This is a genomic window from Streptomyces sp. NPDC092370 (assembly GCF_044755265.1).
GTDB lineage: Bacteria > Actinomycetota > Actinomycetes > Streptomycetales > Streptomycetaceae > Streptomyces.
Map to the genome: position 1 here is coordinate 153,303 of NZ_JBIVQO010000011.1, position 54,957 is coordinate 208,259.

The 54,957-nt window shown below is 70.5% G+C and carries 49 protein-coding genes and 6 pseudogenes (2 of these 55 running past the window's edge); 27 read left to right on the top strand and 28 right to left on the bottom strand.

Annotation, left to right across the window (positions count from 1 at the left end; all coding sequences use genetic code 11):
* Together ACIQHQ_RS28955 and ACIQHQ_RS28960 are read left to right on the top strand one after the other, a co-directional pair.
* On the top strand, window positions 1–257 hold the 3' portion of the coding sequence (locus ACIQHQ_RS28955; RefSeq protein ID WP_402617129.1) for a hypothetical protein. It extends 58 nt beyond the left edge of the window; the window shows 257 of its 315 coding nt (coding positions 59–315); the start codon falls outside the window, past its left edge; its stop codon occupies window positions 255–257.
* Window positions 258–454: 197 nt separating this feature from the next.
* Window positions 455–955, top strand: a complete 501-nt coding sequence (locus tag ACIQHQ_RS28960) for a hypothetical protein (RefSeq protein ID WP_402617132.1) — start codon at window positions 455–457, stop codon at window positions 953–955.
* A gap of 14 nt (window positions 956–969) precedes the next feature.
* On the opposite strand, the gene ACIQHQ_RS28965 is transcribed toward ACIQHQ_RS28960, so the two are convergent.
* On the bottom strand, window positions 970–2,700 hold the full coding sequence (locus ACIQHQ_RS28965; protein ID WP_402617135.1) for a hypothetical protein: 1,731 nt from the start codon (window positions 2,698–2,700) through the stop codon (window positions 970–972).
* A 629-nt stretch (window positions 2,701–3,329) separates the two neighbouring features.
* On the opposite strand from ACIQHQ_RS28965, the gene ACIQHQ_RS28970 reads away from it, so the two are divergent.
* Entirely contained in the window at window positions 3,330–4,181 is an 852-nt protein-coding gene (locus ACIQHQ_RS28970) for a phosphotransferase enzyme family protein (RefSeq protein WP_402617138.1), read from the top strand.
* Between the two features lie 135 nt (window positions 4,182–4,316).
* On the opposite strand, the gene ACIQHQ_RS28975 is transcribed toward ACIQHQ_RS28970, so the two are convergent.
* On the bottom strand, window positions 4,317–4,742 hold the full coding sequence (locus tag ACIQHQ_RS28975) for a VOC family protein (RefSeq protein ID WP_402617140.1): 426 nt from the start codon (window positions 4,740–4,742) through the stop codon (window positions 4,317–4,319).
* A gap of 219 nt (window positions 4,743–4,961) precedes the next feature.
* Here ACIQHQ_RS28975 and ACIQHQ_RS28980 point away from each other — a divergent pair, with 219 nt between their 5' ends.
* Window positions 4,962–5,372 (top strand): MmpS family transport accessory protein, encoded by a 411-nt coding sequence (locus ACIQHQ_RS28980; protein WP_402617143.1) that lies wholly within the window; start codon window positions 4,962–4,964, stop codon window positions 5,370–5,372.
* Between the two features lie 9 nt (window positions 5,373–5,381).
* Complete coding sequence (locus ACIQHQ_RS28985; RefSeq protein ID WP_402617146.1) at window positions 5,382–5,498, top strand: DUF6980 family protein; 117 nt, start codon at window positions 5,382–5,384, stop codon at window positions 5,496–5,498.
* Between the two features lie 119 nt (window positions 5,499–5,617).
* Here ACIQHQ_RS28985 and ACIQHQ_RS28990 read toward each other — a convergent pair whose 3' ends face one another.
* Complete coding sequence (locus ACIQHQ_RS28990) at window positions 5,618–6,358, bottom strand: dienelactone hydrolase family protein (RefSeq protein WP_402617149.1); 741 nt, start codon at window positions 6,356–6,358, stop codon at window positions 5,618–5,620.
* 101 nt (window positions 6,359–6,459) lie between these two features.
* Between ACIQHQ_RS28990 and ACIQHQ_RS28995 the strand changes: the two genes are divergently transcribed.
* Window positions 6,460–6,942, top strand: coding sequence for a MarR family winged helix-turn-helix transcriptional regulator (locus ACIQHQ_RS28995; protein WP_402617152.1), 483 nt, complete (start codon window positions 6,460–6,462; stop codon window positions 6,940–6,942).
* Between the two features lie 470 nt (window positions 6,943–7,412).
* Here ACIQHQ_RS28995 and ACIQHQ_RS29000 read toward each other — a convergent pair whose 3' ends face one another.
* The gene (locus ACIQHQ_RS29000; protein ID WP_402617156.1) at window positions 7,413–8,012 is read right to left on the bottom strand and encodes a TetR family transcriptional regulator; all 600 of its coding nucleotides are present in this window, start codon (window positions 8,010–8,012) and stop codon (window positions 7,413–7,415) included.
* A 182-nt stretch (window positions 8,013–8,194) separates the two neighbouring features.
* Between ACIQHQ_RS29000 and ACIQHQ_RS29005 the strand changes: the two genes are divergently transcribed.
* Entirely contained in the window at window positions 8,195–9,640 is a 1,446-nt protein-coding gene (locus ACIQHQ_RS29005; RefSeq protein WP_402617159.1) for an FAD-dependent monooxygenase, read from the top strand.
* A gap of 548 nt (window positions 9,641–10,188) precedes the next feature.
* On the opposite strand, the gene ACIQHQ_RS29010 is transcribed toward ACIQHQ_RS29005, so the two are convergent.
* Complete coding sequence (locus ACIQHQ_RS29010) at window positions 10,189–10,611, bottom strand: DUF350 domain-containing protein (RefSeq protein WP_402617162.1); 423 nt, start codon at window positions 10,609–10,611, stop codon at window positions 10,189–10,191.
* A 218-nt stretch (window positions 10,612–10,829) separates the two neighbouring features.
* Here ACIQHQ_RS29010 and ACIQHQ_RS29015 point away from each other — a divergent pair, with 218 nt between their 5' ends.
* The gene (locus tag ACIQHQ_RS29015; RefSeq protein WP_402617466.1) at window positions 10,830–11,531 is read left to right on the top strand and encodes a 2-phosphosulfolactate phosphatase; all 702 of its coding nucleotides are present in this window, start codon (window positions 10,830–10,832) and stop codon (window positions 11,529–11,531) included.
* A 155-nt stretch (window positions 11,532–11,686) separates the two neighbouring features.
* Complete coding sequence (locus ACIQHQ_RS29020; RefSeq protein WP_402617165.1) at window positions 11,687–12,736, top strand: enoyl-CoA hydratase/isomerase family protein; 1,050 nt, start codon at window positions 11,687–11,689, stop codon at window positions 12,734–12,736.
* Between the two features lie 152 nt (window positions 12,737–12,888).
* On the opposite strand, the gene ACIQHQ_RS29025 is transcribed toward ACIQHQ_RS29020, so the two are convergent.
* The 3 genes and pseudogenes from ACIQHQ_RS29025 to ACIQHQ_RS29035 form a co-directional block, all read right to left on the bottom strand.
* The gene (locus tag ACIQHQ_RS29025; RefSeq protein WP_402617168.1) at window positions 12,889–13,929 is read right to left on the bottom strand and encodes a VWA domain-containing protein; all 1,041 of its coding nucleotides are present in this window, start codon (window positions 13,927–13,929) and stop codon (window positions 12,889–12,891) included.
* Between the two features lie 81 nt (window positions 13,930–14,010).
* Window positions 14,011–14,324 (bottom strand): annotated as a pseudogene (locus tag ACIQHQ_RS29030) (phenolic acid decarboxylase); the annotation flags it as partial.
* A gap of 584 nt (window positions 14,325–14,908) precedes the next feature.
* Window positions 14,909–15,052 (bottom strand): annotated as a pseudogene (locus tag ACIQHQ_RS29035) (TetR/AcrR family transcriptional regulator); the annotation flags it as partial.
* Between the two features lie 3 nt (window positions 15,053–15,055).
* Here ACIQHQ_RS29035 and ACIQHQ_RS29040 point away from each other — a divergent pair.
* Window positions 15,056–15,187 (top strand): annotated as a pseudogene (locus ACIQHQ_RS29040) (cupin); the annotation flags it as partial.
* Window positions 15,188–15,804: 617 nt separating this feature from the next.
* Here ACIQHQ_RS29040 and ACIQHQ_RS29045 read toward each other — a convergent pair.
* Window positions 15,805–16,176: a hypothetical protein gene (locus ACIQHQ_RS29045; protein WP_402617170.1), complete on the bottom strand. Its 372-nt coding sequence runs from the start codon at window positions 16,174–16,176 to the stop codon at window positions 15,805–15,807.
* 385 nt (window positions 16,177–16,561) lie between these two features.
* Between ACIQHQ_RS29045 and ACIQHQ_RS29050 the strand changes: the two genes are divergently transcribed.
* The 3 genes and pseudogenes from ACIQHQ_RS29050 to ACIQHQ_RS29060 all read left to right on the top strand — a co-directional run bounded on the left by ACIQHQ_RS29050 (window position 16,562) and on the right by ACIQHQ_RS29060 (window position 18,503).
* Window positions 16,562–16,897 (top strand): ArsR/SmtB family transcription factor, encoded by a 336-nt coding sequence (locus tag ACIQHQ_RS29050; protein WP_402617468.1) that lies wholly within the window; start codon window positions 16,562–16,564, stop codon window positions 16,895–16,897.
* Window positions 16,897–17,616 carry a cation diffusion facilitator family transporter gene (locus ACIQHQ_RS29055; RefSeq protein ID WP_402617173.1) on the top strand — a complete coding sequence of 240 codons (720 nt, stop codon included), beginning with the start codon at window positions 16,897–16,899 and terminating at the stop codon, window positions 17,614–17,616. The genes ACIQHQ_RS29050 and ACIQHQ_RS29055 overlap by 1 nt, the downstream gene beginning before the upstream one ends.
* A gap of 76 nt (window positions 17,617–17,692) precedes the next feature.
* Window positions 17,693–18,503: pseudogene (locus tag ACIQHQ_RS29060) on the top strand (sulfite exporter TauE/SafE family protein).
* A 128-nt stretch (window positions 18,504–18,631) separates the two neighbouring features.
* Here the strand turns inward: ACIQHQ_RS29060 and ACIQHQ_RS29065 are convergent.
* Window positions 18,632–19,801 (bottom strand): S1 family peptidase, encoded by a 1,170-nt coding sequence (locus ACIQHQ_RS29065; protein WP_402617176.1) that lies wholly within the window; start codon window positions 19,799–19,801, stop codon window positions 18,632–18,634.
* Between the two features lie 272 nt (window positions 19,802–20,073).
* On the opposite strand from ACIQHQ_RS29065, the gene ACIQHQ_RS29070 reads away from it, so the two are divergent.
* Both ACIQHQ_RS29070 and ACIQHQ_RS29075 read left to right on the top strand, forming a co-directional pair.
* Entirely contained in the window at window positions 20,074–20,241 is a 168-nt protein-coding gene (locus ACIQHQ_RS29070; RefSeq protein ID WP_283970683.1) for a hypothetical protein, read from the top strand.
* A gap of 427 nt (window positions 20,242–20,668) precedes the next feature.
* The gene (locus tag ACIQHQ_RS29075; protein ID WP_402617180.1) at window positions 20,669–21,244 is read left to right on the top strand and encodes a hypothetical protein; all 576 of its coding nucleotides are present in this window, start codon (window positions 20,669–20,671) and stop codon (window positions 21,242–21,244) included.
* A 645-nt stretch (window positions 21,245–21,889) separates the two neighbouring features.
* Here ACIQHQ_RS29075 and ACIQHQ_RS29080 read toward each other — a convergent pair.
* The gene (locus ACIQHQ_RS29080) at window positions 21,890–23,395 is read right to left on the bottom strand and encodes an FAD-dependent oxidoreductase (RefSeq protein ID WP_402617183.1); all 1,506 of its coding nucleotides are present in this window, start codon (window positions 23,393–23,395) and stop codon (window positions 21,890–21,892) included.
* Between the two features lie 154 nt (window positions 23,396–23,549).
* Between ACIQHQ_RS29080 and ACIQHQ_RS29085 the strand changes: the two genes are divergently transcribed.
* Entirely contained in the window at window positions 23,550–24,746 is a 1,197-nt protein-coding gene (locus tag ACIQHQ_RS29085; protein WP_402617186.1) for a cytochrome P450, read from the top strand.
* Between the two features lie 450 nt (window positions 24,747–25,196).
* On the opposite strand, the gene ACIQHQ_RS29090 is transcribed toward ACIQHQ_RS29085, so the two are convergent.
* The 3 genes from ACIQHQ_RS29090 to ACIQHQ_RS29100 all read right to left on the bottom strand — a co-directional run bounded on the left by ACIQHQ_RS29090 (window position 25,197) and on the right by ACIQHQ_RS29100 (window position 31,149).
* Window positions 25,197–27,008: a S8 family peptidase gene (locus tag ACIQHQ_RS29090; protein WP_402617189.1), complete on the bottom strand. Its 1,812-nt coding sequence runs from the start codon at window positions 27,006–27,008 to the stop codon at window positions 25,197–25,199.
* Window positions 27,009–27,503: 495 nt separating this feature from the next.
* Window positions 27,504–29,909: a SpoIIE family protein phosphatase gene (locus ACIQHQ_RS29095; protein WP_402617192.1), complete on the bottom strand. Its 2,406-nt coding sequence runs from the start codon at window positions 29,907–29,909 to the stop codon at window positions 27,504–27,506.
* A gap of 274 nt (window positions 29,910–30,183) precedes the next feature.
* The gene (locus ACIQHQ_RS29100; protein ID WP_402617194.1) at window positions 30,184–31,149 is read right to left on the bottom strand and encodes a glycoside hydrolase family 6 protein; all 966 of its coding nucleotides are present in this window, start codon (window positions 31,147–31,149) and stop codon (window positions 30,184–30,186) included.
* A 331-nt stretch (window positions 31,150–31,480) separates the two neighbouring features.
* On the opposite strand from ACIQHQ_RS29100, the gene ACIQHQ_RS29105 reads away from it, so the two are divergent.
* The 4 genes and pseudogenes from ACIQHQ_RS29105 (at window position 31,481) to ACIQHQ_RS29120 (ending at window position 34,933) form a co-directional block, all read left to right on the top strand.
* Window positions 31,481–32,494, top strand: a complete 1,014-nt coding sequence (locus tag ACIQHQ_RS29105; RefSeq protein WP_402617197.1) for a LacI family DNA-binding transcriptional regulator — start codon at window positions 31,481–31,483, stop codon at window positions 32,492–32,494.
* Window positions 32,495–32,849: 355 nt separating this feature from the next.
* Complete coding sequence (locus ACIQHQ_RS29110) at window positions 32,850–33,437, top strand: DinB family protein (protein WP_402617200.1); 588 nt, start codon at window positions 32,850–32,852, stop codon at window positions 33,435–33,437.
* A 116-nt stretch (window positions 33,438–33,553) separates the two neighbouring features.
* Window positions 33,554–33,856 (top strand): annotated as a pseudogene (locus ACIQHQ_RS29115) (carbamoyltransferase C-terminal domain-containing protein).
* Window positions 33,857–33,946: 90 nt separating this feature from the next.
* Entirely contained in the window at window positions 33,947–34,933 is a 987-nt protein-coding gene (locus ACIQHQ_RS29120; RefSeq protein WP_402617202.1) for a BtrH N-terminal domain-containing protein, read from the top strand.
* Window positions 34,934–35,513: 580 nt separating this feature from the next.
* Here the strand turns inward: ACIQHQ_RS29120 and ACIQHQ_RS29125 are convergent.
* Genes ACIQHQ_RS29125 through ACIQHQ_RS29135 form a run of 3 tightly spaced genes read right to left on the bottom strand, consistent with a single transcriptional unit; the run spans window position 35,514 to window position 37,946 of the window.
* Entirely contained in the window at window positions 35,514–36,356 is an 843-nt protein-coding gene (locus tag ACIQHQ_RS29125) for an alpha/beta fold hydrolase (protein WP_402617204.1), read from the bottom strand.
* A gap of 5 nt (window positions 36,357–36,361) precedes the next feature.
* Window positions 36,362–36,979, bottom strand: coding sequence for a dihydrofolate reductase family protein (locus tag ACIQHQ_RS29130; RefSeq protein WP_402617206.1), 618 nt, complete (start codon window positions 36,977–36,979; stop codon window positions 36,362–36,364).
* Between the two features lie 37 nt (window positions 36,980–37,016).
* Window positions 37,017–37,946 (bottom strand): NAD(P)-dependent oxidoreductase, encoded by a 930-nt coding sequence (locus ACIQHQ_RS29135; protein WP_402617208.1) that lies wholly within the window; start codon window positions 37,944–37,946, stop codon window positions 37,017–37,019.
* 150 nt (window positions 37,947–38,096) lie between these two features.
* Here ACIQHQ_RS29135 and ACIQHQ_RS29140 point away from each other — a divergent pair, with 150 nt between their 5' ends.
* Window positions 38,097–38,696: a TetR/AcrR family transcriptional regulator gene (locus ACIQHQ_RS29140; protein ID WP_402617210.1), complete on the top strand. Its 600-nt coding sequence runs from the start codon at window positions 38,097–38,099 to the stop codon at window positions 38,694–38,696.
* A 282-nt stretch (window positions 38,697–38,978) separates the two neighbouring features.
* On the opposite strand, the gene ACIQHQ_RS29145 is transcribed toward ACIQHQ_RS29140, so the two are convergent.
* The 3 genes from ACIQHQ_RS29145 to ACIQHQ_RS29155 form a co-directional block, all read right to left on the bottom strand.
* On the bottom strand, window positions 38,979–39,512 hold the full coding sequence (locus ACIQHQ_RS29145; RefSeq protein WP_402617213.1) for a GNAT family N-acetyltransferase: 534 nt from the start codon (window positions 39,510–39,512) through the stop codon (window positions 38,979–38,981).
* A gap of 120 nt (window positions 39,513–39,632) precedes the next feature.
* A complete protein-coding gene (locus tag ACIQHQ_RS29150; protein ID WP_402617215.1) occupies window positions 39,633–40,382 on the bottom strand; it encodes a YoaK family protein in 750 nt (249 codons plus the stop codon).
* A 162-nt stretch (window positions 40,383–40,544) separates the two neighbouring features.
* Window positions 40,545–41,933, bottom strand: a complete 1,389-nt coding sequence (locus tag ACIQHQ_RS29155) for a CoA transferase (RefSeq protein ID WP_402617218.1) — start codon at window positions 41,931–41,933, stop codon at window positions 40,545–40,547.
* A gap of 232 nt (window positions 41,934–42,165) precedes the next feature.
* On the opposite strand from ACIQHQ_RS29155, the gene ACIQHQ_RS29160 reads away from it, so the two are divergent.
* Window positions 42,166–44,325 carry a SpoIIE family protein phosphatase gene (locus tag ACIQHQ_RS29160; RefSeq protein ID WP_402617221.1) on the top strand — a complete coding sequence of 720 codons (2,160 nt, stop codon included), beginning with the start codon at window positions 42,166–42,168 and terminating at the stop codon, window positions 44,323–44,325.
* Window positions 44,326–44,397: 72 nt separating this feature from the next.
* Here ACIQHQ_RS29160 and ACIQHQ_RS29165 read toward each other — a convergent pair whose 3' ends face one another.
* Window positions 44,398–45,585: a type III polyketide synthase gene (locus ACIQHQ_RS29165; RefSeq protein ID WP_402617224.1), complete on the bottom strand. Its 1,188-nt coding sequence runs from the start codon at window positions 45,583–45,585 to the stop codon at window positions 44,398–44,400.
* Window positions 45,586–46,914: 1,329 nt separating this feature from the next.
* Entirely contained in the window at window positions 46,915–47,820 is a 906-nt protein-coding gene (locus ACIQHQ_RS29170) for an NAD-dependent protein deacetylase (protein ID WP_402617227.1), read from the bottom strand.
* A 382-nt stretch (window positions 47,821–48,202) separates the two neighbouring features.
* Between ACIQHQ_RS29170 and ACIQHQ_RS29175 the strand changes: the two genes are divergently transcribed.
* From ACIQHQ_RS29175 to ACIQHQ_RS29185, 3 genes are all read left to right on the top strand, one after another.
* Window positions 48,203–48,580, top strand: coding sequence for a hypothetical protein (locus ACIQHQ_RS29175; protein ID WP_402617230.1), 378 nt, complete (start codon window positions 48,203–48,205; stop codon window positions 48,578–48,580).
* Between the two features lie 17 nt (window positions 48,581–48,597).
* A complete protein-coding gene (locus ACIQHQ_RS29180) occupies window positions 48,598–48,852 on the top strand; it encodes a hypothetical protein (RefSeq protein ID WP_402617233.1) in 255 nt (84 codons plus the stop codon).
* 166 nt (window positions 48,853–49,018) lie between these two features.
* Window positions 49,019–49,297: a GlsB/YeaQ/YmgE family stress response membrane protein gene (locus tag ACIQHQ_RS29185; RefSeq protein ID WP_402617236.1), complete on the top strand. Its 279-nt coding sequence runs from the start codon at window positions 49,019–49,021 to the stop codon at window positions 49,295–49,297.
* 300 nt (window positions 49,298–49,597) lie between these two features.
* Here ACIQHQ_RS29185 and ACIQHQ_RS29190 read toward each other — a convergent pair whose 3' ends face one another.
* The 4 genes from ACIQHQ_RS29190 to ACIQHQ_RS29205 form a co-directional block, all read right to left on the bottom strand.
* Complete coding sequence (locus ACIQHQ_RS29190; protein WP_402617238.1) at window positions 49,598–50,146, bottom strand: DUF1062 domain-containing protein; 549 nt, start codon at window positions 50,144–50,146, stop codon at window positions 49,598–49,600.
* A 243-nt stretch (window positions 50,147–50,389) separates the two neighbouring features.
* Window positions 50,390–51,856, bottom strand: coding sequence for an SGNH/GDSL hydrolase family protein (locus tag ACIQHQ_RS29195; RefSeq protein ID WP_402617241.1), 1,467 nt, complete (start codon window positions 51,854–51,856; stop codon window positions 50,390–50,392).
* A gap of 85 nt (window positions 51,857–51,941) precedes the next feature.
* Window positions 51,942–52,130, bottom strand: a complete 189-nt coding sequence (locus ACIQHQ_RS29200; RefSeq protein WP_402617244.1) for a hypothetical protein — start codon at window positions 52,128–52,130, stop codon at window positions 51,942–51,944.
* A gap of 407 nt (window positions 52,131–52,537) precedes the next feature.
* A complete protein-coding gene (locus ACIQHQ_RS29205; RefSeq protein ID WP_402617247.1) occupies window positions 52,538–52,915 on the bottom strand; it encodes an STAS domain-containing protein in 378 nt (125 codons plus the stop codon).
* A gap of 154 nt (window positions 52,916–53,069) precedes the next feature.
* Between ACIQHQ_RS29205 and ACIQHQ_RS29210 the strand changes: the two genes are divergently transcribed.
* Both ACIQHQ_RS29210 and ACIQHQ_RS29215 read left to right on the top strand, forming a co-directional pair.
* Entirely contained in the window at window positions 53,070–53,549 is a 480-nt protein-coding gene (locus tag ACIQHQ_RS29210) for an ATP-binding protein (RefSeq protein ID WP_402617250.1), read from the top strand.
* Between the two features lie 302 nt (window positions 53,550–53,851).
* Window positions 53,852–54,370 (top strand): hypothetical protein, encoded by a 519-nt coding sequence (locus tag ACIQHQ_RS29215; protein ID WP_402617253.1) that lies wholly within the window; start codon window positions 53,852–53,854, stop codon window positions 54,368–54,370.
* Window positions 54,371–54,417: 47 nt separating this feature from the next.
* On the opposite strand, the pseudogene ACIQHQ_RS29220 reads toward ACIQHQ_RS29215, so the two are convergent.
* Window positions 54,418–54,654, bottom strand: a pseudogene (locus ACIQHQ_RS29220) (WYL domain-containing protein); the annotation flags it as partial.
* Between the two features lie 295 nt (window positions 54,655–54,949).
* Window positions 54,950–54,957 carry the final stretch of a hypothetical protein gene (locus tag ACIQHQ_RS29225; RefSeq protein WP_402617256.1) on the bottom strand. Its footprint extends 691 nt past the window's final position, so only the last 8 of its 699 coding nucleotides appear in the window; its start codon lies beyond the right edge, outside the window; its stop codon occupies window positions 54,950–54,952.

Below are 54,957 nucleotides of genomic sequence, written 5' to 3' on the forward strand. Positions count from 1 at the left end.
GTCTCGCGGGCGACCCGGAACTTCCCGAGCGGTCCACACTGCTGGATCACCTGATCATGGCCGCCGACCACTCCGAGCCGGTCGATCCCACCGACGAGGTCATGGCGCTGTGGTTCGGCGTCGACAGCGAACATCCCGAGCGTGAGCGGTGCAGGGCCGTGTTCATGCGCCACGCGAGTGTGGTGGAGATGCTGCCGAACGGCCTGATCGCCCCGGACAGCCGTGCCAAGCTCAGGCGAGCGGCAGGACTTCTGTGACGCCCCGGCGTCACGGGCCACGCACGGCCGAAGAGGATGTGCGGCCCCGCCGAGCAACCGCCCACGATCCGGGCATCGCAGGCCGCCACGGCCCCGCAGCTCGGCAGCGCACGCCGCTGATCGCTTCCCCGGGGTCGTGTCCCCGGCCGTGCATCGGGCAGCGACCGGATCACCGCCCCGTCCTGGAGGTCCTGCCCGTGGAATCGTCCCCCGGCCCCGACAGCCGTCCCGAGCTGACGCACACGCAGTGGCACACCGTCCGTGAGTTCCTCGGGTGCGACTGCACCGATCCGGACCCGGCCGCCTGCACCGGCTCACCGCTCGACACCCCCCGCGCCGGTCCGTGCGGGCCGGCGCCCATGCACCGCCGGTGCCCGTGCCACCACATGCGCACGGCGACGGAACACTACGAGATCCGTGCGGCCGTCAGGGCGCGCAAGAACGACGCCACGAAGGTGCTGCGCGACTTCAGCGCGGCTGCCGAGCGATCACCCCATCCCGACGGCGCGGTGTGGGCGGAAGCTCTCAGGTGGGCGGTCGCCCGCTTGACGGGCGGACACGCGAGCCTCCACGCCGACGAGACGTTCGAGAAGCAGTTCGGCGCCCACCCCTACCGCTCGGCGTGGGCGCAGCCCGACCGTCCTGACACGCTTGACCGTGCCCCGCCGATCGTTCCCCCCTCCTGCCGGTCTTCTTGAACAGGATCGAGGTGTCAGCCGTCGAGCCAGTCACCTGCGAGGTCCGTGGGACGGTATCCCGTGGCGTTCCAGAGGAAATGCGGGTGTGCGCAGCCGAACATGTAGGCGAGCAGCGTGGTGTCCTCCCTCCCGGTTCGAGCGTCGTGCAGGGTGTGGAACATCTCGGATCCGACTGCGCCGGCGTCTTGTTGGACCTGACGCGCGCGGTCCTTGGACGCCGCGGCGCTGGATGCCTCCACGGCGGCTATGTAGGTGCGGCGCAGGATTTCCCATGTGCTGTCGGTGTTGCCGTGCCAGGGACCGTGCAGTGCTTCGAAGGCGTGCAGCTCGGCGTCGAAGAGCGGCCAGGTGCGGGGGTACTGGGCTCGGCAGCGCGCGGACAGCTCGGCGGTCCGGGCGCTCAGTGCCGGCGCGGTGGGCCGCGGGGTGATGGTGAGGGTGGTGCCGTGGCTGAGGATGCCGGTGCATGCGTTGGGCTGCAGGTCGCAGAGCGGGCACCCCTCGGCCGGGGGGAGTCCCTGGGTGATGCCGTCGAACCACAGGGCGTGGCGGCCCGTGAGTCCCATCCAGACGATGGTCGTGGTCATCAGCCAGGTGTTCCACATCGGGTCATGCGCCTCCGGCGTGCAGCCGTACTTGACGAGGGCGATGGCGCAGGCAGCGTAGAAGGCCTTGGTATGGGTGGGCATGTCGGCGAGCCAGAAGTTGCTGATCTCGCCGGTGAGCGCGTCGACTCGTACGTCGGCCATGTCGTCGATGACGCGGCACAGCAGCAGGGAGGCGAGGTGTTCCTCCTGCCAGAGCTCGGTGTCGGGCGAGACGTGCCAGAACAGGCAGTCCAGCATCTGGAGGATCGAGTAGGTGCTCTGGCTGAGCGGGTTGGTCTGGGGGAGTACGACGCTGCCCGCGTGGTGCTGCCGGAGCCAGTACTCGTCGACGGATCGCTTGTGGGCGGCGAAGAGTCCGCAGACCAGGGCTCGTGCGCTGTTGGTGCTGAAACGCTCGGCCAAGCGGCCTTCCACGAGTTGGGTGAGATGCGTGGTGTCGATGGTATCGATCACGCGTTTGTATTCGTGAAAGACGAGGATGTCGTCCTCGAAGCGGTGGCGGTGGCCGAGGTCCCGTTCGAGGTCGTTCATCTGCCGGGTCCAGGACCATCCACCGGTCAGGACGCTGTCGAGTTCCCGGCGGTAGGGCCAGGTCTTGACTGTGAGGGGACGGCCGGCGCTCTGCCGCCAACCGTAGTCATCCAGCGTGCGCGCGGGGGGCGCGGGGAGCCGACGGCACAGCGGGCAGGCGCAGTCGGTTGCTTGCTCCTCCTCGCGCGCCGGGGCGAGCGCCCGGCTTCTCCACGCCTCTTCGAGCAGCGTGCTGGTCAGCCGGCAGACCTCGACATCGGTGCCGACCTGAGGGAACGCTTCTTCGATCACGCGCAGACTGGCGTCGAGTTGTTTCAACCTGGCGTAGCCCTCCTCGTCGGGCGGGAGGAACGCGCGCGGCGTCAGACGCAGGGCCCCCTCCACGTGCAGCGTGGTGCCGGACTGGGGGGATCCGAGGCCGGCCAGCCGCCGCTGAACGGCGTTCTGGCACCTTCGGTGCTCTTCGGTGCTCCCATTGAGGTGCTTGGCCAAGAGACGTGCCAGGGCGTTCCCGGCCTCCCCCGGCTGGAGCCGGGCGCTGGGCTGCGCCGGGACCACGCTGTCGGTGGGCGCCTTCAGGCCAGCACCTTCGACTCGAGATTTCATACCGGTCTCCCTTCAAGCTGTGGCCCTGCCAACGGAATTGACCGGCCGTGGTGGTTGGCCGATCGGGCCGAGAATCTGCTGTGCCTTCCGCGGACGGACCAAGCCGAACGGCCGGTCTTCTGCGACCGGTTCCGGTTCCTACGGCACGACCGAGAGGGGCGCGACTGCCGTGGCGACCGCCGGGGGAGTGGAGCGGGGCGCCCCTACCGGGAAGGAATCGCGGCCCGTCAGATGCGCTGCCGCTCCAGGAAGACCAGGACGTCCGCTGACAGGGGGGTCGACGGGGAGTCGAACCTGACGTCCTGAGGCATGCGCTTCCTTTCGGGAGACGGACCGCAGAGTCCCCCCGGCCCTGCGAACAGGCGGCCGCCGAGACCACCCGCGCAATCGAACTGGACTTCACAGAACGAAAGTTGAACCGAGAAGCGCTACGAGGCTGCCCAGAGCGTAAATGATCTACACCGTGATACGACCGTGATCTGGGTTACTGCTCAAGCCTCATGAGCTGCGTATACTCGCGCGCCCTCACGCACGTGAAGGTGATCGGTGCCCTCGCGATCAGTCGGCCGGATCCCCGATGCCCGTGTGTACTGGGTGCACGCGCTCACGGTGAGAGGGGTAAGGCGACGATGCAGGTGCCAGAGGCCCGGCGGGCGGTCGCTGTGGCCTTGTCGATCGCCTCCTCACTCGATCTGACGGTGGATGACGCGGTCGTTCTTCATGACTCCAACAAGCTCACCCTGCGTCTGCTGCCTTGTGACGTCGTGGCCCGGGTGGCGCCTGTGGCGCAGCAGGTCGCGCAGTTCGAAGTGGAGCTTGCTCGGCGGCTCGCGGAAACCGGGTGCCCTGTGGCTGCTCTCGCCCCCCGAGTGGAGCCGCGGGTTCACGAGCGTGATGGCTTCGTGGTCACGCTGTGGACCTACTACGAGCCCGTCACAGCCGGTGAGGTCTCACCGGCCGACTACGCCGGTGCGCTGGAACGGCTCCATGCCGGCATGCGCACACTCGAAGTGCCCGCGCCGCGCTTCACGGAGCGAGTGGAGCAGGCTCAGCGACTCGTGGCGAACCGCTGCCGGACTCCGGCGCTCGCCGACGCGGACCGGCAGGTGCTCGGTGACACCTTACGGAGTCTGAAACGAAGGATCGGCGAGCGGAGCGGCGCGGAGCAGTTGCTGCACGGCGAGCCGCACCCGGGAAACCTGCTCACCACGGCTGACGGGCCGCTGTTCGTCGATCTTGAGACGTGTTGCCGTGGGCCCGTCGAGTTCGACCTCGCGCATGCGCCCGAGGAGGTCGGCGCGCACTATCCGGGTGTCGACCAGAGCCTGTTGCGCGAGTGCCGCATCCTCGTGCTGGCGATGGTCACCACGTGGCGCTGGGATCGGGACGACCAGTTCCCGGACGGCCGTCGACGGGGTACGGAGTGGCTCAGCCGGATCCGGGCGGCACTCGATGGCAACGGCCTGGATGGTCACGGCTGATGGCGTCCCCGCTTGCGCGTGTCAGGCGCGGGAGGAGCCTTCAGCGCGTTGCGCGCGGCACCGGGAGCCAGTGAAGCCCCGGCTCAGGGATGCGAGACGCGGCACGTGCGTCAGTCGCGCCGGACCAAGAAGCGCTCAGGCGACGAAGATGCAGAAGGGATGACCCGCGGGATCGGCGTAGACCCGGAAAGGTTCGTCAGGGCCCTGCTCGTTGTCGGACAGCAGACGGCCTCCGAGGCTCACGACGCGCTCGTGCTGCGCCCTGAGATCCTCGACCGACGACACGCTCAGGTCCAAGTGCAGTTGCTGTGGCACCCGGCCTTCGGGCCACGTCGGCGGTGTCAAGCGGTCGACATGCTGGAAGGCCAGCCGGGGGGTGCCGTCGGGGGTGCGCAACACCAGCCAGTCCCGACCCCGTTCGTCGGGTCCCCCTGCCTCGGGCGGCTCGTCCCCGGCGCCGTAGACCAGTCCGAGCAACGAGCGGTAGAACTCCGCGAGTCCTCGGATGTCGGTGCTGTCGAGCACCACCTGATGCATTCTCAGCGACCCCGGCTCGTCCATGCCGATCACCTCCGGCTGAAAGAGTGCCCGGCGAGTGGGTTCAAAACCGTTCGTCCTCTGGCGGGCGACCGGAAGCCCGAAGCGAGGGGAGCTCCGGGCGGCGACGGGGCGTGGAGGCGGCTTTCTCGAACACATCAGTCCGGGCATCAACCGGTTTGACTTTACTTTCCCTTAGCGATTGGCTGCGACTCCGACCTTTCATGATCCGGGGGGATCCCTATGAGCCGCACGGTCCGTGCAGCCGTCCATACCGTCGCTGTCACCTGTCTCGCGCTCGGCCTCAGCTCCTGTTCCGAGGCGGTCGACCAGGTCGACAAGGCGGTGGACACCACGTACGAGGTCACCTACGAGGTCACGGGGAAGAACGTCGACTCGATCGACTTCCACGGCGGCGGTGGCAAGGCCATGGAGCCGAAGGTCGAGTCGGTGTCCGAGCCGAAGCTGCCCTGGAAGAAGACGGTCACCCTGCGGGGCATCATGCCCGCGGCCGTCATCCCGGTCGCCGTGGACCCCGAGGGCTCTGAGGTGGCCTGCAAGATCATCTACGAGGGCAAAGTGCTCGACGAACGAAGCGCCAAGGGTCTGGTGACCGCCGGCGGTTGCACCGCGGCATCTCCGATCACGGAGTAGCCGAAGTCGTTGACCCAGCACTGCTGTGAGGCGATGACCGGCCGCGTGGACGTCCGCTGCGAGCAGCACGGCGACCCTTTCGCCTGTCCTGACGCGCTGGTCGACTTCAGCGCCAGGTTCCAGTGAACCGGCTCGGTTCTGGAGTGGGGTGTCCGGCTGTCCGCTGCATCGGTTTGTCGGAGGCGGACGCTTGTGGCGAGAACACCAAGATGGTTGCGCGCAGCGTGCGTTCGCGAGCGGGAGCGTCAGCCGCGGGCCAGGGTGCGACCGAGGAGCGGAAGCAGGCGGTCCCAATGGAGTTGCATCGCTGAAGGGTTGAAGGCGTCGGTGTCTGACATGGTGAAGCCGTGGACGGTGCCGGGGTAGATCTCGGAGGTGTGGTCGACACCCGCGGCATCCAGCGCATGGTTGAGCTCGCCCAGGGCCTCGGGCGTCATGTCGGTTGCGGCATGGCCGAGATGGACCCGGGCGGCGAGCTGGGAGAGGTGCAGGCGGTCGGGCCCGTCGATGATCACGGGGCCGTGGAACGAGGCGACGGCGGCCACTGGACCGGAGTGGGCGGCGGCGGTCCGCATCGCCAGGAGGCCGCCGATGCAGTAGCCGGTCACCGCGACCGGTCCGGCGCTGACCTCGGGCTGCGCGGTGAGGAAGTCGAGATAGGCGTTGGCGTCACTCAGGACGCGTTCGGTCGTGTGCTCCTGGATCAAGGGCATCAGCCGGGCCATGATCGCGGGCCGGTCCGCTTCTCCGATGTGCCCGGGAAGTGTGATCACCGGCGCGGGGCCGTGACGGTAGAAGAGATTGGGGACGAGCACGTAGTACCCGTGCCCGGCGAGTTCGCCGGCCATCTCCCGCAGCACCGGCCGGACGCCGAAACCGTCCGGGTACATCAGTACCCCCGGGTGCCGCCCGCCGTGGACGGGGAGGGCGGCGAAGGCGTCGGCCAGGCCGTCCTCGGTGGGGATCCGCAGCGTCTTGATCGGCACAGTTCTTCCTACCTGGGTTCGGGGGAGTGTTAGTCGCACTAACGTTTTCGGCTCGCGTGAACGTATATCGTTAGTCGGACTAACGCAACGGAGAAGGAGTCATGACCGGAGCCGAAACAGCGGACCTGCCCGACGAAGGCGCGCTCAGAACGCCCGACAGACTGCGTCGGCAGGCGAGCCGGCTGCTGTCTCAGCTCACTATGAGGTCGGACCGACTGGTCACCGAAGCACTGGCCCAAGTCGACGCCCGCAAGTGGCACTACGCCGTGCTGGCCTCACTGGAGGAGTACGGGCCGGCCAGCCAGGCGGAGCTGAGCAGGCGTTCCGGGATCTTCCGCAGCGACATGGTCGGCGTGCTGAACGAACTGGCCGGGCGTGACCTCGTCGAGCGGACCCCCGATCCCGGCGACCGGCGCCGCAACGTCATCACGATCTCCCCTCGGGGCCGCCGCCATCTGCGCCGCCTCGACGAGACCCTGGACGACGTTCACAACACACTGCTCGCACCGCTGAGCCCTGCCGAACGCGACCAGTTCGTGCGGCTGCTCACTCGCTTGCTGGGCCACCACACCCGGACTTCTTGAATCGCGTGGAGTGTCGCATGCCGGCGCTGTCGGATGGCGGGAGGCGATGCCGGCCGGGCTGACGTCCTGGGTGGCCGCCGACGAGGCGGGCGCGGGCCCTCTTCTGAGGGGGACGGTTCGGCGGCGTGGACGGTCGGCCATCAACGTGGGCGACCTGGACCACGACGTCGTCCACTGGCTGGCCCCCCTCACCGACGTTGAGTACGCCGCCGCTGCTCTCCGGGGTGAGCCTGCCCCTCCCCGCGCGGGTGTTGAAGACCCATACGCCCAGCTTCACGGTCACCGGCTCCGCCTCGCCGTCGCCCGTGATCTCCTCGCTGTGGCTGCGGGGCACCGGCCGGTCGGCACCCTCCCTTCTCTGCACTACGTTGAGCGAGGTGCGAGACCGCCCAGGTGTGTCAGGGGCTCGGCGGGTTCTCGCGCTCGGCCGGCCTCCGGGGCCCGAATTTCTCGTCGCTCGGCGGCAAGCCTCAGGGGCTCGGCGCGGTCAGGTACCGCTGGATCGTCGGTGCCAGCCATGCCACGATCTCCGCCCGCGCCAGCCCCACCGCCGGCGGCATCCGCAGCACGTACCGCGTGAGCGCCAGCCCCAGCAGCTGCGACGCCATGAGTGCGGCCCGTGCCGGGACCTGCTCGGGGTCGGGGCACACCTGCCGGGCGACCGGCAGCAGCTGGTCCCGCAGGATGCCCTGCATGCGCTCCGCCCCGGCCTGGTTGGTCACGCCGACCCGCAGCAAGGCGGTGAGAACCTCGTTGTTCTCCCACATGTCGAGGAAGTGCTCGACGAGGGTCCGCCCCGCGTCCTGCCGACGGTCCGCCCCGCTCACGTCCGGCAGCCGCAGGTCGATGGCGACGGCCGCCGCGAAGAGGCCCTCCTTGTTGCGGTAGTACCGCATCACCATCGACGGATCGATGTTCGCGTCCTTGGCGATGGCGCGGATGGTGGCTCGCTCGTAGCCGTCGGTCGCGAAGCGCTCGCGGGCCGCCGCGAGGATCGCGCCGCGAGTGGCGTCGGAGCGGCGGGGGGCGCCGGAGCCGGGAACCGTGGGGGTGCTGTCGCTGCCGTTCATGCCAACGAGCGTAGGCCAACGACTGTAGGTCAACAAGTGTTCGCCAACGGTTGTTTGCCAACGGTGTTTGCCAACGGCTGTTGACATGCTTCTCGGTGCTTCACTATCTTCGTCAACGAGCGTTGGCCAACATTCGTTGGCAACTGGTGATGGCAAGCAAGCGTTGGCAACAGGAGGCCACCATGAACGGCACCGCCACCCACCGCACCGTGATCGTCGTCGGCTCCGGCCCCACCGGCCTCCTCCTCGCCGGTGACCTCGCCACAGCCGGCGTCACCGTGACTCTCGTCGAGAAGCGGCCGCGCAAGATCAGCAACCTCTCCCGCGCCTTCGGGGTGCACGCACGCACTTTGGAGCAGCTCGACGCCCGCGGCCTCGCCGACGAACTCCTCACCACCGGCGACACCATCACCGGCCTGCGGCTCTTCCGCCGCCTCTCCCTCGATCTGAGCACGCTGCCCTCGCGTTTCCCGTTCCTGCTCATCACCCCGCAGTACGAGGTCGAGCGGCTCCTGGAGCGGCGGGCCCGGGAGGCTGGGGTCGAGTTCGCGTATGAGAGCGAGGTCGTGGGGCTGCGGCAGGACGACGAGGGGGTCGACCTCGACGTGCGCGGCGCGGACGGGACGGTCGTCACCCGCCGGGCGGCCTATGTCGTCGGAGCCGACGGTCACCGGAGCGCCGTGCGGGAGGCGGTCGGCATGGACTTCCCCGGTGTCTCCGTCATCAAGTCGCTGATCCTGGCCGATGTCCGGCTGGCCGAGAAGCCCGAGGGTGTCCTCACCGTCAACGGCCGCGGCGACGCCTTCGCGATGATCGCCTCCTTCGGCGACGGCTGGTACCGGGTCATGGGCTGGAACCGCCGCAACGAGGTCTCCGACGACGCCCCGCTCGACCTCGACGAGGTCAAGGACATCACCCGCCATGCCCTGGGCACCGACTACGGCATGCACGACGCCCGCTGGCTCTCCCGTTTCCACAGTGACGAGCGCCAGGCACCGCACTACCGGGTCGGGCGGGTCTTCCTCGCCGGGGACGCCGCGCACATCCACTCCCCGGCCGGCGGGCAGGGCATGAACACCGGCCTCCAGGACGCCGCCAACCTGAGCTGGAAGCTCGCCGCGGCCATCCAGGGCCGGGCGCCCGAAGGGCTCCTTGACAGCTATGAGGCCGAGCGCCACCCGGTCGGCAGGGCGGTGCTGCGCAGCAGTGGCGGACTGGTCCGGCTGGCCCGCGCGCGGAATCCGCTGCTGCGTGCCGCCCGCGACCTTGTCTCCGCGTTCGTCGACATGGCCCCGCCCGTCCAGCGCAAGGCCCTGGGGCAGATCACCGGGATCGGCTACGCCTACCCCGCCCCCCGCGGCGCCCACCGCCTCACCGGCACCCGCGTTCCCGACGTCGCCCTGAAGGACGGCCGGCTCTACGAGGCGCTGCGCGGCGGCCGGTTCGTGGTGATCACGCCCGAGACGTACGAAGGCCCCGGTGTCCGTGAGGGGTGGCTGACCGTGGAGCGCTGGGCGGGCGACCGCCGGACGACCGTCCTGGTACGGCCCGACGGATACGTGGGCTGGGCGGCGGAGGGCGCGGACGCGGCGGGGATCGAGGAAGCGGTGGCCCGGTATCTGGGCTAGGCCCTCTCGGCTGGATCATCCCGGCGTCGCGGGTCGAGGTGGTCGAGAGGCGCCGCATCTCACGGCCGGGCGAGGCCCTGGACGACCTCGGTCGCTCCGCCGAGGTCGACGCCCGCCTCGCCTGTCGAAGGGTTCCTGCTCCACGAGCGTGCCGGCTGGCCCGGCTGCGGGGGAGCGGGCGGGGCGGCGTGGGCGAACCGGGCGAACGCACCGAACGTGGTGACCGTTCCGTGAGGTCCTGCGCCGGGCCCGCCCCCTGCCCGGCACCGGCGCACCCCCTGCCGCGGCGGGCCCCGCGTCAGCGACAAGCGGCCGCAGTGCTCGTTGAGGACGACGCGGTCGTAGGTGCGGTAGTTGATGCGGTTGCCGCGGCCGGTGACCGCCCTGCCAGCGGCAGCACCGGCATGAAGCGCTCGACCCGGGGGGGGCGGGAGTCGAGCCAGGTCATTCGACCGTCGTCGAAAGACCGGCTGAAGCGCCGTCCGCTCGTGCGCGGAGCCCGGACAGGCCGTCGGCCAAGGGCAGGGCCGGCCAAGGGAGCCGCCGGTTCAGGCGATGGACGCAGAAATCACGGCCGAGACAGCGAGGTTGCAGGAGGCCGTCACCCAGACCGCAGGATGAGGCTCCTCCTCGACCAGCGTGGCACCGAGGCGACCTGGGGTGACCAGGTCCACCACCCAGAACGCCACCGCCATCATCACCAGTCCCAGCAGGCCGAACGCCGCGGTCGAGACCAGTCCCTTGCCGAAGTCCTCGTACGTCGTCCAGATGGACGTGAACACGATGCCGCCGATACCGAGCAGCGCGGAGCTGAGGACCGTGGCGGCATTGCGATTGCGCTGTTCCCAGATCTGCCGGCCGAGTTTCCCGGGCGTCAGCACATCGACCAGGACGATGCCGAGGACCAACAGAACCAGCCCCAGACCGCCGTACGCAGTGGCCCGCCCGAGTCCGTTGACGATGTCGCTCATGGGGTTGCCGACTCCGAAGCTAGGGATCATGACTGATCGCGGTCAAGGAGAGGCAAAATGTAGCGCACGCACGCCGCCCGCCGAACGGCGCCCGCCCCTCCGTGGGGCTCAGCGGCGACAGTTCACACCCCCCGTTGCCGCCGGGTGCGGCAACGGCCCCGAGGGTGATGCGTGTCACGGTCAAGGTGTTCGGACCGGGCTTGCGCGATCATGGCCGGATGGAGGCTCGTTTCCTTGGCATCGCCGACCTGACCCAAGCTCCGCGCGTGGCGGTCGTGGTCGACGTCATGCGTGCTTTCACGGTGGCTGCCTGGGTCTTCGCCCGAGGGGCGGAGAAGATCGTTCTTGCAGAGTCGCTGGACGAAGCCCTGGCGCTGAAGGCTCGCCACCCGGAATGGGTGACGCTCAAGGACGGGCCGCCCGCGCCCGGCTTCGACAGGGTCAACTCGCCGGGGCTGTTGCGCTCTGCCGACCTCGACGGACGCACGGTCGTACAGAAGACCACGGCAGGGACGGTCGGCGCCCTGGCGGTCAAGGAGGCGTCGCTGGTGCTGTGCGCCGGTTTCGTGGTGGCGGAGGCGACGGCTCGGCTCTTGCGGGCTCGCGAGTGCGACCGTGTCACGTTCGTGGTCACGGGCGAGGGCGGACAGGCCGATGAAGACCTGGCGTGCGCTCAATACATTGCCCGGAGGGCCACCGGGGCCGACACGGACGCCACCGACTTCCTCCGCCGAGCCGGCGACTCGCGCGCCGCCGCCGAGCTCGCGACGGGGGTGCGTCAAGGAGTTCATCCCGATGACGTCGCACTCTGTCTTGAGCTGGATCGCTTCCCCTTTGCCCTGGTGGCGACCCTGGAGGACTCGCTCATGGTCCTCCGCCGGTGTGCCGTGCCTTCGCCGACCGACGAGGCTTCGACCTGATCGCACCAGCCGGCCAGGCAGGTCTCGACGCACCGTAGGGTGCACGTGGCAGGGTGGTTCGGCCCCGATACGGCGGACGCCGTGCCCCACCTGAAAGGGAAGGACCGACAGGACATGCGCGTCATCGTGACCCACGGCCGGGGAGAGGCGCTCCGATGAGCGGAGCCGAGGGATGGGAACCCGTTCTCTTCCACACCAGCGGGCGCGCCGCCCACATCACGCTCAACCGGCCTCGGGCCCTGAACGCCCTCACCCACACCATGGTCCGCCGCATCGACGAGGCGCTGACCGCGTGGGAGCAGGACCCGGCCGTGGAGACCGTCGTCCTCACGGGCGTGGGGGAGCGCGGCCTGTGTGCCGGCGGTGACATCCGTGCCATCCACGACGACGCCCGCGACGGTGACGGCACTGCCTCCGCCGTGTTCTGGCGCGACGAGTACCACCTCAACGCCCGCATCGCCCGCTTCCCCAAGCCGTACGTCGCCATCATGGACGGCATCGTCATGGGCGGCGGAGTGGGCCTCTCGGCGCACGGCAGCGTCCGTTTCGTCACCGAGCGGTCCCGGGTCGCCATGCCGGAGACCGGCATCGGTTTCGTGCCGGACGTGGGCGGCACTCATCTGCTCGCCCGGGCCCCCGGGGAGTTGGGCACCCACCTTGCCCTGACGGGCACTCAGGTCGGAGCCGCCGACGCGCTGCTGTGCGGGCTCGCCGACCACTACGTGCCGACGGCCGCGCTGCCGGACCTCGTCGACACCCTGGCCGACGCGCCGGCGGGGGAGGCTCCGGCAGGCCGTGTGCGGACACCTCCGCCTGGGGTTCTGGCCGCCCAGCGTGACTGGATCGACGCCTGTTACGCCGTCGACACCGTCGAGGAGATCGTGCGTCGGCTGCTCGCGCATGGTGATCCGGCCGCCAAACAGGCCGCGGAGACCCTGCTCGCCAAGTCGCCGACCGCCCTCAAGGTCACCCTCGCCTCCCTGCGCCGAGCCCGGAGGCTCGGCACGCTGGAGTCGGTCCTGAACCAGGAATACCGCGTCTCGTGCGCCGCCCTGCACACACCCGACCTGGTGGAGGGAATCCGCGCCCAGGTCATCGACAAGGACCGCAGGCCGCGGTGGTCACCGAAAACCCTCACCGAGGTCACCGAGGCCGCTGTCGAGCGCTTCTTCGCCCCGCTCGGCGATCGCGAACTCGGCCTGTGAGCGGACGGGTGCTCAAGGGGAGCCCGGCTCGGCGTCGAAAGGCCCGCAGTTCGTCTTGCGGGAATGGATACTTGGGCGCCTGAATCGGCCGACGGTGGTTTGCGGGGTGCCGGGGTGGCGACGCTCCGGCACCCCATCTGTTTCAGGAATGGTCAGAGCATGAGCAGCAGCCGTGTGTGGGGTACGAGTTTCCGGTTGACGCTGGTGCTTTGCACGAAGATGGTGAAGTGGTCGTTGTGGTCCGGCTTGACGCGGACTTCCGTAGGGGGCAATCCGAGCAGGGTTCGGGCCGCGGGTCCCGTGTACACGCGATCCGTCTTCTTCTCCAGCACCGCGATCTGCTTCTGCGCCTGGATCTTCTCCGACTTGCTCAGTTGGTAGAACGCCTTGCCGGTCTGGTAGGTGTGCCCGCACTCGGTCACCCATTCCCTGATCGCCGCGTCGCGGGTCACGGGGATCAGCTGGTACTTCGACGGGTCGACCGGGGTGAGACCGGCTGCCTTGATGGTGTCTTCGTTGACCGCTTCCGCGCCGGTGGAGAAGACCGCTCGCGATCCCCGGATGCCCTGGGTTCGGCCCACCATGAAGTTCTCGGTGGCCTGCCGGATGACCTGCCCGGCCTCCTCCAGGCCTTGCGTGCTGGTGGCGTCCCATATGGCGATGTTGTCCTTGGGGAACCCGCACTGCATGGCCTCGCGCTTGCCCATTTGGTCGGGCACCAGAACGGCCAGCGTCCAGTTGTCCTGCTGTGTCGCGATCATCTGGGCCACGGCCTGGACCAGTTGACGCGGATCCCTGCCGTGGGAATCCGGGCAGCGGTGGCTCGCGTTCTCCTGCCCGTCGGTGAGCACGAATGTCAGAAAGCTGTGATCGCCGTACAGTTGGGCCGTTTGAGCCAGCTCGCTCTGTGACTTCAGTGCGGCCGCCAGGAGGGCCGTCATTCCACCGGTCCGGTACAACTGCTTCAATGACGGCATACGCAGCACGTCCTTGTCGTAGATGACGCACTCCACCTTGTCGGCGAAGGCGTACACCGTGACGCGGGTTTCTTGGTCCAGTTCCCTGGAACGGCGGGCGAGATACGCGATCTGCTGGTCGGCGACTTCGACGACCTTGCGGCTCAGGTGCGACATGGACGAGCTGGCATCCAGCACTAGAGCGACGTGATTGATGTAATTCTGGCTTCCGGACATCACAGCTCCCCCTTGTTCCGGCTTGATGTCCCTACCTTCTCACCCACCACTGACAATCGATCTCGCTCCCGTGCCCGCGGGCAACCGGGGTTCACCGGGAGAGCACCTCACGCCGCAACGGTTCACGCGGACCGAGGTGCCGGTGGGCTCGCGCCAGGAGACCTCGTGGTGGTCGTCGTCCAACCGGACGAGGTCGGCCTCCTGGTCCTTGACCCAGCGTCCGCCCACCATGCCGGCGTGGATCCGGTAGTCGATGGTGGTCGGTTCTTGACGTAGATCTCGTACCGCCAGCCGTTGGCGTACGTGCAGAGGAACCGGTGGCCGACGATCCCGGGAAGCTGCTGCGGGAGTACGGGGTTCCGGACGGTGGTCTCGTGTGCTCCGGGGCTGACCACGGGGGCCTTGTCCTTCTCGCTCAGTGCGCTGTGCCGCTTCGCACCCGCGGCGCGGGGGATCTGCCGGAACTTCCCGAGGTGCGCGTCGAGCTCCTGCGGCTCCTGCCTGACACCGGCGCTCTCGCCGCCGAGGCCGCGACCCGGTTATGGGCAGCCACCTCGACAACCGGACATCCCGCTGCGCCGTGACCGCCTGCGGCCTCGTCGAGCGGAAGGCGTCGTCTGCCGATCGGCCCACCTGTGCCGGACGGCCTCCGCCAGGCCGTCGAGGGTGGGTGCTGCCCGCGCTCACGGAGTTGATCCGTGCTCCCGACCGGGAGGCGTGGAATCCCCGAGTCGGGGTATCCGCTTGCCGGTGGACGGGAAGGGCCGCGACACCTGGGGAGGTCGAAGCGGCCCTTCCCCATGCCCTGCCCACGGCCCTGCCTGCAGTTCCTCCTGACCGCCCGGAGTCTCCAGACGGCCCCCTCGCGCTGTGCGCTCAGACGGGCCGGTCGGGACCTCGCCGCACGCTTGAGCGGGCGGAGGAGGCCGGGGGTGTCGTCGAACCCTCTCAGCGGCATCCGTACATGGCCGCGGCGAAGTCAGCGCGTGGCCAAGAGGCCGCCCACCAAGGCCCGCAGTCCGTCCAGGTAGGTGTCCTCGGCGGTCAGCGGCGCCCAGCGGTCCGCGACCTGTGCCAAGCGGGGCAGCTCGCCGGGGTCGAGATCGGCGACGGACTGCTCCCGGGGTTGCGGGAAGGCACCGCCGTGATCGTCCCCCGCGGTCGCTGGCACCGGCTGGAGCTGGAAGCCCCCAGCGACCTGATGTCGATCACCCTTCGTGACGGTACCCGCCTCGAGAAGCGAACCGGCACCGACTGAGAGGGACGACGGTCCGGGAGAAGTGCTGCCGCCGGGGCACCACAGGTCCCAGCCGGGGTCTCCGCCCGCCGCCACCACGACCACCGTGGACGGCCGGGAGCCGGACGGGGCCCAGGTGGAATCGGCGCACCCGGACCGCTGGATCGGATCCCCGGCCGACCGCTCCCACACGTCACCGGTCGCGATCGCCCGACCCGGCGGATCGGCCGGTGACACGGTCGCGCGGAGCGTCGGCTCCGGCAGGCTCCACGGCCATGGCCGCGAGGGTCAGGCCGTGCTCTTCTCGCGGCCACGGCCCGCTCCGGCCAGGGCGTCGATGAGTTCCTCCCGGCTCACCTTCGACCGGCCGGGCACGTTCTGCCCGGTGGCCCGCCGGGGCAGAGCTCGGCCTTGCCCTGCTGCCGCAGCCCGGCGTTGCCCGTACCCCGCCGGCCGCGAGCAGCGGAGGACGAACGGCCGGACTTCCACGGCGATACCCAGCTGATGTCCCTCTCATGAGGTAGCGCAAATCGGCGGCCCGCATCTTGTAATCCCGGCCGACCGGTGACGCCCTCGACCCGTCCACGACATCGGCAGGCGCACCTACCCGCGACGCGCCACAGCTGGAGCGACCGGCGCTACGACAGCAGCATGCGCGTCCACGCCACGGCCAGGAGCGTGCAGGCGAGGGTGAACAACCCCTGCACCACGGCGGTGAAAGGCATCCTCAGACGGGCGTGCACGAAGGCACCGGTCGCCGCCACGGCCGGAATACCCCAGATGACGAGCCAGATCAGAACAGGGGTGTCGCGGGAGTGCGCGGGGCGCGAGGAGTGCGGCGACGGCGCGGTTCCCATGCCGACCACGAAGAGCAGTATCCCGCCGACGACCACGATGACGGCGTCCGCGACCACGAACAGCAGGGCGACGCCGACGTCGGTCAGCCGGGAAGGGCGTTGGCGCCGGGGAGGCGCCGGGGAGTCCTGGTCATCCACGGGCGGTGAGGCCATGACTCGACTGCACCACGGAATGGCGCGTTCGGCGCCGTCCGGGACCGTGAAGCGTCCCAACCGTGACCACCGGGCCGTAAGCACCGGGCCCACGCGTGTCCCGGCGGCACCAGCACCGGGCCCACGCGTGTCCCGGCGGCACCAGCACCGGGCCCCGCCCGGCCGCGAGATGTCGACGCATCACCCGCAGCCGGCCGGAAGCTCCGCAAGGCCGAGGTGCAGGCCAATCCGGGCGGGCGTTCACGGTGCCCCGAACCGCGCAGCGTCCGGAACACGGCCCGTGCGGCCTCGGTTCGAGGGCCCGCATCCGTGAGCGTCGACCTCGGCTTCGACTCCAAGTTGTTCAGGATTTCCTGAATTCAGGATTTCTTGTACTCTCATGGGTGTGTTGACCATCGCCCCGGACGTCGAAGTGCTCGCGCGCTTCGGCCGCGCTCTCGCAGACCCCATCCGCTGCCAGCTGTTGCTGGCCCTGCGGAAGGCGCCCGCCTACCCGTCGGACCTGGCCGAGACGATCGGTGTCTCCCGCACCCGGCTGTCGAACCACCTGGCCTGCCTGCGCGACTGCGGCCTGGTCGTCGCAGTCCCGGACGGCCGCCGCACGCGCTATGAACTCGCCGACGACCGCATCGGACACGCACTGGACGACCTGCGCACCGCCGTGGTCGCCGTGGAAACGGACCGCACCTGCCCCGACGCCGACACCAAGGGATGCTGCTGATGACCGCGATATCCCTCGGCCCGAGCCCCGCCCGCCGCGACGCACTGACCCGTCGCATACGGCTGTTGGTCGCCGGCACGATCGCCTACAACGTCATCGAAGCGATCGTCGCCATCACCGCCGGCACGATCGCCTCCTCCACCGCCCTGATCGGCTTCGGGCTCGACTCCGTCATCGAAGTCTCCTCCGCCGCCGCGGTCGCCTGGCAGTTCTCCCCGGCCGATCACGCCGTGCGGGAAGCACGCGAGCAGCGCACCCTGCGCATCATCGCGATCTCGTTCTTCGCCCTCGCCGTGTACGTCGCCGTCGACGCCGTCAGGGCCCTGACCGGCACCGGTGAAGCCGAACGCTCCCTCCCCGGCATCGCCCTCGCCGCCCTCTCCCTGGCGATCATGCCGTTCCTGTCCGCCGCCCAGCGCCGTGCCGGCCGCGAACTCGGTTCCGCCAGCGCGGTCGCCGACTCCAAGCAGACCCTGCTGTGCACCTACCTGTCGGCAGTCCTCCTCGTCGGCCTGGTCCTCAACGCCACTCTCGGCTGGTCCTGGGCCGACCCGCTCGCCGCCCTCGTCATCGCCGGCATGGCTCTCAAGGAAGGCCGCGACGCCTGGCAGGGCAAGGGCTGCTGCGTCCCCACCGCTGTCCCGGCGGCCGACACCCGGACCGAGCTCCGGGCAGGCGGCGCGTGCGGCTGCGGCCCGGGCCGCTCCTGCTGTTCGTGAACATCACGTTGCCATACCGCCCCTCCTCGGGCGACTGCCTCGATACTGGCCGGGCTGTCGAGGAGCGGGGACCGTGGTGGAGTGGACGATCCGGGCCGGGCCGGCGGCCGGGCTGCTGATATCGACAGTGACCGCGCCCGGCGTGTCCGGGGCCGTCTTCCGTCTCCCGGTCCAGCGCAGCCTCCTCGGCGTGCCGAGCCCCGCTGTCACGCGACGAACCTGTTGTTCAACGCGGTGGCAGGGCCAGGCGCCCTGTGGCGGTACCGTCGCGACGGCGCTCTGCGTGGCGGACTGGCCCGGCGCCTGGTCTGCTGGTCGCTGCCCGGGGTGGTCACCGGCGCCGCCGTCCCTGTCCACGCCCTCCCCGGTCCGGATGTCTTCCGGCTGTGGGTCGCCGCCCTTCTCCTGCCGCTCGGCACCTGGCTGTGCCCGCGCACTCTGCGGGCGAACCACATCCAGCCGCCTCCCGGCACGAACGCCGAGCCGTCGCCGGCCGCACGCGCCGCCCTGACCCTGACCGTCGGCGTGGTGGGCGGGATCTACGGGCGGGATCCACGGCATCGGAGGCGGCTCCCTGCTCGGGCCGACCGATCCTCGCCGCCCGCGGCATGCCCCTGGCCCGCATCGCACCGGCCACGCTCGCCGCGACCTTCGCCACTTCCGCCGCCGAAACCGCCGCGTATGCCGTGCTCGCCACCACGAGCTCCGGTCCCGTCGCGCCCCAGTGGTCCCTGGGTCTTGCCTGTGGCCTCGGCGGCCTCGTCGGCGGCCATCTCGGTGCGCAACTCCGGCCCCGCGTACCCGAAGCCGCACTCGGCGTCCTGCTCGGCGCGCTCGCCGCCGCCCTCGGCACGCTGCACGCGGCCCAGTATCCGTGCTGCCGGTGAAGACCTGCCGTGTGCGGCCGGTCGGTTCCGGCGCGAAGGAGCCTTGAGTTCCGAGAAGGAGGCGGGGTCCGAGCGGGCGCCGTCGGACGGGTGCACGGACGGGACCCGCTCGGTGTGCCGGTGATCGGTCAGGCTGTGTGCAGCCTCAGTCCGTACCGGTTGAGGATCTCGTTGACGGGCTGATGCCAGGTCTCGCCGCCGCTGCCGCAGTTGCCCCAGCCGCCCGAGGTGACGCCTTGGGCTTGGTCGCCGCTGATGAAGGAGCCGCCCGAGTCACCGGGCTCGGCGCAGACGCTGGTCTTCGTCATCTGGTGGACGGCACCCTGGCTGTAGTTCACCGTCTCGTTCTTCGCCAGCACCCTGCCGCAGTGCCAGTGGGTGGTGGAACCGGAACGGCAGACGGACGCACCCACCGGGGCCTCGGCCGAGCCGCGGACGAGCTGGTCGGGGACCGTGCCCCAGCCGAGCACCACCGGTACCGTCCACCAGCCGCTGCCCACGTTCACCCAGGCGTAGTCGTTGTCGGGGAACGACGACCCCTTGAAGTTGCCGATGTAGGAACGGTCCCAGCCGTACACCGCCGCGCTCGGTGAGCCGCAGTGCCCGGCGGTGACGAAGCCGCCGTGCACCGAGAAGCCGATGGAGCAGCGGACGTTGCCGGTGTAGTAGGGATCGCCGCCCACGGTGCCGGCGGCGAAGGTGCGCGGTGCGGCAGGGGTCTGCCGCACCGTCACGGGAGCGGCCTGGCGGGCTCGGGAGAGGAAGGCCTGGACATCGTTGTCGTCCCGGTGCGATGCGACGATGTTCACGACGACCTTGTTGGCCTTCGGGTCCACGTGCCAACTCCCGACTCCGGCAGGGGCTCGCAGCGCATCGAGCCTCTCCATCGCCGCGTCGAGTTGGCGGGCGTTGTACCGCACGAGGCGGACAGCTGCTCCGCTCGCGCGTACGGCGTCGGCACGCGCGGCTCGGGTGACGGCGACGGTGAGTCTGCCGCTGCCGGCGTCGAACCAGGAGCCGCCGTAGGCCGAACCGGCGGCACTGCGCGCCTTGCGTTCGACGGCTGACGCCGCCTTCTCCGCGGCCAGGCGTGCTTCCGCTTCGTCTCGGGTCAGCCCCAAGTCGCGCTGCATCGCGGTCAGGAGCTCGGCGGAAGCCGGAGCTTCGGTGGAAGCGGGTGTTTCGGTGGAGCGGGCGGGACCCTCCACGGCGGAGGCAGGCAGGGCACTCGCGGTCGCCCAGGAGCCGAGCAGGAGCAGAGCGGACAGTCCGGTGCGCAGGATTGTGGTGCGTCTCAAGGGATGCCCCTTCGTTGTTCCAGCAGGGTGGGGATGGAACAGCAGAGCTTGAGAGCGCTCTCGGGATACGCGCGGCAGAGCCTAGCCCGTCATCATGAAAAGGTATAGGCCTATGACCGGGCCGCGTGCTGTCGGACGACGCGAGTGGCTTGTCGCGTACCCCGGCACCCGATACGGCGACAGCGCGCTCACGCCGAACCGCCGAAGTCCCGTGTCTGTTGGGGCGGAGGCGGGGCATACGGGCTTCACCCCCTTCGAGAGGAGCTCGTTTCATGCTCGGCATAGTCGCGGCGGTGCTGTTCTTCTTCGCGTTCTTGATCAACGCGGCAGAGATCAGCACCAACGATGTGTTCTCTTCGACGAACGTCATGTTGCTGGGCTTGCTGTGCCTGGCCCTGCAGGTGGCCGGCGTCGGCGGCGGCTGGAGCCGCAGACGGTGACCTCGCCCCCGGGCCGGAAGGCCTGTTGAGGGGCGTCCGCGAAGGGCCCGTCAGCAAGTTGCTGACGGGCCCTTACTGATCGTTTCAGGATCTGGTGCGCGCAGTCGCTTCCCGAACCGCGCCGTGCCCACGTCGAGCTCCCGGCCGTGCGACCCGTCGAGATCGCGCGTCCTCCAGGCCCGGCCAGTCCCGCAGGCGCGGCAGACCGTCCTTCCGCCGGCAGCCGCCCGCTCTGCCGATGGTGTCTTCCTGACAGGTGTCAGGAAGACACCGAAGGCCAGTCCGGATACGTTCCCGGGAATCCGCGGCGCATCGGTATGCGGCACACCGCGGTCACCGGCGCGCTTCACGCCGGAGGAGCCCGTGCGGAGTCGGACCATCACCCGGACGAGTCCCTGGTGCCCTTGCTCATCACGAAAGGAATGGCATGTCCCTACTGAAACGGTACGCATCGCTCGCGGCCGCAGCGGTGGCCCTCCTGGCGTTGGGAATGGCCGGACCGGCATCCGCGCAGACGGCACAGCCCCGGGCGGCTTTCGACGAACAGGCCCGCGCTGCCGGCCTCAGCCGAGACCAAGCCGACGCTCTCCAGGCGAAGGTGGACCGCTACCTTGCCCGCCAGGACGGACGGCAGGTCTCGGCGAACGAGATCGTCCTGGCCGACGGTGCCACGCTGACGGTCACCGTCCCCGGCGAGAAGCAGGTGCGCGAGTTGGGAACGTCGGCCGGAAGCCGTGCCGCGGCACAGTGGGAGTGCGACTACGGGTATTTCTGCATGTTCCGTCAGCAACTCGGCCTGGGCGACCGACTGGCCCTGTACCACTGCCAGGACTACGCACTGCAGAACTGGACCGGCGACGGCTCGTACTACAACCATCAGACGCCGGGCACCCGCGCATTGTTCAAGAACCAGAACCGCAACGTCATCTTCACCACGCCTGGCGCCACCTACAGTGAGCCGAGTTACAACTGGACTCCCGTCTGGTACGTCAGGCCCTGCTGACTGATCGTTTCAGATGTGGCGGGGGGTCGGCTCAAGCGACTCCGTACGAGCGGCCGGTGATCCTGTCACCACGCCAGGAGCCGACCGTGCCGCCGACCCGCAATGGGGCCGCGGTCGACGGCGGATGCTCCAGATCGCCGATCGCCGCCAGCGGAACGGCGGTATCTCGCTACGGGAGGGGCGGCGTCGCAGAATCGATCGGATACGTGGGCATCGGTTCGGGAACCGCGGTCGGGGTGCCGCTGGTGGCGAGCGAACCCGGGATCACGGTCGCGGCTCCGTCTCGACCCGGCCCGATGTCCTGCTCGGGAAGGCGCAGCCAGATCACCGTCCCGGTCGAGTTCGACGTGCAGTGGGGCGACGAGCGCATCCCGCGCGAGGCCGGTCTGGCGCTGTGCGACCGCCTTCGCCTCGAAGGAAGAGACGTTGCGCGCCAATGCGGGCAAGCACATGGAACTGCCCAGGTGCGAGGCCGACAGCGCGGCTCCGGTTCCTCGCCAGGCAACTCGGCCGGTCGGTCACCGCACCGGGCTGCGGGTGAGCGGCAGCGGCATCCGGTCCCCAGCGGGCGCCGTCGCCGTGGTCCGGACGGAGGCCGCCTACCCGCATGTCCCGACGCCCAGTGGCAGCGGCGCCGAGCATTCTCTACGACTCGTCGCTTCGCAGACCGACGCGCGCCAGGTAGCGGCCGAGTTGTTCCGGGCTGTCGGCAGCCAGACCGATGTGGTGGTCAGGGCGGATCAGGAACAGTCCTGTGCCCAGTTCCCGGGTGAGCGGCCCGTCGGTCACCTGGTGCGTGCGGATACCCGCCGTCGCCCGGGGCGGTGCACAGTTCACCGCGATCAGCGTGAAGTGCGGGCCTCTCAGCAGGTCGAAGAGATTCCGGCGGGCGCCGTCGGCGGTGACACACGCGAGGTCGGGCGCACGGTCGCCCGCCTGGACACCGGCCGGGGAACGGCGTTCGCGGGCGTCGATGGAAAGCTCACTGTCGCGGTAGTGCACCGACAGCAGATGGCAGACCCGCCCCCGGTAGCGTGACTGGTCACCGTCCGCCGGCTTGCGGCCGGCTCGGTACAGGCGGGTGCTGAGGTCCAGGACGCCCGCCGCGACGGGTCGGCGCTCGGCCTCGTAGCTGTCCAGCAGTGTGTCCGGGGCGTGGCAGGCGATGACCTGGCCGAGCTTCCAGCCGAGGTTGTGGGCGTCCTGCACGCCGATGTTCAGTCCTTGGCCGCCACCGGGCGGGTGGAGGTGAGCGGCGTCCCCGGCGAGCAGAACGCGCCCCTCTCGGAAGCGTTCGGCCAGTGCGGTGCGGGGCCGGTAGAACGAGCACCACCGCACGTCCGTGACGGCGTCCGCGGGCAGGTGGGTTCGGGCGGCGACCAGACTGCGCACGGTCTCGGGCGTCGCGGTGAACTCCTCGCCGGTGATTTTGGCGTTGAGCTGGAAGTCGGCCGTTCCGGGCAGCGGGCACAGCAGCAGTTCCCCGGGCGGGTCGTCGGGCCAGATGTGCCAGTGATCGCGGTCCAGGCCCCTGACTCGTACGTCCGCCACCACTGCCGAGCGCAGCCCGCGATCCTCACCCTTCATGGCGATGCCCAAGGACTCGCGCACCGCGCTGTGGCTGCCGTCGGCGCCCACCAGGTAGAGCGCTGTCATCTCGCGGCTGCCACCGTCGGCCCGCGCCACCTCGGCCGTCACGTGCGTGTCCGCCTGAGCGAGGGACGTGAGCCGGGCACCGCACTCCAGGGTTCCACCCAGCTCGAGCAGCCGATCGCGCAGGATGTCCTGCGTACGCCACTGGGGAACCAGCCACTGCTGCGGCTGACGTGATACCGGGGCCTCCGGGTCCGGCTCGATGAGCTGCCACTCGCCCTGGCGCTCGCCGTCTCGCCAGGTCTGCATGGGAGGGAAGGCGGCGCCGGCTGCCTTCAGCGCGTCATCGACGCCCAGGTCGTCGAACGTCTCCAGCGTTCGTGCCTGCAGGCTCTTGCCACGCGAACCGGCGGAAAGCTCGTCGGCCGCCTCGATGACATGGGTCCGCACGCCGCGCCTGGCCAGGTCGCAGGCGAGGGTGAGGCCGGTCGGTCCGCCGCCGACGACCAGCACGTCCACAGCCGGCCGCAGTGGTGTCTGAAGGGTGGGGTCGGGCACGTCTCCCTGCTTTCTGCCGTCTGACCGGCACTGGATGCATGGAGCGGCGCTCTGCCGCACTATGCGAAATGTCCCCCACGGGCCGGGCGGCCGTGGCCCGAGCCCACCGGTTCCGCCCACATGGCCGCACCGCCGCACGCGCTCAGGAGTACACATGGCCCGCACCGCCGCCTGCCCCTTCGACTTCAGCGAGCACCTCGCCTTCGACCCGTCCCTCGCACAGCTCATGGCCAGCGGCCCGGTCACCCGTATCCGACTGCCCTACGGCGAAGCCGAGGCGTGGCTGGTCACCACCTTCGACGGCGTACGCCAGGTGACGACCGACCCGAGGTTCAGCCGGGCGGCCATCGTCGGGCGGGACTACCCCCGGATGACCCCCGAGCCGATCGTCTCCCCGGAATCCCTCAACGTCATGGACCCGCCGCGGAGCACCCGGCTACGTCATGCCGCCGCACGGGCCTTCACGCAGAGCAGCGTCAAGCGCATGACCCCGGCCATCGAACAGGTGGCCCACCGGCTCGTGGACGAGATGGCCGAGCACGGGCCGCCGGCCGATCTGGCCCAGGGCCTGTCCGCGCAGCTGCCCAACCACACCATCTGCGCCCTGATGGACGTACCCGCCCCGGACCGGCCCCTCATGCTGCGCCACACACAGCAGATGCTCGCCACCGCACCCGATGCCCGGCAGGCGGCGGCCGAGGCCAAGCAGCACCTGCGCGCCTACTTCACCGCGCTGGTCGCCGAACGGCGGAAGGACGGGAGCAGCGACCTCATCAACACCATGGCTGCCTGCGACCAAGGGGAGGAGCCCCTGAGCGACGACGAGCTGGCCGTCCTCGCACTGACTCTCATCCTCAGCGGCAACGACACAGCCACCTGCCAGATCAGCAACATCGCCTACACCCTGCTCACCCGCCCCGAGCTTCACACCCTGCTGCGGCACCGCCCGGAACAGCTGCCCCGGCTGCTGGACGAACTCCTGCGGCACATCCCCTTCCGCAAGGGCGTCGGCATCCCCCGCGTCGCGCTGCAGGACGTGGAACTGGAAGGGGTGGTGATCCGTGCCGGTGACTTCGTCCACGTCTCCTACCTCGCGGCCAACCGGGACCCGGCGGTGTTCGCGGACCCTGACGTCATCGACGTCCACCGCTCCGCTCATCCCCATATGACGTTCGGCTGGGGCGGCCACCACTGCATCGCCAGCACACTCGCCCTCGCGGAACTCAGGACGGCGATCGAGGTCCTGTTCACCCGTCTTCCCGAGCTCCGCCTGGCGGTACCCGCCCAGGACGTCCCCTGGGACACCCGGACCATCCGTCGCTTCCCGGTGGAGCTGCCCGTGACGTGGTGAGGGCGGGGGTGGTGGGCCCATCGGCCAAGGGGTCGTCAGCCCAGAGCCGGTGTCCGAACCCGCCTCAGCCGCCGTTCCCCCGAAGGCGGCAGTGAAGTGTCTGCGGACGGGTTACTCGGCGGTGTCAGGCACCTCCGCCGGTGCCCTGTGCCCCTCGCCAGGAGCCTGCTCACATCCGGCCCGGGCGGACGTCCCGTCGACCGGTACCGCATTCATCGTTGGGCCCTCTTGCCTGCGTCCGACCATGTCGCGTATGGGGATGATCGAGCTGGTGGGAAAGGTGCCCATCACGGGTTCCTGTTGCCGTTCGGCCGTATGCGCTCCGGGGCGGGAGGCACGACGGTTGCGACTACCGCCCTTCGCTCCGGCCGTCCCCCTCCCCGTCCTCGCGGTGCGGCGGTGGGGACGCCGCCGCACCGCGAGGAGTGCATGCACGCGGTGGACCCGGTGCTAGAAGGTGAGGTTCCAGCTGTCGATCCGCCCGGTGTCCTGTGTCGCTATGTCACGGACACGCAGTTTCCACGTCCCGGGGGCGGCCTCCGACGAGGCGTCGACCGTGTAGGTCTTCACCACGTCGTCTCCGCTGTCGCTGTCGGCGAAGTCCTCCAGGGGGTAGACCGTTCCGTCAGGGGCGACGAGTGAAAGCACCAGGTCGCCCCGGTAGGTGTGCTTGACGTCGACACCGACCTTCAGCGCGGCCGGGGCGTTGCCCGTCACACCGGTGACGGCGATCGGTGACTCCACCGTGGCGTTGTCGGCGATGGCGACGTCAGCGGTGTTCTCGAAGTACCGGCCGGGTTGCGGCACGGTCCCGCCGATGGCCTTCAGCGCGTCGACCTGGCCCTCCCCGAAGAAGGCGTTCTTCGCGGTGGTGCCGGTGCAGCGGCTGTCGGACGGGCAGGCGATGTCGGTGGCCTGCGTTCCCAGTCGCCCGCGGAGTTCAGCGGGGGTGGCGGCCGGGTCGGCACTCTTCAGCAGCGCCGCCACGCCTGCCACGTGCGGTGAGGCCATCGACGTGCCGTTCATGTTCCCGTACTTGCCGCCGGGCAGCGTCGAGTAGACGCCGTAGGCTCCGTCGCCGCCCGGGGCCGCGACGTCGATGACGTCCCGCCCGAAGTTGGAGTAGGACGCCTTGATGTTCCCGTTGCCCATCGCCGCGACGGTCACCACGCCCGGCAGTTCCGTCGGGATGTCGACGCAGGCGTTGGTGATGGTGCGGTTGACGGGGGTGGAGTCGTTCGGGCTGGAGCTGTCGGTGCGCTTGTTCGCCAGGTCGTAGTTGGAGTTGCCCGCTGCCGCGACCTGGAGGGAGCCCTTGCCCTCCGCGTACTCCTGCGCCCGGCGCACGCCCTCGATGATGGCCGCCTGGTCCGGGTCGTCGGGGCAGTTGAACATCCACGGGTCCGTGTAATAGCTGTTGTTGGTGACGTCGAAGCCTCGGTCACCGGCCCACATGAATCCGCAGATGGTGTTCTCGGCGAAGAACATGCTCGTCCCCGGCTCCGCGATGCGCACGGAGGCGATCTTCACGCCCGGAGCGACGCCCACCACTCCCTTGCCGTTCTTGGCGGCGGCGATGGTGCCTGCCACGTGCGTGCCGTGGGTGCCGACGTCACGCCACGCGCCGGCGCGGGTGTCGGCCTTGCCGTAGGCGCAGGAGAGGGAATTCGCGGTGTCGAAGTTGGGCGCGATGTCCTGGTGCCGGTCGTCGACTCCCGTGTCGAGGACGCCCACCGTGACGGACGGCGATCCAGTGCTGACGGCCCAGGCCTTGTCGGCGTTGATCCTGGTCATGTCCCACCGCGCGGTCTCGGTGAGCGTGGTGGTCGACTGAGGGGGAGCACTGGGGAGGGTGGGGGAGTAGGCGTCCGCGGGGACGTCCGAGGTGCGGGTCGCGCCCACCTTCTGCACGCCCGTGACGGAGCGCATGGCGGTGGCGAAGCCGGCCGAAGAGGAGTGCGCGACCACGACGCCGATGGCGTCATAGTGCGCGAAGACGGAACCGCCGTTCGCCGCAACGGCGTTGCGTGCGGCCGAGGTGTCACCGGGAGCGGTGATGACGAGGTAGGAGTGGGTGCCCGCGGCCCATCCGGCGGCGGTCTGGGCGGGCGTTGCGGCGCGGGCCGCGGCAGGGCCGGACGGAAGGCCGGTGCCCAGGTCGGCGGCGCCGGCGGGCGCGGTGAACGCGAGAGCCGCTCCGGCAGCGGCGACGGCCAGCAGGGACCGTCTGAGACGGTGCCGGGATATGCGGGGGGTTGTCACAGCATCCTCCGAGAGCCCGGCGCAAGGGGTGGCAGCGACCGGGCCGTGGGTCGATTGGGTCGACGCAAGATCTCAGAAGTGGGCATGACAAGGGAAGAGGCTTCGGCACCTCAATCACCCGGCCCCGACAAATGGTTGGCCACGCTCCGGATCGAAGATCTGCCGCGTCCAGGAATCGACCCGAGTGGCAGCGCCACCGCGGCGACGGCCCCAGCACCCCGGCCGGGCCTCCGTCTCGGCGTGGGTCGGCCGGTCGTGCCGCCCGGCGGAGCGATGAATGAAGATGTGGCTCGGTGGACCGGAGGGAGATGTCATACTGCGGCCGGTCGCATGCCACGAGGCAGGACGGCGACGAGCGCCATCAGTACGGACAGGCAGGCGGGAACACCCGCGGATCCGGCTCGGCAGGCCGGCCACGCCGAGAGCGGCCGAGCCCAAACCGCCCGGTGGCCGTGGGCCGGTGCGCAGCCTCAGGCCTCGCCGCGGCCCGGTTTCCTACAGGGTCTGCGCACACCAGATCGTCTTACCGTGGGTGCTGTGCCGGGTGCCCCAGCCCTGGGTCAGCTGGGCGACGAGCAGGAGGCCACGGCCGCCTTCGTCGAAGGCACGCGCCCTGCGCAGGTGTGGGGCGGTGTCGCTGGCGTCGGACACCTCGCAGATCAGGGAGGTGTCGCGGATCAGCCGCAGTCTGATCGGCGGCTCCCCGTATCTGATGGCGTTGGTGACGAGCTCGCTGACGACCAGTTCGGTGACGAACGCCGCTTCCTCCAGACCCCAGGCCTCCACCTGGTCGACGGCGAACTTCCGGGCATGCGGCACCTGCGCGGTGTCGGGGCCGACGTCCCAGTCGGCGACGTGGTGGGGTTCGAGCGCGTGGGTGCGAGCCAGCAGCAGGGCGGCGTCGTCGGTGCGGTGACCGGGCAGCACGGTCTCCATCGCCGTGTCGCACAGGGTCTCCAGCGAGGTGGTCCCCTGGTTCAGGACCCGGAGCAGTTCGGAGATGCCCTCATCCGCGTCGCGCTCGCGACTGCGCACCAGTCCATCGGTGTAGAGAGCCAGCAGGCTGCCCTCGGGCAGCTCGAACTCGGTCGCCTCGAACGGCAGGCCGCCGATCCCGAGCGGTGGCCCGGGGCGTGCGGTCTCAGGGTGCACGGTGCCGTCGGGCAAGACGATCAGAGGCAGCGGGTGGCCGGCGCTCGCCAGCGTGCAGCGCCGGGACACCGGGTCGTAGACGGTGTACAGACAAGTGGCACCGGACTCGCCGGCCGGCTGGAAACGGCTGTCGGGCTGGAGGTCGCTCGCGAGGTGGATGACCAGGTCGTCCAGGTGGGTCAGCAGCTCGTCGGGCGGCAGGTCCACGTCGGCCAGAGTGCGCACCGCCGTACGCAGGCGTCCCATGCTGGCCGAGGCATGGAGGCCGTGGCCGACCACATCGCCGACGACCAGGGCGACCCGGGCGCCGGACAGCGGGATGACGTCGAACCAGTCACCGCCCACTTCCGAACCGCTCCCGGCCGGCAGGTAGCGGGAGGCCACCTCGAGCGCCTCCTGGCTCGGCAGCCGCTGCGGGAGCAGGCTGCGTTGCAGTGTCAGCGCGGTCGTGCGCTCGCGCGAATACCGACGGGCGTTGTCTATGGCGACAGCCGCCTTGGCGGTCAGTTCTTCGGCGAGGATCAGGTCGTCGGCGGTGAAGGCCTCAGGCCGATCGCTGCGGGAGAACGCGACGACGCCCAGCAGTGCGCCGCGCGCCCGGAGTGGGACGGTGATCCTGCCGGTCAGCCCCTCCGCCGTCATGGTTTCGTCGATCAGCGGGGTGCCCGGCGGCCAGTGGGCCGGGTCGGCGGCGAGCCCGGGCCCGAAGGCCCATTCGCCGCCGGGGCCGGGTTCAGCGGCGAGCTGCACCGTGGACCTCGCGGTGATCATGCAGCGGGCGGCGACAGAGTCCGGAGCATGGTGGACCGGTACCGGGGGACCGGGAGACGGGTCGGTGTCCTCCTTGGCGCTGTTCTCGGCGGCACGGGCGAGCGTCACTGTGTCGCCGGTGACCGGTGAGGCGGGTGGTTCCTCTCCGCGCAGCACCTCGTCGAAGAGATCCACGGTGACGAGATCGGCGAATCCTGGCACCGAGGTACTGGCCAGTTCCCGGGCCGTACCCAGGACGTCGAGTGTCCGGCCGATACCGGCCCCGGCATCGTTGAGGAGGAGCAGGCGCTGACGGGCCCAGTACTCGGCGCTCATGTCGAACCCCCAGTTCGCGACCGCGCGGATCCTTCCCTGGGCGTCCCGGACGGGCCACATGCTGGTGGCCCAGGCGTTGGCGTAGTTGCTGCCGAGCGGGCGGAAGACGGTGATGAGACGTGCGGGCTCGCCCGTTCTCGCCACTTCGGAGAGCTGGTCGGTGTATGCCTGGTCGTCCAGTTCGGGGAACAGCTCGCGGTACTTCTCGCCGAGCACTTGTTCCTCGGAGTGCGCCATCACCCGGCAGGCGGAGGCGTTGACCCACAGGAACCGCAGTTCAGGGTCGTAGACGCCGAGGGCGAAGGGGCACTGCTCGAAGGCCCGGTCGGCGATCACGGGGCGGCGCCCCCAGCACTGGACGGTCACCACGTGTCCCCCAGCCTGCCCGTCGGAGGCGAACAGCGGGTGGGTCGCCACCACCGCGTCCATCGTGGAGCCGTCTCGGTGACGCAGGGCGATCGGCCCCGTGGGCTGCGAGCCGGTGCCGAAGCTCCCGGGGAAGCCGGTCGGCGGCGGGTCGACCAGCAGGTCGGTCACGGGCCGCCCGACGGTGTCCTCCGCCGCCCAGCCCAGGAGCAGCCGTCCCGCCTCGCTCCAACCGCTCACGACGCCGTCCGGGGCCACGACGACAACGGCAGTGGGGAAGTCCTGCTTGTCGGCCATGTCCACGCGCCCATGCCTCCGTCCGGACAGTGGTGCCCGCCAGAGCTGGTTTTCAGCCAGTGTGTCCAGCGTAGATCCGCTCCCGTCGCATGGCGCCCCGGCCCAGGAGGGGACAGGCGACCGGGTGAGCTCTCATGTCTTTCGCCGGGGGTGTCCCAGGGCCGCTGTCGCCCGCCTGAGGTGCCTCAGGCGGGCGACAGCGCGTCCAGCAAGGGCGACGGTGCGGCCTCAGGGGCCGCACGCTGTGTGTTCGATCGTCGCCGACGGTGCGCGGTCAGTACCCGTAGATCATCTTGTACGCGACCTCGGGGAGGAACTGTCCGGCCGAGGTCCCGCTTCCGACGCCGCAGTTTCCGTCGGACTCGCCCGGAACCTTGATCCACAACAGCATCTCGGCGCCGCCGCCCAGCTGAGTGGCTGTGCCGATCCGACGGCCTGCGGGGTTGCACCACTGGCCGTTGGAGCCGTTGCCGTTGCGGCTGGTGTCCACGACGAACGGCTTGGTGTAACCGTAGCGGGAACTCAGCTCACGGTTGACGGCGTTGCCGTAGGCGGTGTTCTCGGCGGTGCCGATGTAGTTGGAGACGTTGAGCGAGAAGCCGTGGGCCTGCCGGAGACCGGCTTCGTGGAGGCGCCGGGCCATGGTCGCCGCATCGGCCCAGCGGGGGTTGCCGGCGTCCATGTAGACCCAGGTGTTGGGGGCCTGCCGGCTGAACTGAGCGACGGCGCCGGTGAGCATGTTCTCGCGTTCGTCGATCTGCGCCTGGGTCATGCAGCCGTAGTCCCCGAGGGAGTCCGGTTCGAGGATGACGATGGCGGGGCGGTTGGCGATACCGCCGGCGAACTGGGCGATCCAGCCGGAGTAGGCGGACGGCGAGGCGGCTCCGCCCGCGGAGTGTCCGCCGCAGTAGTCGCGGTTGTAGATGTTGTAGGCGACGAGGAGGGGCAGCTTGTCGACGCGGTCCGCCGCTCCCGTGTACGCCCCCGTGGCGGTGCCGATGGCGCCGCTCCAGGAGCCGAACCAGCGGGCCGTCGGGGTGTTGGCGATGGAGGCGTTGATCGCGGCGGCCCGGCCGTCGCCCGGGTGGGCGGCCGCCCACCTCTTCGCACTGGAGTCGGGGTCCGCGTAGAACCCACTGGTCATGGTGGTCGGGTCCGCGGCGTGTGCGGACGGTGCGGCAGCGAGCGCCAGCGGCAGGGCGAGGAGCGTTGCGGCGAAGGCACGGAGTCTGCGGCGCATGACTGAACCTCAACTTCCTGGCAGGAGTGTCGCACACTCTGGTCCCGAGCGTGCGACCTGGGCAGAGCGGTGATGGGGATGTGGTGGGAGCGCTCCCATTGGAAGCGGTCCCAACAGCTGGGGAAAACGTTGGGGGTGTGCTCGGTATGGTGTGGCGGGGTGGTTGAGCTGTCAAGGGTCGTTGCAGAAGCCGATGTGCTTGGCGAGAAGAGAACCCTGGCAAAACTGGAAACGCTTCCAGTCAGTGGGCGACACGGACCCCGGCGGGTGGCACTGCCGCGGGCCGCAATGAGACGCTTCCCGTCCGATCGTGAGGAAAGGGTCGTGGTCCATGGCAGAACGTGCGGCGCGTCGGCAGCCGACGCTCCGAGAAGTGGCCGAACGCGCTGGTGTCTCGCTGTCCGTGGCCTCCCGCGCCCTCAACAAGGCTCCACATGTCAGCCGTTACAAACGCGAGGCGGTCGAACGGGCTGTCCGGCAACTCGGCTACGTGCCCAATCCGACCGCACGTGCGTTGGCCACGCGTCAGACGGGAGCGGCCGCCCTGGTCGTCTCGGGGGAGGATCCGTCGATCTTCGCCGACCCGTTCTTCGCTCAGGTGATCGTGGGGGCTTCGCAGGCTCTGGAAGAGGCCGAGCTGCATCTGATGCTGTGTCTGGCCGCTTCCGACCGGGGCCGCAAGCGCGTGGAGGAGATCCTCCGGTCCAAGGGCGCCGACGGCGTCATGTTGATGGCGCTGCGCGAGGGCGATCCGCTGGCCCGTATGGCCGAGGAGACGGAGATGCCCGTCGTGTTCGGAGGACGGCCGGTCGGTTCGGCTCCCCGGTGGTACGTGGACGTCGACAACGTCGGCGGAGCACGCGAGGCGACCGAATACCTGGTGTCGTGCGGCCGCACTCGAGTGGCGGCGATCTGCGGACGCCTGGACACCGAGGCCGGACGCGCGCGGTACCGCGGCTATCAGGACGCCTTGCTGGCGGCCGGCCTCGATCCGTTGCCGCCGCACGAGGGGGACTTCACCGAGCCCAGCGGCGCCGCCGCCATGACCGCCCTGCTGGCGAACCACCCCGACGTGGACGGGGTCTTCGCCGCCAACGACAACATGGCGGCGGGGGCCCTGCGCGCGTTGCGTGCGGCCGGAAGGGCGGTGCCCGCCGACATCGCCGTGGTGGGCTTCGACGACCTGGCCGTCGCCCAGGTCGCCGATCCGCCCCTCACCACCGTCCACCAGCCCATCACGGCTCTCGGGCGGGAGATGGCGCGCATGCTCGTCTCGATCATCAACGGACAGGACCCCACACCGTTGATCCTTCCCGCGCGTCTGGTCATCCGTTCCAGCGCCTGACCGACCTGCACAACACATCCTTGAGGCGGTTTCCGAGCCGCGGGCGGCGATGGCGAACGGCTGGTCACGACCCGCGACGATCATCCCGCCGTGACCGATTCCGGGATCCAGACGGCTCCCGAAGGAGAGGTGACGTCCTCGGCCTGGCGCACAGGCCGTTCCCGGTGCGCCAGGGGTGGCCGGAGTCTGCCACGCCGGTGGCGGTTCAGGAGTGGAAGGGGGAATGCGTGAGATGCGCGCGCTTCCCGCACTTCCCTCCGGGCGTCCAGCGCCGTCCCCCGCCACCGTCCTGGGCCTGGTGCGTCGGGACCAGTCCCCTTCCCGCCGTGAGTAGTCCATGGCAGGCTCATGCCGCATGATCGATGAATTCGCAGCCAAGGACACCCTGCACGGGAGACTGCGGCGGGACCGCGAGGCGCTGCTCTGGAAGCTGGACGGCTTGTCCGAATACGACGCCCGCCGACCACTGACAGCGACCGGGACCAACCTCCTCGGCCTGGTCAAACACGTGGCCAGCGTCGAGGCCAGGTACTTCGGCGAGGTCTTCGACCGCCCTTCCCCAAAACCGCTGCCTCGGTGGCAGGACCATGACGGCAGCGATCTGTGGGCGACTGCGGACGAGACCCGCGATCAGATCATCGAGTCCTACCGGCGCACGTGGGAACACTCAGACGCGACGATCAACGAGCTTCCCCTCGACGCCCCCGGCCACGTGCCGTGGTGGCCGGAGCCTCATTCCCACACGAACCTGTTCGCCATCCTGGTCCACGTCCTCGGCGAGACCAACCGGCATGCCGGGCACGCCGACATCCTGCGCGAAGACGTCGATGGCCGAACCGGGATGCGGCCCGAACACGAGAGGCAGATCGATGAGGAAGCCCGCGACGCCTACTGCGCGAAGATCGAGCAGGCCGCCAGATCGGCCGCATCGGTCAAGGCATAGAAGACTGTGCCACGTGACGTGATGTTCGAGCGGCATGATGCCGACCGTGAGTGTTGCTCTCTCGAAGGCTTGGCCGCTGCCCTGACCTGCTACAAGAAGCTCGCGAAACTCACCAGGTGAGACGCCCTCCACATGACTTCGTGGTTCCGGTGCGCCCCGAGTACCAGGACATGATCCAGGGCGCCTGCTACGTCGACGGCACCTCGCGGAACCGGACGGTCACCGAGCAGAGCAATCCCCTGTTCGCCCGGCTGCTGCGTGAGTTCACCGAGCTGACCGGGATTCCCTGTTTGATCAACGCCTAGTTCCATGTGGGCGATGAACCCATCGTCCGCTCACCCGCGGACGCTCTGTCCTGCTTCCTCAAGACGGAGAGGGATCATCTGTTCCTCGGCAACTTCCTGGTCTCGCGAATCTGAGCGAGCGAACGCCTCCCTGATTCGGGCGTCCGCAATCGTACTTCAGGGGGTTGCGCTACGCTCGACGCGAGGGAAGGGAGACGAGACCAGGTGCCGTTATTAGAAGCAGATCCGTACGTCGGTAACCATTGCGAGTCGACCACTCTCGTGAATTTGCTGCGGCAGCGAGAGGTGGACTTGTCGGAGCCGCTCATCTTCGGGCTCGCCGGTGGCTTGTCGTTCATCTACTGGCGGACGAAGCAGATGCCGACGCCGTTCGTCGGTGGCCGTATCAAACCCGACATGCTGTCCGAGAATCTCGCGAATGCCCTGAACCTGCGACTGTCCGTTCACGAGACGTCGTCGGCGAAGCGGGCGAGGGAACATCTGCTGGCCGAGCTTGATGCCGGAACCGTTGTCGGTCTCAAGCTCGACCGCTACTTCCTCGACTACTCCACCGACGACTTCCGGTTCGCGGCCCACTACGTCGCCTGTGTCGGGTACGACGACGATCGCTTTGCTCTGGTCGAGACTCAACCGCTCGGCCTGCGATGGGCCACCGACGAGTCCCTCGCGACCGCACGAAACGCCCGCGGTCCGATGAGTTCCCGTAACCGTGCCTTCATCCTCGATCTTCCCAAGGGCGGGCTTCCCGATATGGGGGAGGCGGCCCGCCAGGGCATCAAGGCGGCGGCGGAGAATTTCCTCAACCCGCCGATCTCGAACTTCGGTTACAAGGGCATGCACAAAGCCGCCGACCTGATGCCGCGGTGGCTCGACGACCTCGAATCGCCCGCCGACAGCCTTCCCGAGATCTGCACGATCATGGAGGACGCGGGAACCGGCGGGGGCCTGTTCCGCACCATGTGGGCGGACTTCCTGGCGGAGACCGCCGGCATCACCGGGGTCGGCGCGTACCAGGAGGTCTCGGAGTCCTACCGTGAGGTGTCGGAGAAATGGACCGAGGTGGCCGGGCTTCTGCACGAGGCGGGCGTCGCGTCGTCACGGGAATCCCTCCACAGTGCGTCGGAAATCGTGCACGAAACCGCCGAGAAGGAGCAGCGCCTGATGCAGCGCCTCATGGAACTGTCGCGCTGACCCCGGGCGGAACCGGAACGCCGTTGCGAGGGTTGCCGCGGGATGAGACGGACCTCATCAGTGAACTCGACTTCCTGGTGGCGAAGACGAAGCCGCGATTGCCGGCTGAAGAGCGCCGGCTTACTGCCCGCCTCGCCGGCCACCCTCGCCGAGCGGGCTCGGCGTCGGGCTGGTGCGCTGGAGGGGTCGCCACGGTCTCGCCGCGGAAGTAGCGGGAGAGGGGCGGGCCGCTGATCCGGACCTGAGCCCCGCGGCTGCGCGGCGACGTTGTCTCGCGTGCCCTGTTCGGGCGGCCGGCTGGTGTCTGGTGGTCGCCGTCCCCGGCCTCTCGACCGTCCCCGCCGATCGCCACCGCGGCAACCTGTGACGACATCGACGCGAGCGCGGCGCCGCCGGGTCTACGGTTGTCTCGCCGTCGCCGTCGCCGTCGCCGTCGCCGTCGCCTACTTCGTCATGGGCCGATCGCCGTCGAGTACGCGGCGCTGGTGACGATCTCCCCCCTCCTGACGCCGGCGGCGTACGAACTGCTGGTGAGCCGGGAGCGTGTGACCGATTTCCTGTTCGGGATGCGAGCGCCTGGCTAGCCGGTGATGAGCATCGCCTCGGCGACCTCGCCGACCCGCGTAGGGGGGATCGCGGTGGCGGCCTCCTCGAGGATGAGCAGCCGCGCCCCGGGGATCTCGCGCGCGATCGCCTCACCGTTGCCGACGGGGAAGAACCGGTTGCCACGTCCGTGGACGACGAGCGTGGGGACGGTGATCCCGGGCAGACGCTCACGCCAGCGGGGTGCGCAGTCGAGCCGGGAGAACACCATGCCCATCTGATTGGCCGTCTGGACCGGGGCGGCGGTGCCGGGTGTGCGGTCCCAGACGCGTGCGGCGATCGCGCGCGCTGCGGCGGGGTCGTCGCCGAGGATCTCCGCCCCGGCGGCGGCGAACTCCGCCACCGCCTCGCGGTCCGTCCAGTCGGGCATCGGACGCGCGAACAACCGGCTCATCGTCGCCCCGTCATGGTCGGGGAGGTCGTCGTCGGGCGGGCCCGGAGCAACCGCACGGGTGCCGACCAGGGTCAGCGCCGAGAACGCGCCCGGATGGTCGAGCACGGCCACCTGCGCGACCATCCCGCCGACGCCGATCCCCGCGAGGTGCGCGGGCCTCCCGCCGAGCGCGTCGGCGAGGGCCGCCGCGTCGGCGGCGAGGTCGCGCAGGGTGTAGGCGGGCTCCTGCGGATGGGCCGTCGTCGACTCCCCGCTGTCGCGCAGGTCGTAGCGCACCACACGGCGTCCGCCGGCGGCGAGGCGTTCGCACAGTGCGTCGGGCCAGGAGAGCATCGTCGTCCCGCCCGCGAGCAGGACGAGCGGCGCGTCGTCGTTTCCGAACGACTCGACACCCAGGGTTATTCCGTTGACGTCGACAGTGGTCATGCGGATCACCGGAGGACGTCGTAGATCAGGTGCGTCACGGTCGATGTCGAGGTCACGCTCCGCTGCACCAGCGTGCGCGGCGCTCCACCGGTGAACAGCGGCGTCCCGGCGCCCAGCACGACGGGTGCGAGGTGCAGCGACAGCACGTCGGCCAGCCCGGCGTCGAGCGCCGAGCCGACCGTGGCACCGCCGCCCATGAGAATCACGTCGAGGTCCTGGCCGCCGGCCGTCGACGCCGCCTCCGCCCGCTCACGCGCGGTGGCGACGGCGTCGGCCAGTCCGGTGGTGACGAACGTCCAGTCGAGGTCGGTGAGCCGCACCGACTCCGGCGGCGCGCTCGTCACGACGACGAAGGCGGGCTTGCCGACCTCGCCGGCGCCGTAGCCGGACGTGTCGTCCCAGCCGTGCGGCCCGTCGACCACCTCGAAGAGCCGGCGCCCGAGGACGACGGCGCCCGAGCGGGCCGTCCCCTCGCGCAGGAGCCGGCGGTCCTCGGGGTCGTCGGAGAACGCCCACGTGTGCAGGGCCTCGCCACCGGTGCCCAGACCGTTGTCCGGGCCGGGGTCGGGGCCGGTGACGAATCCGTCGAGGGAGACCGAGATGTCAGCGATGATGCGCGTCATACCGGGGCAGACTCGATCCGCCGCGCGAACTCATCGCTCATCTGCTCAGCGACTGTTGAGCGGGCGTGCCGGCGGTCCGGTGCGCCGGAACGGGCGTGCCGGCGGACCGGGCCTCCAGGGCGTGCACGACGGCCACCATGTCCTCGCCGCCGTGGCCCTGCTGTACGGCCTCGGCGTAGAGGGCGTGGCACACGTCGAGGAGCGGGGAGGCGAGGCCGGTCCTGCGGGCGGCCTCGGCGATCAGGCGGTTGTTCTTCAGGACGTCCGCGGTGGCTGCCTGGACGGAGAAGTCACGCTCCAGCAGTTTCGGCGCCTTGCCCCGGGAGACGGCACTGGCCATGGGACCGGCGTCCAGGACATCTCGCAGAAGGCGCTGATCGAGCCCGTGCCGCTCGGCGAAGTGGAACGCCTCGGCGAGGCCCGTGACCACGGTGATCAGGAACAGGTTCACCGAGAACTTCAGCAGCAGCGCGCCCGGGACGGCCCCGCACACGAACGCGTCCCGGCACACGGGGGCCAGCAGCGGCCGTACGGCCGCCACGGCGTCGTCGTCGCCCGCCAGCATCCCCACCAGCTCGCCCCGCTCGGCCGGGACGCGGCTTCCGGAGACCGGAGCTTCGACGTAACGCCCGCCCGCGGCCCGGATGTCCTCCTGGAGGCTGCTGGAGTACTCGGCCGAGGTCGTGCCCATGTGGACGACGGTGCGACCGGCGACCCGCACGGCGAAGTCCGGGGTGCCGCGCCCCAGCACCGTGTCCACGGCCGCCTCGTCGGCCAGCATGAGGAACACCGTGGCCGCCCGCTCGAAGACCTCGGCGCTGCTCGGCGCGACCTCGGCGCCCGCGGCACGCAGCGATTCGCATCGCTCGGGGGTGCGGTTCCAGATCACGAGCCGGGTGCCGGCGCGAGCGAGATTCAGTGCCATGGGCCGGCCCATGACCCCCAGACCGATGAAACCGACGTACATGACGCACCGCCTTCTCCGGCTGCCGCGCCGCAGGGCGGAGCCACCGCTGTCACCCTCGACTATGACAGCGGTCATAGTAGCCGCCGCTATGACGACGGTCATAGAGTAGAGCTCGGGAAATCCGTGCGGCGCAAGTGCTGGAGGTCGACGATGGGGAAGGGCGAACGGGGACCGCGCGAGCGGATGGTCTTCAGCGCGGCCCAGCTCATCCGGCGGGAAGGTGTCGCCTCCACCGGCATGCGCCAGGTCGCCGTCGACGCCGCAGCGCCACGTGGCTCGCTCCAGCACTACTTTCCCGGCGGCAAGTCCCAGCTGGTCGACGAGGCGGTGGGCTGGGCGGGCGGATACGCGGCCGGCCGGGTCGCCCGCTACCTGGCCGCACTGCCTTCGCCGACGCCGAGCGCGCTGTTCGCCGCGATGGTGCGTCAGTGGACCGACGAGTACGAGGCCGCCGGCTTCGCGGGCGGCTGCCCGGTGGCGGCCGCCACGGTCGACTGCGCGGAGTCGGTTCCCTCCACACGACAGGCGGCATCCGCCGCCTTCACCACCTGGACCGGCGCGGTCGCCCAAGCCCTGAGGGACATGGGTGTGCCCGGGGAACGGGCAGGTGCCCTCGCCACCCTCATGATCAGCAGCCTGGAGGGGGCGATCCTTATCGCCCGGGCCGAGCGGGACGTCCGGGCCCTGACGACCGTGGCCCGCGAACTCGGCCCCCTCCTCGACGCGGCCGTGCGGAAGCAGAACGGCTGACCGGGCGGCCTCGGCCGGTGAGAAGGAGTTCCTGCGGGAATTCGCCGCCGGGCTCGAGAACCGCCCGGGAACCACGTACGGCACCGTGAACTCCGATGTCCTCCAGTACTCCCTCCCCGACGGCCGACGCTCGTCCATGGTCGAGCGCGACCGCCGGACCGGCATGGCCGACGTGATGCGCCGTCCTCGGCCGGGGGTGGCTGGTGAGCGGTCAGCCGCAGTGGGGAACGACGGCCGGTACGACCGGTGACCGTCACCCTCCGGCACCGGGCGCGCCGGGCGCTACACCTGGTACTGGGTGAGGTCGATGCCGTAGACCGTGAGGTCGTGGCCGTGGACCGGGTGCTGTGCGGTTCCCTCCGCCTCCATGCCGAGTTTGTCGAGGACGTTCGCGGAAGCTCTGTCGCCCGCTCGGCACACGGCGGCCACGCGATCCAGGCCGCGGTCCTGCACGGCGAACTCCAGCGTGGCGTGCGCCGCTTCGGAGGCGTATCCCTGACCCCAGAACACTCGCCCGAGCCGCCAGCTGATCACCACCTGGCCGGCGATCTCGGCCGGAGCGTCGGCCACCGACAGACCCACGGCGCCGGCCAGCTCACCTGAGCCCAGGAGTTCGACAGCGAACATCCCGAACCCTTCCTCGTCCCACTCCTCCTCCCAGGTCTCGATGTCCTCGGCGGTCTGGTCCAGCGAGCGCGGCCTGCCGTCGCCGATGCCCTGCATCACCACGGGATCGGCATGGATCTCGGACAGGGGGACGAGGTCGTCGTCGAGCCATCGGCGCAGGACAAGACGGGGTGTGCGGATTTCGGTCATGGCCCCATCCTGCCGGGCGGCCCCGGGATGGCGAACTGCGGCCCCCGCGCACAGGAGGCCGATGACCCCGGCCGCCGCCCGAGCAGCCGGCCCGGGTGGGTGCGGTACTCCTCCGGGCCCCTAGGGTGTGCTCTCCGGGGCCGCTTCCGCTTCGCGTGGTGGTGGTGCGACCCTGCCCACCGCCGCCAGGAGCAGAACCGCCGCGGCGATGACGAGCAGCGCCCGCCCCGTGCCCAGCGGCACCAGCAGCAGCGCGCCGAGCACACCACCGGTGAAGATCCCACCCACCGTGGCCGTCCACCGCGTCCTGGCTTGCCGTTGCTTCGCCGTCATCCCCCGCAGTGCCGCCCCCGGGCGGCTCAGCACGTCGTTGATGAGCCCGGCGATGGCTGTCTGGCTCAGCAGCGTCGGCATGCCCGGCACATGGACGCGCAGAGCGGTCGACGCACGTACTCCCATCGCCAGCGCGACCAGTGCGACAACTCCGCGGTCGTGGTGGGCGGGGACGGGCCCGGTGCCGTGCTCCGCCAGGGCCAGTGCCCCGGCGCACACCAGCAGCACGGCCTCGCAGACGAGCCCGAGCGGGAACCACGGCCGCCCGCGCTCCGCGAGCCACTTGAGGACCGCGCCCCCGACGGCCGCCCCGGCCACGAAGGCGCCGATCGCGGTGGCGGGCCGCGCCACCGGCACAACACCCTCCCCGGCCAGGGCGAAGGACAGGAAGAGCACGTTGCCGGTCGCCAGCGCGCAGAACACCTTCCCCATGGTCAGGAAGCTCACGGCGTCGACAGCCCCCGCCAGCACGGTGAGCACGGTCATGACGGCCACCCGCCGGACATCGGTCGCGAGCACCGGGGACGCATCGGACATGGGGCCAGTGTGAGCAGCACCGACATCCCACCGGCGCACGGCGGCCAGGACACGCGGCCGATGGCTACGGCCGGGCTACCGGGGCAGCCCGGCGCGGAGGCGGTGAGATGGCCGTCCGACGTCCCGCGGCCGTCGTGGCGAGGCCGCGACGGCCGCGGGACGTCAGGTGCCGCCCCACACCGGGGCGTCCGTGCCCCACGGCCCCGGCGGGCGTGCCCAGTTCGCCGGGCCTCCCTCGTACGACACGGGAGGCAGCGCGTGCCGCAACCGGCCCATGGGGCTGTCCGTCTCGGTCAGCCATCGCCCGGCGTCGAAGCCGCCGTCCTCGCCCGGAGCGGGGGCCAGGTCGTTCACGAGCCAGTGCGCGGTCCGGGCGAGGGCCAGGCGGACCACGCGGGTACCACCTGTGCGGTGCTGCTCGGTGAGCGCGCGCAGCACCCCGGCCGCCAGCAGATATCCGGTGCCGTGGTCGAGCGCCTGGGCGGGCAGCGCTCCCGGCGAGTCCGGTGAGCCCTCCAGCTCCGCGATGCCGGTGGCCGCCTGGACCAGGCTGTCGAAGCCGCGCCGCTCCTGCCACGGCCCGAAAGAGCCCCACGCCGACAACTGGGCGATCACCAGTCCCGGCCGGCGGCCGGCGAGCGCCTCGGGCGTCAGTCCGAACCGGTCCAGCGCACCCGGCCGGTACCCGGTGACCACCACGTCCGCCTGGTCGAGCAGTTCCTCGAAGACGCGGCGCGCGCCGGTATCGGCCAGGTTGACGGTGGCCGAGCGCTTCCCCATCCCCGTGTCGTTGTGGGCCTCCTGACTCTCCGGCAGCTGCGGGGCGTCGATCCGCAGCACGTCCGCACCGAGCAGTGCGAGCGTCCGGGTGGCGACCGGCCCGGCGAGCACCCGGGTCAGATCCAGGACGCGCAGCCCCGAACACGGCAGCGGGGCGCCGCCGCGCACCCGACCCGGTCCGTCGCCGATGCGTGCCGTCGAGAGCAGGGGCCGCGCCGCGATGAGGACGCCCTGCTCGCCCCTGGCCCACTCCTCGGGGCCGCGCACCGCGACGGCCAGGCCGCCCGCCGTGTACACGGTCGCCTCCACCTCCAGGGCGGTTCGCCCGGCGAGCACTTCGGCCACCGCGTCGACCGCCTCGCCGCCGGTGTCCCCCGGCAGCCCGAGAGCGGCGAGCAGCCGGGCCCGGTGGTGCGGGTAGTTGGCGTGCGTACGGACCCAGCCGTCCGCCGTCCGCCAGAACCGCGACAGCGGCGCGAAGCTCGACCAGGCCCGCCCGTCGACCCGCACCAGCCGGTCGCTGAGGAAGGCCGTGGCGACCGACTCGTCATCGACTCTCACCCGCGGCACAGGGCGCCCGGTGCGGGCGGAGCCGAGCTCGGCGGCCGCGAGCGAACACACCGCGACGGTGGCCCGCGCCAGCTCCATCACCGGCAGCCGGGCCGGCAGCCCTCCGGACCGGCCGCCATACGCCACCCGGCCGAGCAACGCCGCATCGGCACCCAGTGCCGACCAGGCCTGCGAGGTACCGGCGGAGAGAGAAGAGGTCACCGCCACACTATGGCACTGAGTGTCAGGAGGGGGAAGGGTGCCGGGCGGCGGCGGATCCAGCCTCATCGAGCGTGGTTTTGCCTCGTTCCTCGCGTTCGCCGTCACAAGGCCGGGTGTGGTCGAAACGGCCCCCGTGTTATTCAATGAGATGTGCGGTCAGGGATCTCGGGGCCCCGTAGCACGGGTCCGCACACCGCCCCGGCACCGTGCCGGGGATTGCTGAGAGAGCCGTATGGACTCCACACCCTCGCCCTCGTCCTCCTCGGCGTTCGACCTGGTCAGCCGCGCCCTGGGGCGCTACATCCCGCGCGGTGGAGCGACACCGGCCGGTTCTGCCGACGCACGGGGCGACCGCCCCCCGGGCGCACGGGTCCCCGACGACCCGGCGGCGAGTCGTCAGGAGCAGATTCTCGGCGCCGTCAACCTGGACACGGACCTGCACATCACCCGCTGCAACTTGGATGCTCCCGTGTTCAGGGGGCTGGAGGCGGGGGCCGGGAAACCGTTCGTCGATCTCCTGCCTCCTGGCGACGTACCGACGGTCACACGGCGGTTGCGGCAGGTTCTGGAGAGCGGAGAGGCGCACGTCGCCCGCATCCAGCGCCTGCGGCGCGGTGACGGTTCGGAGCTCGTGGTCTCGATGAGCATCCTGCCCGCCGCGGCGCCGGAGGAGGGCCTGACCGTCTCCCTGATCGCCATGGCCAGGCGGCTGCACCTCTACGCCGCCGAGACCGCCATCGGCACGTCGCTGGACATCGGGGAGACCGCGCAGTCCCTGGCGGAGTCCCTGCTGGCCTGGGGAGACGTCGCCGCCGTCGACCTCGACTTCGCCGTCTGGACGGGCGAGGGAGTGTCCGGCAGGGGGCAGGGGCGCATCCGACTGCGGCGGGCGGCCCTGGTGCCGGACCGTGCATGGCCCGAGGGTTACACGACCCCGGGCGACGACCTGCCCGGCGAAGCGAGTCGCCTGCTGACGCAGGCGGTACTGCGGGACGATGCCCCGCAGACCATCGTCGTACCCGACCGGGAGGCGGTCGAGCGGGTCTTCGGCAGTCCACGCGTCGCGCGTGCCCTGGTGCCCAGCGACCGGACGGCGGGTGTGGCGTGCATACCACTGGTCCTGGACGGCACTCCGCCCGTCGTACTGGGCGTGGCGGAGGTCTGGCGCCGGGCCCACTGTCCCTTCCGCGACAGCGAGCTGTTCGACCTGCAGGAACTGGTGGCCAGGACCGCCCATCACGTCGACCTGGCTCGTCAGCACCAGCGCGAGCACACGCAGGTGCTGGCGTTGCAGCGCAGGCTCCTGCCGCGGACGGGCGGCGCCACCGTCGAGATCGCCAGCGTCTACCAGCCCGCCACCCCCGACAGTGCGGGAGTCGGCGGCGACTGGGTGAACAGCTTCCCCCTGCCCGACGGCCGTACCGCGCTGGTGGTCGGTGACGTCGTCGGGCATGGCCTGGGAGCCGCGGCGACCATGGGCCAGCTGAGTATGGAGGCCCGCGCGCTGCTGTCCGCGGGGCTCGCACCCGACGAGGTACTGGAGCACCTGGACGAGACCGTGTCGATGCTGGACGACGCGGACTCCGGACTGGCGGCCGGCTACAGCGCCCTCGGGTCGACCTGCTGCATCGTCCTCTACGACCCGGTCAGGCATGACGTGGCGCTGTCCAGCGCCGGCCACCTCCCCCCGGTTCTGGTCTCCCCGGACGGGCACGCGGGCCCCCTCCCGGTCCGCCCTCACCCCGGTCTGGGCGCCGAGTTCGCGCTGCGCGAGCCGTTCGACGTGTACACGTTCGCCGCGCCGCCGGGCTCCCTGCTCGCCCTGTACACCGACGGTCTGGTGGAGGACCCCGCGCTGTCGATCGACGAGGGCATCGGCAGGCTCGCGGGCGCCGTGTCCGTGGTGCATCCCTGGGACGCCCTGCAACAGGCCGCACGGCACATCGTCTCGGCGGTGGCCCCCGTGCGCCAGCGTGACGATGTGAGCCTGCTGCTCGCTCGGATGATCGGCTACCGCAAAGAGGACACGGCGACCTGGCGACTGCCCGCCCGCAGCGACGCCCCCGCCCGTGCCCGCGCGCAGGTCTCCGCCCTGCTCAGGCAGTGGCGCACCCGGGACGACACCCGGTACAGCGTGATGCTGCTGGTCAGCGAGCTGGTCACGAACGCGGTGCGCTACGCCGCCGGTCCCGTCACGGTCCGGCTGATCAGGTCCGGTCACGGTCTGCTGTGCGAGGTCGGTGACACCGGCAACGGGAGACCGCGTGTGAGGCGGGTCGACCTGCTCGCCGACGGTGGCCGTGGCCTGAGCATCGTGCACCGGCTCACGACCCGGTGGGGGGTGCGGTGGACGGACACCGGGAAGGTGGTCTGGGCGGAAGTCGCGAGGTGACGCGGCTGCGCGCCGGTGACCGCGCGGTGACGTGGGCGGCCGATGGGCCGGTCCCGGCGGGTTGGCCTCGCGCTACAGCCACACTGCGTCCAGGGCCGTGGCGGTGAGACCCGGGGCGGCCGCGTACAGAACGGCGCGGTGGCCCGGCTTCTGCTGCCCGGCGTCATGCGCCCGCCGCAGAATGTCGAACACGGCGGCGCCCCCGCGGTTGCCACTGGTGTAGCTGTCCCGGCTGTAGTCCAGCAGTCCCGACGGCCACGCGTCGGGCATCGTCTGCTCCATGTACTCCAGCACGCGGGTTCCGCCGGGGTGCGCGAGCAGTACGTCGGGGTGCCAGGAGGTGGGGTCGTCCTGGTACCGGACGCGCAGCCACTCCCACATCGCGGTGACGGTTTGCTGTACGGCGCGCGGCCCGCGCCGGTCCATCACGAAGTGGGTGCCGTCCGCCCGCGTCTCAAGGCGGTGCAGGTCCTGGGTGCCGGGCAGGGTGTGGTGCCAGGCGGCGTCCAGCCGCAGCACCGACTCGGGCCTCGGGCGGCCCGTGACCACCGCTGCGACCGCGGTGTCCGCGAACAACAACCGGACGATCAGGGACTCGAGGGTGTCGTCCGCGGGCTGGTAGGTCGTACTGAGCGCCTCCGCTATGACGACCAGGACCACCCGGTCGGGGTCGGCGGCCACGAGATCCGCCGCCAGCGCCAGGGAACGGGTCCCCGCTATGCAGGCCCACTGTGTGGCCGGCAGCAGCATCACGTCGTCGCGGAGCGGAAGCTTGTTGGCCAGGGCTATGTCCAGGCCGGGAAGCGCCGGGGTCGTGGAGTGACTGGTGATCAGGCAGTCGACGTCCGCGGCGTCCAGTCCGGCGATCTGCAGGGCCCCACGCGCCGCACGCTCACCGTAGGACTGCACGGCCTCCCAGGCCGGCGCCGTGCGCTCCTGGACGGTCTGCGGTGCGGGTACGGTCTCGAGGGCGGCGATCACGCGGTCCACGTCCTGCCGGCTGAACCCGTCGCGGGTCAAAGCCTGTTGGGCCGTCTGCACGCCGACAGCCTGCAGTCCGTTGCCCTTGCCGGATGCGACGGCGGCCTCCAGCGGCAGCATCCAGCCGCGGGTCTCGATGCCGGTACTGGCGGCGATGCCGTCGATCCGCGGCGCCCACGCCGCTTGCGGATGCCGGTCGCTCACCTCCGCCACGATCTGGCTGGTCCTCACGGCGTGCTCGCCGTGTATCACGGCAGGGGGGCAGAGGTAAGCGGCCATGATGCTGCACCTTCCGAGGGGGAGAGGGGGAATGCCACGAGTGTTGTGCCATGGGTCACTTTGGAGCTTCGCGCCCAAGAAGACGACGATGGGCCTCATTTGAGGCGTCGGCATCCGATTCGAGCATGCACGCCAAATGGACATTTCCGCTGTGATGCAGACAACTTAGGCGCATCTTGGGGGGTGTGACACGCCTCACGGCGACATGGGTTCCCGCTTCAGCGGAAGTGGCGGACAGGCGGGGGCTGTTCGATCGAGCGGTGACCCGGGATCCGATCCTTGTCCTTGACCGTGGCTGCCAGGACCTCACCGGCACGGTTCCGGTGGCCGAGGCCGTACGTCCCGCCAAGGCGGATCGCGCTCTGCCAGGGCGACAACTCCGCCGCTGAGATCTTCCCGGCCGAATGCCCTGCGGTGGCCCGGGATTTGCCGGACGGCGCGCGGCGGCGCCGGTGACGTACATCGAGGGAGCGCACGCAGCCTCAGCGTGGTGGGCGCCGCCGCCTGGACGCGGCGCACGTCGGGGTCGCGCAAGCCGTGGTTCGGGTTCCTCGTCCGCCATGCCTGTTCGAGGTGACCCGGTCGGCAGCGCGCCGTCGGCCGGGGCGCGCGACCGGTTCCGTGCGCTCGGGCAGGCCGGTGACGCGTATACGGCGACGATGCTGTGGGGCGATGGCCGAGGCGTTCTTCGGTACGCGTGCGTGGGCCTCGGCGGCTCGGGACGTGTACGTCGCCGAGGCCGAGGCGAGCGGAGCCACATGGGCCCGCACCTGGGCCCGGCGGCGCACGGGGCTTGTGGCGGTGCGGCACGGCGAAGCGGAGGGGCCCCGGCCCCGCTGCAGGAGACCTGGCGCGGCAGCAGGCGATCGGGGACAGCTGGGGACCGGTCCGGGGGCGGGGCCGGAGGCCCTGGTCTGGGCTGTGGCGGACACCGGTGACCGCACCCGGGTGGCCTGGCTGCTGGGCGCCGCCCATCGCAGGCATCAGGTCATGAGGATGGCACAGACCGGTCCGCGCCCGTTCCACGAGGCGCACACCACCGCCGAGCAGCGGGTGCGCCGCATCCCTGGACGCCGAGGAGTACACGGCGGCCTGGGCCCTGGGTGCCTTTGCCGAGGACGTCCTGCGACCGGCGCGAGCGGAGGGAGGTACCGGGGGGGGAAGCCGACACGTGGCCAACGGCCGGTTCACACACTCCGACAGCGGAGGAGGACGCCTCGTCCAGGGCCGGGGACGCCGGGTGCATCCGAAACCACCGCGCCCGTGACGGTGAGGTCGAAGCGCATTCTTCTCCCGTTCCTCACCGAAGGTCGGGGAATCCCTCCCCGGTCACGGTCTCTGCTCCGCCCGGCCGTCGACCGGAATACCGAGCCGGTCTGCCACGGTGGTGAGGGCCGCTCCGAGCGGAAGCGAAACCCTCGTGAGGGAGTGCCGGTCACCTCGGGTCTGGTCCCGGTTGATGATCAGCACAGGCTTCCCGGCCTGCGCTGCCTGACGGACGAAGCGGAGCCCCGACATCACCGTCAGCGAGGAGCCCAGGACCAGCAGCGAAGCCGCCGTACGAACCAGCTCGCGGCAGTGCTCGACGCGCTGCGGCGGAACGGTTTCGCCGAAGAACACGACGTCCGGTTTCAGGATGCCGCCGCATATCACGCAGGGCACCACGCGAAAGCCTCCGACCTGTTCGTCGGTGAGGTCCGCGTCACCGTCCGGATTGATTCCGGCGGCCACGGGCTCGAACCCCGGATTGGCCTCCTCCAGCCGCCGGGCGAGTTCACGGCGCGCGCTGAAGGCGCCGCAGGAAAGGCAGACGACCCTGGCCAGGGTTCCGTGGAGTTCCACGACGTCCTCGCTGCCGGCGGCCTGGTGCAGGCCGTCCACGTTCTGGGTGATGACACCCGAGAGCAGACCCTGTCGTCCGAAGGCGGCCACAGCCCGGTGCCCGGCGTTGGGGAGGGCCCGGCCGAAGCTGCGCCAGCCGAGGTGGCTGCGCGCCCAGTACCGGCGCCGGGCCTGGGGGTCGGCGGTGAAGTCCTGGTAGGTCATCGGCGTGTGCCGACTGAGGCTCCCGCCCTCGCCCCGGTAGTCGGGGATGCCCGACTCCGTCGAGATCCCCGCTCCGCTGAGCACCAGCACACCGCCGGTGCTCAGCGCATCGACGACCGGCTCCAGATCCGTGGTGCCAGGCGGCAGATCCTCGGCCGGGGTCCAGCTCAGGGTGGGACGCATGCGCATGCGGTCAGGGTACGGAACGGCAGCCCGATACGGCTGCCGCAGACCGGGGCGGCGCACCCACGTGGCGGCCGCGGTCGCCGCCGCCGAACTCCGAGGCGTCGGACGACTCGGCGACGTCACCTTCGAAGCCGCGCAGGGGGCGGTCGAGCTCGACGCGACCGACAGCGCCCACCTCACCTCGCTCGCCGGCGACACCCGCGTCGGCCGCCTGAGTGGCCCCGCCCTGATCAGCCCCCACAAGGGCGAAGGGCGACCCTGCGCACGCCCGAAGCCGTTCACGGGGCCGACCCCCGCACGGCGTCGTCGCGCTGCGCATCGAGCAGGGTGACCTCTCGGTCGGTGCCGCCCCCGGCGACCGGGGCACAAGGCGACTCGGACCGGCATGGTGCCGGGCAACGACACGGCTCTGGCCGTCACCGACACGGGCGGTCCCGGTATCGCCGTGGCCTACCTCAAGGGCCGGTTCGCCACCCACGGGTACCGGCGGCGCACCCTCGCCGAACCGGGAGCGGGAGGGCGCACATCACCTACGACGAGCGAGCCCGCGCCACATCGAAGCGCTCGGCGGACCACTCCTTCGAGGCGGCCGTCCGGCTACGGAGCGGTCGTCGCCGCGCACTGGGCCGGCCGCAACCCGGATCACCCCGTGGGAGCGGTCCTGGCCGACGGCGCGTTCCCCTGCGACTGGCTGGGCTCGACGAGGCCATGGAACGGCGGATCCGCACGCAGTTCCGGCGACTGGGGCCCCTGCTGCGCCTGACGGGCCTGCACCCCCGCATGACCGCCGCAGAGCAGGCGAGCGGCAGTTGCGAACTCGGCCGGCTCTCCCACGAGAGCGAGCTGGGCCCCGTGCTGGACGGCATCGCCGTCCCGGTGCGGTACGTCGTCGCTGCCGGGACGTCCTTCGGGAGCCGCGATGAGCAGGAACGCATCCGCGCCGGCCTCGAGGCGGTGACCGCCCGCAACGCGAACATCCAGACCATGAAGGTCGAAAGCGACCGCGGTGCGATCCTCGGCGGCGGAGCGCACTGAGGGCAACAGCGGCGGAGGGACGATCAACCAGGCTGCTCGTGCCGCCCGTTCCACCGCTCGGCTCCCAGCCCCACGGAGCCGACACCGGGAGGAGATGTTTGTTCGGGCGGAATCGGCGCACCCGATGAACTAACACATCCTTTATACGACGAAGCGGAGACGCACCATGGGCATCATTGCTTGGATCATCATCGGGCTGCTCGCCGGCGCAATCGCCAAGGCCCTGATGCCGGGCAAGGACCCGGGCGGCATCATCATCACCATGCTCATCGGCATCGCCGGCGGTCTGCTCGGTGGTTGGCTCGGCAAGGTGATCTTCGGTGTCGACTCCATCGACGGGTTCTTCCACCTTTCCACCTGGATCGCCGCGGTCGTCGGCTCCCTGATCCTGCTCGCCATCTACCGTCTCGTCACCGGCAACCGGCACTCGCACCGTCACGCATGACCCGTTGAGGCGTACGCCTCCGGACACCTGGGCGGCTCCTTCCCCGGCAGAGGGGACGGAGCCGCCCTGACGTGTCGGGCCGCGCGTTCTGCGGTTCCCGCCCGTTCGGAAATGGGTTGGGCGGATCTCGATGCCGAGTTCGTGGTGTGACCGGACCAAGGGGTCTGGTCACGGAAGGAAGCAGCATGCTGCATGAGCTGATCATGCAGCGCGAAGCGATCCCCCTGACGAAGGTGCCGGGGACGACAGCAGGGGCCTGCCCGGCGAAGCCCGCCGGGCAGGCCCTGCCCTGAGGAGCGCTCAGCGCTTGAGCGTGAAGGTGAAGTCGTCGGAGATCTTGCCGCGCAGCCGGACTGCCGAGACGAGCTTCCCTTCCCCGATCAACCTCTCGGTTCCGGCACGTGAAAGACCGCATCCTTGTGCGATGAGCCGCACCGGCCGGACAGGAATCCGTGCCGCGAAGCGGACCGCGACCTCCGCCACCTCGCGGTCCCGATGGTCCGATCCGCCGGTGTCCAGACGCCAGGCGTTGTCCCAGTCGAGGGCGATGCGGTTGCGGCGCCGCACGGCCGGGTCCTGGAGCAACTCGGCTGCCAGGACGGGGTCGTTGCCGTGCAGCCGGTCCAGCAGCTCGGGTCGTACGGATCGCACACGCGTCCGCTCCAGGACGGTGAGCTTTGCCGTTGCCTCGCAAGAGGTACAGAGCGCGAGGAGCCAGGCGTCGATGAGTTTGTGGTTCGCGTTGACGCGGAACGCGCCGTCTGCCCGGAATCGCTCCGACGCGCACGCGTGGCAGCGGCGGATGACGAGCGGCAGGCAGGTGGGCGCGACCACCCAGGTATCGAGCACAGAAGTACACCGGTTCCAGTGAGAAGTCCGCAGCAAAAAGCAGCGCGGCGCGCAGGCGCGACGCGCGACACATCAGCGCTTGGGAGGTCTCACAGGGTGTACAACGGCACGTCCTTGCCCAGACGACTCGGTGCCCAGCACGGTAGTGGCGCACGGCCGCGCGTTCCACCGCTTTTCGAACGCCTCACGGCCCGGGGGAGCGGGCACTCCGGTCGGCGGGGTCAAGGTGGGACTCACCCCTCGTCACCGAGGCGGCCCGTCTCCGCCCTGGCCCGGGCCGCCGCCGCGGACCACATCGCCGCCGGGCTCCCCAGCAACGCCGTCAGTCCCGGCGCGTCCGCCACGGCCCTGTCGCTGCTGCGTGCTCGGCCAAGTGACGTCGGGTGGGGCAGCAGTCTGCCGGAAGAGCTCGGTGGGGACGGCGCCGGCAAGGGCCCGGTAGCCGGCGGGGTTGAGGTGAAGATGGTCGCCGACGTCGTAGGCGGGGGAGAGCCGGCGGGGATCCCGGGGATCGCGGACCGCCTGGTCGAAGTCGATGACGGCGTCGAATCGGCCGCTGGTGCGGATCCATGCGTTGACCGCCTGCCGGGAGGACTCGTGGAGCCCGGCAGGGTCGTCGTAGCCGTTCCCCCCGAAGGGGGTGAGCGTCGCTCCGTAGACGCGGATGCCCTGGGCGTGTGCTCGGGTGATGATCTGCTGGTAGGCGTTGACGAGGTCGGCCGTGACCTGCTTCGCCGACGACTTAGAGGTTCCGCCGGGGATGTCGTTGATCCCTTGGAAGACCAGGAGCCAGCTGACGCCGCTCTGGGCGAGGACGTCACGGTCCAGGCGGGCCAGCGCGTTGGGGCCCAAGCCGTCGTGGAGGACCCGGTTGCCTCCGGCCGCTTGGTTGAGGATGGCGATGTCGGAGGTGGCAGGCCGCGACTGGAGCCGGTCGAGGAGTTGGTCGGGCCACCGGTCGTTCATGTTGGTGGTGGATCCGCGTCCGTCGGTGAGCGAGTCACCCAGCAGCACGGCCGCGGCGGTGGTGCGGGTGGACCATGCCTCGACACCGCTGAGGAAGTACCAGTGATCGACCGGGGTGGCGCCGGGCAGGTCGCTGTCGCCGAGGTGGTCACCGGACAGCATGTAGGAGGTCGTTCTCGAGCCCGGGTGTGAGGTGATGGGGCTGGATGCCTGGCCGTCGGCCAGGTAGAGCGTGACGGTCAGATTGCTCCCCGGCCGGACCTCGAGGTCCAGCGGGTCGCTGACCGCCTGCGCGCCCTTCGGAATGTCGATGCCCGCACGCCCGCCGAACGTCACCGGACGCGTACTGCCGGGCACGACGGCGCTGACGCCCGCCTTGCCGTCCGCCGGTTGTGCCACCGAGGCGGCGGTGACGGGCAGGTCCGTACCTCCGAACGCGTTGGACAAACGTATCCGCGTGTACCGGCCGCCGACGGACACGCGCACCGTCTGGCGCAGTGTGGTGTCCGCGAAGACGCGGTTGCCTCGGGTGAAGGGAGCGGGCGGCATGTCGGAGGGCTCGGTCGGTTGGGGCATGGCGGTCCATGTGGTGACCCAGTGAGCGCCCTTCGTCGTCGGGGTGGGGTAGCCGGACGGGTGGGTCGCTTCGTCGTGCGCCGCACCCGCCGCCGCGGAGGCGAAGGGACCGACGGCCGCCACGGCCGGGGTGACGATGGCACGCACCAGAGCTGATCCTCGTTTCATGAACGACATACCTCCGTCTGTGGGCATGTGTCTCGAACCGGTCAGGCCGTCCGCACGCTCTCCGGGGGATCGAGGTGGCTGTGCTTCAGACCGCCTGTGTGGTGACGATCTTGTTGAGGACCAACCAGAAACTCGGCATGTGCCGCCCGGCGGTGTCGATGCGGTGCGTCGTGCCGGTGCGGTTGCCGTTGTCCGCGGTGCAGGGGCCCATGGGCCGTTCATGGTGGCGTCGCTGGAACCGGTGGCGGCGATGATGCCCGGCATCGTCGTCCATGCGAACTCCTCGTCGTCTTCGGCGTTTCACGACATCGTCACGCTGACCGGTCGGTCTCGACCGGGTTCCCGTCCGCCGGATGTTTCGGGAACCAGGCGAATCCTTGCAGGGAAGTGCGGTGGTGAAGGGAGACGCAGACGTTCACATAGGAAGATGGATGACACGTGTGCGAACTGCCTGGGGAATGTAGGGCTGCTTGCTCGTCGAGGTCAAGATGCCTGCGACGTGCGATGATGCAGAGGATGCGAGGCGGAGGGCGGGAGGGTCCGCGGGTCCGCGCCCGTGTGGAATTCCCTGGCGTCGGCGCATGCATACCGACCGCCTGCAGAAACATCGCGCTGCCGTGGTGAGCGGCCGCGGCGCGAGGTGACCCGGTGCGTGCGATCGGCTCGGGCCTTCGGCGGCCCTCAGGTGCTGAGAGCCTCGTGGAGGGTTTCGCGGCAGTCGAGGATGGTGTCGAGGCCGACGATGTGCATCGTGCGCTTCACGCTCCCGCCGGCTGCGGTCAGACGCAGCCAGCCGCCGGCTTCGCTCAGGATGCGGTGGGCGGTGATGAGGATGTTGATGCCGGTGGAGTCCATGAAGGTGACACCGCTCATGTCGACCACGACGCGAGGGCACGCGGCATCGGAGAAGAACAGAGCCTGCTGGAACCGGTTGCCGGTGTGGTGATCGATCTCTCCGGTGAGCGTCAGGACGCGGATGCCTTCCATGGTGGTGGAGACGGCCGACAGCCGGCCCGGCCGCTCAGCTGGTTCGGGGTTCGTCATATCTCCCTCAGCCATGTCGGTGATACTGGCAGACCGGAAATGTGTACCGGGTACTGCCTGCATCGTAGGGCCAACACCGCCGGGGGCCGGAGCCGACGACGGGCGCAGCGGAGCGTCGACCGCGCTCGCCCGGGTACGCGGAGCGTGTGTACGGGGAGCGAAGGCAGCGATGAGGGAACCCGAGCCCTCGGGCCGTGAGGACGCGGCCCCGGCCGGGCGTGCTTGGCAGACCAGCGTGGCTCTGCACGGGGCCGGTACCGATATCGCTCAGGCGCGTCACCTGGCCGCGGACTTCCTGGCCAGGGGGCAGGCCGAACGAGGGCTGAGGGTCTCCCGGCGCGGCTTGGATCTCACGCAGCTCGTGGTCAGCGAGCTGGTGACCAATGTCTGCAAGTACGCGCCGGGCCCGGCACTGATGAACCTGCGCATCGATGGTGATGTGGTCGAGGTGACCGTGTGGGACTCCGACCCGGTACTGCCGGTGGCCCGGGGTGCCGACGCCGACCGGGTGGGCCGGCACGGCCTGGAGATCGTGATGGCTGTCGCACAGGGCTTCGAAGCGCGGCTGGAACGATGCGGCAAGAGCGTCACCGCCCGCATCGCCCTGACGGACGACCCTGCCGGCACGCACCAGGGCGACCCGCACTAGAACCGCCTCATCCGGGGACGCCCGTCCGGCGGCATCCGCGAGCCCGGGCCCCATCCCGCTGCCGGACGGGCGGCAGCGGCGGGTTTCCGCGGTCGGGGATGCGGTGCCCAGGAGTGTGGCCGTGTCCGTCCCCGTCAGTGACAGTCGGTCCGAAACGGCTCCCGCCCTGCGCCCGGGTTGCCGGTTCCGGCCTGTGGCCCAGGGCATGCTGGTTGCCGTGACAGGGGTACGGCACTCGCGCGTGCCGCGACGACCGACCAGGGACGCACGACCGGCGGCCCGGGGCAGGTAAGGGGCAACAGGTGACGGACCACGGGCGAGCGGACCAGCCCTCCGGCACGGAGGCCGGTGTACTGGCGGACCGTCTGAAGGAGCGCATCTACGCGACCATCACGATGATCGCCGTGGTGGTCGGTCTGTCGCTCGGTGACGTGGGTTCCCTCGGTGCGGTCGCCACGGTTGTGACGACCGCACTGGGTCTGTGGCTCGCGGCGCTCGTCGCCGATCAGCAGGCGCACCGCACCGTCCACGGCCACCTCGCCAGCGGCCATGAGCTTCGCCGCATGCTGTATGTCAGCAGCCCACTGCTCTCCTGCGCCGCGGGCCCGGCCGTGCTGATCGCCCTGGCGGTGCTGGACGTCCTGTCCTTGGACGCAGCCTTGCTGGCGGCGGCGGGAGTCGGCGTCGTCTCGCTCTTCCTGTGGGGATGTCTGGGCGGGCTGCGCATGGGAGGCGGCGCCCTGGCGGCGGTGGCGGCCGGCCTCGTGGACGCGGCGATCGGTGTGGCGGTCGCCCTCGTGAAGGCGGCTGCCGGGCACTGAGCAGGCGCGGCTGGGACCGCAGGGGACCCGCTGCGGCTGACCGGCTCTCAGGATGCGTCGTCGTAGCGGGTGGCCATCGCGGCGGCGCGGTCGCACAGCACGGTTCGCAGCGACGCCGGGGCCAGGGCCTCCGCGTCCGTGCCCAGCCGCCACAGCGCCCACCCGGCGTGGCGTAGATCCTGGAACGTCACTTCGAGCCGCAACCAGCCGTCTGGGCCGGGTTCCGTCACGCGGACGGTCACCACGCTGCTGAGCAAGTCCTCGCGCCGCTTGGGATGCACCCGACCGTGCGGGGCACCTCGTCTGTGACCGGCCGAGGGTGCCCGCGGTCAGCCGGCCGCACTGACGCAGCGGCACCCGGCGAGACCAGCCGATCGGCGCACATGCGGGAACCGTATCGACGTACATGACGAAGGGTGTCGTGCTTCGTTGGAAGGCTGCTGTGCACCGACGTCGACGACGACGGCGCTCCGAAGGTGTGAGAGATGCCTGGTCGGCCCATGACGCAGGGCACCGACCGAGTTCGTGGCCGACGCGGCGGCAGCTACCGGGGTGAGCTGCCGCGCTCGGCGTCAGTGGTCAGTGGT

What these genes read in the sequence shown, in the direction of transcription:
- ACIQHQ_RS28965 (WP_402617135.1), bottom strand. Translation starts at nt 2,700, where the DNA reads ATGAAATCTCGAGTCGAAGGTGCTGGCCTGAAGGCGCCCACCGACAGC.
- ACIQHQ_RS28970 (WP_402617138.1), top strand. Translation starts at nt 3,330, where the DNA reads ATGCAGGTGCCAGAGGCCCGGCGGGCGGTCGCTGTGGCCTTGTCGATC.
- ACIQHQ_RS28975 (WP_402617140.1), bottom strand. Translation starts at nt 4,742, where the DNA reads ATGGACGAGCCGGGGTCGCTGAGAATGCATCAGGTGGTGCTCGACAGC.
- ACIQHQ_RS28980 (WP_402617143.1), top strand. Translation starts at nt 4,962, where the DNA reads ATGAGCCGCACGGTCCGTGCAGCCGTCCATACCGTCGCTGTCACCTGT.
- ACIQHQ_RS28995 (WP_402617152.1), top strand. Translation starts at nt 6,460, where the DNA reads ATGACCGGAGCCGAAACAGCGGACCTGCCCGACGAAGGCGCGCTCAGA.
- ACIQHQ_RS29000 (WP_402617156.1), bottom strand. Translation starts at nt 8,012, where the DNA reads ATGAACGGCAGCGACAGCACCCCCACGGTTCCCGGCTCCGGCGCCCCC.
- ACIQHQ_RS29005 (WP_402617159.1), top strand. Translation starts at nt 8,195, where the DNA reads ATGAACGGCACCGCCACCCACCGCACCGTGATCGTCGTCGGCTCCGGC.
- ACIQHQ_RS29010 (WP_402617162.1), bottom strand. Translation starts at nt 10,611, where the DNA reads ATGAGCGACATCGTCAACGGACTCGGGCGGGCCACTGCGTACGGCGGT.
- ACIQHQ_RS29015 (WP_402617466.1), top strand. Translation starts at nt 10,830, where the DNA reads ATGGAGGCTCGTTTCCTTGGCATCGCCGACCTGACCCAAGCTCCGCGC.
- ACIQHQ_RS29020 (WP_402617165.1), top strand. Translation starts at nt 11,687, where the DNA reads ATGAGCGGAGCCGAGGGATGGGAACCCGTTCTCTTCCACACCAGCGGG.
- ACIQHQ_RS29025 (WP_402617168.1), bottom strand. Translation starts at nt 13,929, where the DNA reads ATGTCCGGAAGCCAGAATTACATCAATCACGTCGCTCTAGTGCTGGAT.
- ACIQHQ_RS29045 (WP_402617170.1), bottom strand. Translation starts at nt 16,176, where the DNA reads ATGGCCTCACCGCCCGTGGATGACCAGGACTCCCCGGCGCCTCCCCGG.
- ACIQHQ_RS29055 (WP_402617173.1), top strand. Translation starts at nt 16,897, where the DNA reads ATGACCGCGATATCCCTCGGCCCGAGCCCCGCCCGCCGCGACGCACTG.
- ACIQHQ_RS29070 (WP_283970683.1), top strand. Translation starts at nt 20,074, where the DNA reads ATGCTCGGCATAGTCGCGGCGGTGCTGTTCTTCTTCGCGTTCTTGATC.
- ACIQHQ_RS29075 (WP_402617180.1), top strand. Translation starts at nt 20,669, where the DNA reads ATGTCCCTACTGAAACGGTACGCATCGCTCGCGGCCGCAGCGGTGGCC.
- ACIQHQ_RS29085 (WP_402617186.1), top strand. Translation starts at nt 23,550, where the DNA reads ATGGCCCGCACCGCCGCCTGCCCCTTCGACTTCAGCGAGCACCTCGCC.
- ACIQHQ_RS29095 (WP_402617192.1), bottom strand. Translation starts at nt 29,909, where the DNA reads ATGGCCGACAAGCAGGACTTCCCCACTGCCGTTGTCGTCGTGGCCCCG.
- ACIQHQ_RS29100 (WP_402617194.1), bottom strand. Translation starts at nt 31,149, where the DNA reads ATGCGCCGCAGACTCCGTGCCTTCGCCGCAACGCTCCTCGCCCTGCCG.
- ACIQHQ_RS29105 (WP_402617197.1), top strand. Translation starts at nt 31,481, where the DNA reads ATGGCAGAACGTGCGGCGCGTCGGCAGCCGACGCTCCGAGAAGTGGCC.
- ACIQHQ_RS29110 (WP_402617200.1), top strand. Translation starts at nt 32,850, where the DNA reads ATGATCGATGAATTCGCAGCCAAGGACACCCTGCACGGGAGACTGCGG.
- ACIQHQ_RS29125 (WP_402617204.1), bottom strand. Translation starts at nt 36,356, where the DNA reads ATGACCACTGTCGACGTCAACGGAATAACCCTGGGTGTCGAGTCGTTC.
- ACIQHQ_RS29130 (WP_402617206.1), bottom strand. Translation starts at nt 36,979, where the DNA reads ATGACGCGCATCATCGCTGACATCTCGGTCTCCCTCGACGGATTCGTC.
- ACIQHQ_RS29135 (WP_402617208.1), bottom strand. Translation starts at nt 37,946, where the DNA reads ATGTACGTCGGTTTCATCGGTCTGGGGGTCATGGGCCGGCCCATGGCA.
- ACIQHQ_RS29140 (WP_402617210.1), top strand. Translation starts at nt 38,097, where the DNA reads ATGGGGAAGGGCGAACGGGGACCGCGCGAGCGGATGGTCTTCAGCGCG.
- ACIQHQ_RS29145 (WP_402617213.1), bottom strand. Translation starts at nt 39,512, where the DNA reads ATGACCGAAATCCGCACACCCCGTCTTGTCCTGCGCCGATGGCTCGAC.
- ACIQHQ_RS29150 (WP_402617215.1), bottom strand. Translation starts at nt 40,382, where the DNA reads ATGTCCGATGCGTCCCCGGTGCTCGCGACCGATGTCCGGCGGGTGGCC.
- ACIQHQ_RS29160 (WP_402617221.1), top strand. Translation starts at nt 42,166, where the DNA reads ATGGACTCCACACCCTCGCCCTCGTCCTCCTCGGCGTTCGACCTGGTC.
- ACIQHQ_RS29165 (WP_402617224.1), bottom strand. Translation starts at nt 45,585, where the DNA reads ATGGCCGCTTACCTCTGCCCCCCTGCCGTGATACACGGCGAGCACGCC.
- ACIQHQ_RS29170 (WP_402617227.1), bottom strand. Translation starts at nt 47,820, where the DNA reads ATGCGCATGCGTCCCACCCTGAGCTGGACCCCGGCCGAGGATCTGCCG.
- ACIQHQ_RS29175 (WP_402617230.1), top strand. Translation starts at nt 48,203, where the DNA reads ATGGTGCCGGGCAACGACACGGCTCTGGCCGTCACCGACACGGGCGGT.
- ACIQHQ_RS29180 (WP_402617233.1), top strand. Translation starts at nt 48,598, where the DNA reads ATGACCGCCGCAGAGCAGGCGAGCGGCAGTTGCGAACTCGGCCGGCTC.
- ACIQHQ_RS29185 (WP_402617236.1), top strand. Translation starts at nt 49,019, where the DNA reads ATGGGCATCATTGCTTGGATCATCATCGGGCTGCTCGCCGGCGCAATC.
- ACIQHQ_RS29195 (WP_402617241.1), bottom strand. Translation starts at nt 51,856, where the DNA reads ATGAAACGAGGATCAGCTCTGGTGCGTGCCATCGTCACCCCGGCCGTG.
- ACIQHQ_RS29200 (WP_402617244.1), bottom strand. Translation starts at nt 52,130, where the DNA reads ATGGACGACGATGCCGGGCATCATCGCCGCCACCGGTTCCAGCGACGC.
- ACIQHQ_RS29205 (WP_402617247.1), bottom strand. Translation starts at nt 52,915, where the DNA reads ATGGCTGAGGGAGATATGACGAACCCCGAACCAGCTGAGCGGCCGGGC.
- ACIQHQ_RS29210 (WP_402617250.1), top strand. Translation starts at nt 53,070, where the DNA reads ATGAGGGAACCCGAGCCCTCGGGCCGTGAGGACGCGGCCCCGGCCGGG.